Source organism: Micromonospora sp. NPDC023888 (genome assembly GCF_040639415.1).
Taxonomy (GTDB): Bacteria; Actinomycetota; Actinomycetes; order Mycobacteriales; family Micromonosporaceae; genus Micromonospora.
Genome location: NZ_JBEZZW010000025.1, coordinates 56,264 through 110,836, shown reverse-complemented (window position 1 = coordinate 110,836; position 54,573 = coordinate 56,264). Strand labels below are relative to the sequence as shown.

Below are 54,573 nucleotides of genomic sequence, written 5' to 3'. Positions count from 1 at the left end.
CGACGAACTCCCGCACCAGCGGCGAGGAGGTCGCCTACCTGCTGCGGGCGACCTACGCCACCGGCACGGTGGTGACCGTCGACGGCGGCATCCTGGTCGCCTGAGCCCTGGTCCTGTGCCAGGGTATGGCGGTGCATGACGTCGATATCCGCGCGGCCACCGCCACCGATCACCCGTTCCTGGTCGACATGCTGGTGGAGGCCGTGAACTGGCTGCCGGAGCGCAACTGGTCGCGCGAGCGGATCCTGGCCGACCCCGCGCTGGCGCACTATGTCACCGGGTGGATGCGGCCGGACGACATCGGGGTGGTCGCGGCAGAGCCGGCGGGTCGGCCGGTCGGCGCGGCCTGGTTGCGGCACCTGACCGCCGCCGACCCGGGTTACGGGTACGTCAGCGACGATGTGCCGGAGCTGACCATCGGCGTGGTGGAATCGTGGCGCGGCCGGGGTGTGGGCCGGATGCTGCTGCGCGCCGTCCTGGAGGCCGCGCGTGCACGCGGCATCCGTCGGGTGTCGCTCAGCGTGGAGCGGGCGAACGTCGCAGCGGGGTTCTACGCCACCGAAGGGTTCCGGACGGTCGAGTCGTTCGAGAACGCCGACACGATGGTCGCCGACATCCTGGCCTGACCGGCGCTGCGCTGGCCGTCAGGTGAGCTGTTCGGCCAGTCCGACGACGATGCCCTCCGGGCCACGGACGTAGCAGAGCCGGTAGACGTTCTGGTACTGCGCCAGCTCACCGACGAGTTCGGCCCCGTGCGTACGCAGGCGGGCGATGACGTCCTCGACGTCGTCGACGGCGAACATGATGCGACGAATGCCAAGCGTGTTCGTGGGCGCGTCCGTCGGCTCGACTCTGATCGCCGCCGGCGTGTGAAACTTCGCCAGCTCGACCTTGCCGTGGCCGTCCGGGGTCCGCAGCATCGCGACCTCCTGCCGAACGTCGTCGACGCCGATCACCCGTTCCACCCACCGCCCCTCGACCGGCCCCCGGCCCTCCAACTCCATGCCGAGCTCGACGAAGAACGCAATGACGGCGTCAAGATCCTCGACAACGATGAGGACGTTGTCCATCCGCTGGATCGCCATGCTGGGACTCCCTGGGTCTGGTGCGGTGTTGTTGCCGCATCCGCCCCTGGGACGGAGCCGCCCCGCCGTTCTCGACATCCGCATGCGACACCGGATCGCAGGGCATTCTGCCACGCACGCGCCATCCGGCATCCACCTGTCGTGCGGACCGCGCCGTTTATGCAAGGGTCTATCAGCGACAACGAAGCCCGGCACCATTTTAGGTGACCGGGCTCGTCGTGGTGGTGGATTACGCCGCCCGCCACCGCTTCCTGGAATCCGTCGCGGTGGTCGTGCACACCATCGGCTTACCGGTCTTCGTCACCCCACGCGCCCCCTGCTTGGAGCAGAACGACCCGGGATGCACTGTCGACACCGGCGGCGGTGCCGGTTTCGCGGTGGTCGGCTTCGGCTTCGGCGCTGCCGTTGTCGTCTTCGGTTTCGGCGCTGCGGTCGTCGACTTCGGCTTGCTGGTCGCCGCCGACTTCGGCTTCGGCTTGCTGGTCGTCGGCTTGGCGACCGGACGCGATGTCGGCGTACCAATGGTGCGCAGCGGACCGGGTGTCGGGCTCAGCGAAGGCGATGGGCTGGGGGACGCCTGTGCGTCCGGCGTGGGACTGGCGGTGACAGTCGCGTTGTCGACGATACGATCGCCGACGCTCGAAGCGGTCGCAGTAGCCACCGCGACGGGTTTCTTGTCACTGTCATTGTCGGTGAGCGCCCCAATGGTGCCGACGCCGCAGCACAACAAGACGGAAATGGCTGCCGCGATACCGACGGCACCAAGATTTCCGATCTTCTTCTTCCCAGGGTAGGTGGTCACCCCCCGGAGTCTGCGGGACGGGGTTGTGCGCAGACACCACTGATCGGGGCCAGTTGAACCCCAACGACACAAGAGGCGGGCTACCGCAGGATCATGGTCGTAGCCGATTGTCGACGTCCACCCGCTGGCCGTACCAGAAATTCCGGGAATCAGCAGGCCGTGTCCACCGAACTGGTCCAACGCAGTGGCCCACTCGCGGCGGGCCGCGATTCGCGGCGTCCTGTCCCGTCCCGGGTGGAACGGGTACGGGCGTGAGGACTCGTCGCTAGGTTTGGGTTGGATCCGACACTCCAGGAGGAGGACGCGATGCAGGCCATCCAGAAGGTCCGCCACCGGCAGGCCGACATCGACGGCCTTGAGGTGTTCTTCCGCGAGGCCGGGCAGGCCGGCCAGCCGACCGTACTGCTGCTGCACGGGTTCCCGAGTTCGTCGCACACCTTCCGGGAGGTCATGCCCACGCTTGCCGACGTCGCGCACGTGATCGCACCCGATCTCCCCGGCTTCGGCATGTCCTCGTCACCGACCATCGACGAATACGACTACACCTTCGAGAACCTCTCCCGCGCCATCGAGCACCTACTCGACCATCTCGGGGTCGAGCGCTTCTTCGTCTACCTGCACGACTTCGGCGCCCCCGTGGGCTACCACCTGGCCACCCGTGCCCCGGATCGGATTCGCGGCCTCATCGTCCAGAGCGGCAACGCGCACGAGGACGGCCTCGGCGCGCAGTGGGACGACGCCAAGGCGTACTGGGCCGACCCGACCGACCACCAGCGGGCCAAACTGCCCGACTGGTTGACCTTCGCCGGGACCCGTGACCAGTACCTCGCCGGGCTACCCGAGGGCGTGCGCATGCTGCAACCTCCCGAGTCGTGGCACCTCGACTGGGAGCGCATGCGGCGACCCGGCAACATCGAAGCCCAGTTCGCACTGTTCACCGACTACGCCAACCACGTCGCCCGCTTCGACGAGCTGGCCGACTACCACAGTGCCCACCAGCCGCCGGCGCTTGTGCTCTGGGGACGGCACGACCCGTTCTTCGACGTCGACGAGGTCCTCGCCTACCACCGCGCTCTCGATCGGATGGACGCGCATCTCTACGACGGCGGGCACTTCCTGTTGGAAACGCACGCGGCTGAATGCGCCGACCTCATGCGAACGTTCGTGCTCGACAACGCCTGACCTGCCGCACTACGCGGCGAGACCATCGACGCGTTCAACGAAGGCCATCCAGCGGGGTCGCCGTCTTCCATCGGAACTGGTGGTCGGGCTCGTCGCGGTGCTCCAGCACGCCAGCCTTCACCAACGCGTGCAGCATGTCGACGAGCGCCGCGCCGACCGGATTGTCCGACCAGAACACCCACTTGACCTGCATGAACGTGCGATCCGTGAACAGGCCCAGCGTCCTGCCCAACTCGTACTGGGCGCTGTCCACGTCCGTCCACTCAGCGAGAGCATGCGCCAAGCCCATGGCCGCAGATCCTGCCACGAGGACAGGACCAGCCCCGACAGCGCTACGGCGTCAAGCCACGGATATCGGCTGTGGCCGCGCCACCCGATACGGCAGGATCCTCGTCCGTGACACTCGTCCTGCCACCGCGACTGACCGCATCGGCTCAGCGGTTGCGCGACACCGCCCACCGACGAGGGCTGCCCACCGTGCAGCTTCCCACCTTCGAGGTGCCCGCCGGTGTGCAAGCCGACCACCTGCACGCCGGGCCGACCTTCGCCGACGCCGTCGCCCCCCTGTTCGGGATCGCCCCGCTGGAGGCCCCGCACAACTGGCTCGCTGGACTGCCCCGGGACTTCACACGCCGAGAGATCACAGCGGTCACGATCGGGGAAGCCTACGAACTCCGTCGACCCGCATTCGTCAAGTCACCAAACGACAAGTCCATCCGGGCCATGATCTATACGGACGGTTCCCGCCTGCCGGGCCCGGACGCTGTCGACCGGCAGACTCCCGTCCTCGTCAGCGACATCGTCGACTTTGCCACCGAGTACCGGCTGTACCTGCTCGACGGCGCGGTCCATACCGGCAGTCAGTACGCCGAGCAGGGGAGGCTGCGCCTCGGCCCGGCGACAGCCGACGCGCTCGCCTTCGGAACCGACCTGGTGGCCGGACTTGGTCACACGCTCCCCACCGCCATCGTGGTGGACGTGGGGATCATCGACGGCCGTTGGGCCGTGATCGAACCAAACGCGGCCTGGGCCAGCGGAGCCTACGAAGCCGACGGTGACCTGGTGCTCGACGTCGTCCTGCGCGCCGCCGGGCCCAGGGCGACAGTCAGTGACCATGATCGTCAGTTCATCCGGCTACCACAGCGCTCTCCGTAGACCGTTGCCTCATCGTCGAGGCATCGCCACCGCAGCCGGCACCGCCCTGATCACCACCGTCCGCGAGGTCGCCCGCCACCCCGATCGACCGAGCTGAATTCATCGATCGGGCCCACTTTGCCAGACGCTCGACCAACCCATACCCGGAACCCTCTCCAAGAGGGAGCCGGATCGTCCGGCCACCTCAGGCCATTGCGCCGACGGCGCGACACGCGCCGATCCAACAATGCGTAATTCGGCTGGCGCCGTTTCCTGCAAAGGATGACGTTGCACGCCGATCGAGGGCGTGCCGAGATCCTGTTGACTGGCAAGGGCAAGTCCGACGACATCCGGTGAGCGAACAAAGGACGATCTGCCGCCTCGTAAGGCGCAATGCCTATCGCGCTCCCTAATCCGGTGGCCATACTTTACGCGTCCAATCGCACGCCCTGGGTGACATACCCGGGCGTCTGCTGACAGGAGATGACGTGCTTAGACGCGCTTCCACGCTGGGGGTCGCCCTGCTGGCCTGTACCGCGTTCATCAGCGTGACCACCACGCCGGCGCAGGCGTGGGTCCCCGAGTGCCCCATCGATTCGGAGTGTGGCGGTGGCGGTGAAGGTGGTGGCGGCGGCGGCAGCACCCCACCCACCCCGACCTACAACCTGCAGGGCGTCATCCAACTGGAAGACACCGGCCACGAAGGAAGCTGGCCACTGCGTCAGGGCGGCGTAAAGGTCCGCGGATACTCCCGGCTCGCCACCTGGGGCAACGATCGGGTGGACGCCAACTACATCAACGTCCGGTGTTCCGCCACCGTGCTCAGCTACTCCACTCACGACTATGACTCCGAGAACAACGGCGCCCTCGTTGACGTGACCTTCTGGTCTCCGACCGTCCCGGTCACCGGCGTTCCCGTCCAGTCCCGCACGGTCACGATCAACTGCATCCACCACGCCGAGAAGAACGGCGTCAACTACGACACCACCAGCACCGCCCAATTCATCATCCCCGAGTGATTCCCGGCGCGGGGGCGGTCCAGACCGGACCGTCCCCGCCGCCTTCGGCATCTCTGCTACGGCCGATCTGCGCTCTCGATCGCTGAAGTCGTAGGCACGAGAGTCGCGAAGGCACGGCGCTCCGGTGCAGGTCAGGGCACCTGCGCCCGCTACTTGGCGTTGAAGTAGCTCGCCTCCGGGTGGTGGACCACGATGGCGTCGGTGGCCTGCTCCGGCATCAACTGGAACTCCTCCGACAACTCCACGCCGATCCGCTCCGACCCGAGCAGGTCCACGATCTTCGCCCGATCCTCCAGATCCGGGCAGGCCGGGTAGCCGAACGCGTACCGGCAGCCCCGGTAGTCGTTGCGCAGGATCCCCGCCAGGTCGGTCGGGTCGTCGTGGCCCAGGGGACGGCCGTCGGGCAGGGTCATCTCGGCCCGGATGCGGCGGTGCCAGTACTCGGCGAGCGCCTCGGTGAGCTGCACGGACAGCCCGTGCACCTCCAGGTAGTCGCGGTACTCGTTGCGGGCGAACAGTTTCGCCGCGTACTCGCTGACGGGTTGCCCGACGGTGACCAGTTGCAACGCGACCACGTCGAGCTGGTCGCCCTTGGGCTTGAAGAAGTCCGCAAGGCAGAGCCGCCGCTCCTGGCGCTGCCGGGGGAAGGAGAACCGGGCGCGCTCCGCGTGCCCGTTCTCGTCGAGCACCACCAGGTCATTGCCTTCGGAGTACGCGGGGAAGTAGCCGTACACCACGGCCGCCTCCAACACCTGGTCAGCGATCAGCCGGTCCAGCCAGTACCGCAGGCGCGGCCGACCCTCGGTCTCCACCAGCTCCTCGTAGGACGGACCGTTGCCGCCGCGGGCGCCGTTCAACCCCCACTGCCCACGGAACGTGGCCCGCTCGTCGAGCAACGCCGCGTACTCGGCCATCGGCACGCCCTTGACCACCCGCGTGCCGAAGAACGGCGGGGTGGGCACGGCCACGTCCGCGGCCACATTGGAGCGGATCGAGGAGTCGTGCAGCTCGGGCAGGGACTCGGTCACCATGGACCGCTGCCGTTCCCGGCGGGCCCGCCGCGCCGCCAGCGCCGCCTCCCGCTCCGGGTCGATCACCGGCGCGCCGCCACGCTTGGCGGTCATCACCTTGTCCATCAGGGACAGCCCCTCGAACGCGTCCCTCGCGTAGTGCACCTGCCCGGGGAACATCGACCGCAGGTCGTCCTCGACGTACGCGCGGGTCAGCGCCGCCCCGCCCAGCAGGACCGGCCAGCGTTCCGCGACCCCGCGCGTGGCCATCTCGGCCAGGTTTTCCTTCATGATGACGGTGCTCTTGACCAGCAGCCCGGACATGCCGATCGCGTCGGCGCGGTGCTGCTCGGCGGCGTCCAGGATGGCGCTGATCGGCTGCTTGATGCCGATGTTCACCACTTCGTAGCCGTTGTTGGACAGGATGATGTCGACCAGGTTCTTGCCGATGTCGTGCACGTCGCCGCGCACGGTGGCGAGCACGATGCGGCCCTTGCCGCCGTCCTCCGCGGTCTCCATGTGTGGCTCCAGGTAGGCCACCGCGGTCTTCATCACCTCGGCGGACTGGAGCACGAACGGCAACTGCATCTGGCCGGAGCCGAACAGCTCACCGACCACCTTCATGCCGTCCAGCAGGATGTCGTTGATGATCGACAGTGGGGACCGGCCGCCGGCCATCGCCTCGTCCAGGTCGGCCTCCAGGCCGTTGCGCTCACCGTCGATGATCCGCCGCTTGAGACGCTCGTCCAACGGCAACGCGGCCAACTCCTGTGCCCGGCTGGCCCGGGCACTTGTCACGTCGACGCCCTCGAACAGCTCCAGGAAGCGCTGCACCGGGTCGTACCCCTCGCGGCGCCGGTCGTAGACCAGGTCGAGCGCGACCTCGCGCTGCTCGTCGGGGATCTTCGACATCGGCAGGATCTTGCTGGCGTGCACGATCGCCGACGTCAGACCGGCCTGCACGCACTCGTGCAGGAACACCGAGTTGAGCACCTGCCGGGCCGCCGGGTTGAGCCCGAAGGAGATGTTCGAGATGCCCAGGGTGAAGTTGACGCCCGGGTAGCGGCGGGTGATCTCCCGGATCGCCTCGATCGTCTCCAGACCGTCGCGGCGGGTCTCCTCCTGACCGGTGGCGATCGGGAAGGTCAGCGCGTCGATCAGGATGTCGGAGCGGTCCAGGCCCCACCGACCGGTCAGGTCGTCGATCAACCGCGCCGCGACCCGGACCTTCCACTCCTGGGTACGGGCCTGCCCCTCCTCGTCGATGAGCAGCGCCACCACCGCCGCGCCGTGCTCGCGGACGATCGGCATCACCCGCGCGTACCGGGACTCGGGGCCGTCGCCGTCCTCGAAGTTCACCGAGTTGACCACGCACCGGCCGCCGAGCATCTCCAGCCCCGCCTCGACGACGGCCGGCTCGGTGGAGTCCAACATGATCGGCAGCGTCGACGCCGTGGCGAACCGGCCGGCCAGCTCGCGCATGTCCTGCGTGCCGTCCCGGCCGACGTAGTCCACACACAGGTCGAGCAGGTGCGAGCCGTCGCGGGCCTGACTGCGGGCGATCTCCACGCAGGCCCGCCAGTCGCCGGCGAGCATCGCCTCCCGAAACGCCTTCGAGCCGTTGGCGTTGGTCCGCTCCCCCACCATCAGCACCGACGCGTCCTGGGCGAACGGCACCGGGTGGTAGACCGAGGAGACGCCCGCCTCGTGCCGGGGCTCGCGGGCCGGGGCGGTGACGCCGTGCAGCCGCTCGGCCAGCACCCGGATGTGCTCCGGGGTGGTGCCGCAGCAGCCACCGACCAGCCCCACCCCGTACTCGGTGATGAACCGCTCCAGAGCCTCGGCCAGCTCCACGGGAGTCAGCGGAAAATACGCCCCGTCGGCGGTCAGCACCGGCAGACCGGCGTTCGGCATCACCGACAGTGGGATGCGGGAGTGCTGCGACAGGTAGCGCAGGTGCTCGCTCATCTCGGCCGGGCCGGTCGAGCAGTTGAGCCCGATCAGGTCGACCCCGAGCGGCTCGATCGCCGCCAGGGCCGCACCGATCTCGCTGCCGACCAGCATGGTGCCGGTGGTCTCCACGGCCACGTGACAGATGATCGGCACGGACTGGCCCAGCTCGGCCATCGCCCGCTTCGACCCGACCACCGCCGCCTTGACCTGGAGCAGGTCCTGGCAGGTCTCGATGATCAGCGCGTCCGCGCCACCGGCGATCAGACCGGCGGCGTTCTCCTGGTACGCGTCGCGAAGGGTCGCGTACGCGGCGTGGCCGAGGGTGGGAAGTTTGGTGCCCGGCCCGATCGAGCCGAGCACGAAGCGGGGCCGCTGCGGGGTGCTGGCCGCGTCGGCGGCCTCCCGGGCGATGCGCGCGCCCGCCTCGGACAGCTCCCGGATGCGCTGCGGGATGTCGTACTCGGCGAGGTTGGCGAGGTTGGCGCCGAAGGTGTTGGTCTCCACGCAGTCCGCGCCGGCGGCCAGGTAGGCGTCGTGCACCCCGCGCACCACGTCCGGTCGGGTGACGTTGAGGATCTCGTTGCATCCCTCGAGGCCGTCGAAGTCGTCGAGGGTGAGGTCGGCGGCCTGCAGCATCGTGCCCATCGCCCCGTCGGCGATGAGAATCCGGTCAGCCAGCGCATCCATCAACGAAGTCCGCACCCGTCCAGGTTAGTGCGGCAGCCGCCGCGCCCACCCACCCTCGGCAGCCGATCCCAAATTGTGTCAGCGGGATCACGCTGTCCGGTCCGTTCGGGTATGACCGGGCCTGGGAGCGGCCGACCGGCGCGGCCGACCGGCCGTACCTCCGCTCGGGACGTAGGCTGACGGACGTGAAGGACAACAGGGACGCCGCTGTGCCCCACGGTATGACGACCGGGCGCCATCCCGGCGCCGGCCGCGACGAGCAGGGTGAGGTGACGGCGTGACCGAGTTCGACGGACTGCCGGTGCTGCGGTCCCCGGTGGCGATCGCCGCGTTCGAGGGCTGGAATGACGCCGCCGACGCGTCCACCGCCGCCGTCGAGCACCTCGAGCAGGTGTGGAACGCCCGGCAGGTCGCCGAGTTGGATCCGGAGGACTTCTACGACTTCCAGGTCAGCCGGCCCACCATCACCATGGCCGACGGGGAGACCCGCCGGGTGGAGTGGCCGACGACCCGGTTCATGGTGGCCAGTCCGGAGGGCACCGAACGCGACGTGGTGCTGATCCGCGGCATCGAGCCGAGCATGCGCTGGCGGACGTTCTGCGAGCAGGTGCTGGAGATCTGCCACAGCCTCGAGGTGGAACGGGTGGTGCTGCTCGGCGCGTTGCTGGCCGATGTTCCGTACACTCGGCCGCTGCCGATCAGCGGCAGCGCCTCCGACGCGCAGGCCGCCGAGCGCTACCAGCTCACCCCCACCCGCTACGACGGGCCGACCGGGATCGTCGGCGTGCTGCACGACGCCTGCACCCGCGCCGACGTGGACGCCGTCTCGTTCTGGGTGCACGTGCCGCACTACGCCAACAACCCGCCCTGCCCCAAGGCCACCCTCGCCCTGCTGCACCGGGTGGAGGAGGTTGTCGACCTGCCGGTGCCGATGGCCGACCTGGCCGAGGAGTCCGCCGAGTGGGAGCAGCGGGTGCGGAGCGCCGCCGAGCAGGATGCCGAACTCGGCGAGTACGTCCGCGAGTTGGAGGAACGGGTCGGCGACGAGGGCATCACCCCGCTGACCGGTGACGAGATCGCTCAGGAGTTCGAGAAGTACCTGCGCCGTCGGGGCGGTTCGGCCGGCCCCACCGCCGGTTCCTGGTAACACCGCTCACCGCGGGCCTTCGGACCTTCGTGGTCCGGGGGCCCGTTTTCGCGTGTCCGGGGTGGCGCCAACACACCCGCTAAGGCATCCTAGGAACCTAGATGTGATCACGGAGGTGGGTGTGCAGATCAATCCCGGGGCCGCCGAGTTCCCGCACCGACAGATCGCCGCACAGCTCAAGGCCCAGGTCCGCCGCGGCGACTGGGGTCCTGGCGAGCGGCTGCCGTCCATCCCGGCCATCGCCGAGATGTTCGGCGTCGCCAAACAGACAGTGCAACGCGCCGTCGACCAGCTACGGGTCGAGGGCATCCTGATCACCAAACCCGGCTCCGGTACGTACGTCCGGGGCACCCGACGTCGACTCAACCGCCTCTCCCGAGGCCGGTACGGCGGCTTCCGCGGCTACCACACCGACCTGGCCGCCCGGTACCGTCAACAACTCGTCTCGGTCGGCCGCGCCCCCGCCCCCGCCGAGGTCGCCGACGCGTTCGGGGTGCCCGACGGCACCGACCTGCTCTGCCGCCGACACCTGGTCCGCACCGACGACTCCCCCGTCGAGGTGGGCGCCTCCTGGTTCCTGCCCACCGACACGGCGGGCACCTCGCTGGAGCGGGCCGAGGCGTTCGGCCGCCCCCTCTACCAGGAGGCCGAGGAGGTCACCGGACGGCGGTACGTCTCGGCCACCGACACGATCAGCGCCCGCCAGCCCAGCCGGGAGGAGGCCGAGACGCTCCAGATCCGGCCGGACACCCCGGTGCTGCACCTGCTGCACGTCGCGTACGACGCCCGCCGCAAGCCCATCGAGGTGGCTCAGGCCACCTGGCCCGGCCCGATGACCACCCTCACCGAGGAATACCGGATCCCCGCCCCCAACGCGGACCCGGAACCCGACCCCGGCCTGGTCCTGGGCTGACCCCGGCCCCTGTCCACCGCGTCGATCCCGGCCGTCGGCGTTCGCCACCGCCATCCGCGCGCCGCCACCCGTTGCATCTATACACTCAGTATCTATACTGGGGGTCTATCGATGGCCGGGCGGCTCGGTCCCGGCGTCGAGCGACCCCAGGAGGTAGATCGATGCCAACCGTGAAGCCTGTCGGTGCACGGGGATTGACGCGCCGTGGCCTTGTCGGAGCCGCGCTGGCGGTGGGGGTCGGCGTGCCGCTGGGCATCGCCGGCGGTGCGGGCCGCGCCGGGGCGGCCACTGCCGATCCGGGCCCGGTCCGGCTCACCCTGCCCCAGCCGACCGGGCCGTACCCCGTGGGCACGGTGTCGCTGCACCTGGTCGACCGTTCGCGGCCGGACCCGCTGGCCGGCCCGAGGCGGTACCGCGAGCTGATGGTCAGCGTCTGGTATCCCGCCCGGGACGTGCGGCAGCATCCGCTCGCCCCGTGGATGACCGCCGCGTCACTGCGCATGCTGCTGGACTCCGCCGGGTTCGACCCCGACGCCGCGCTGGCGCCACTGACGGCCGGGCACGAGGGCGCCCCGGTGCGGCATCCGGGCCGGCGGTTACCCGTGGTCCTCTACTCGCACGGCGCCGGCAGCCACCGTTCGGACACCACGATCGTGGTGCAGGAACTCGCCAGCCACGGGTACGTGGTCGTCACTGTGGACCACACCTACGACGGGTTCGGCGAGTTCCCCGACGGCCGGGTCACCGTCCGGGAGGAGGACTTCCACGCCACCCCGTGGAGCTACACCGAGGATGCCCGGTTCGTCCTCGACCAGATCGTCGAGATCGCCGCCGGGCGCAACCCCGACGTCGAGCACGCGCCGCTGCCGGCCGGGCTGGGCGCCGCCCTCGATCTGAGCCGGATCGGCATGTTCGGCTGGTCGAAGGGCGGTACCGCGACGGCCCTGACCATGGGCACCGACCGGCGGATCCGAGCCGGGTTGAGCCTGGACGGCCCGATGGTGTCGCAGCCGCTGCCCAGCGCCGACCTGTACCGGCCGTTCATGCTGATGACGGCGGAGTTCACCCAGACCGCGGAGCCCGCCGTCGCCGAGTTCTTCGCACACCTGCGCGGGTGGCGGCTCAACATCCAGGCCGCGGGGGCGGTCCACTCGTCGTACGGCGACAACCAGTGGCTCGTGCCGCAACTGGCACGGATCATCGGGATGAGCGACGAGGAACTCACCGGCTGGGTCGGCACTCTCGACCCCGCCCGCGCGGTCCGCATCGGGCAGGCGTACCCGCTGGCGTTCTTCGACAGGCACCTGCGCCACCGGGGCGGGCACCTGCTGAGCGGCCCGAGCCGGTCCTTCCCCGAGGTGACGTTCATCGGGTGACCCGTTTGATCGACTCGGCTCCCTGGAAATCGGTGCGTCGCACGCGTCGGGACACCGCGACTTCCAGGAAACCGAGTGGATCACCCCCCGGCAGCGGCGCACGCGGCACGGCGCGGGTGTCCGCCGCCGGGAGGGGTGGGCTAGAGGCGGATGCCCAGGAGGGCGTCCACCGTCTGGGCGAAGAGCGCCGGGGCGCCAGCGTCATCGGCAGCACCCGACAGTGCCGCCTCGGCCCAGCGGTCGGCTACCGCCAGGGCTCCCGGGGTGTCCAGGTCGTCGGCCAGGCGTTCGCGTACCCCGGCCAGCAGCTCGGCCCCGGACGGCCCGGCGGGCGCGGCGGCGGCCCGCCGCCAGCGGTCCAGGCGCTCCTGAGCGGCCGTGAGCAGCTCGTCGGTCCAGGTGCGGTCGCTGCGGTAGTGCCCGGAGATCAGCGCCAACCGGATCGCCATCGGGTCCACCTTGTCGGCGCGCAGCCGGGACACGAAGACCAGGTTGCCCCGGGACTTGGACATCTTCTCGCCGTCCAGGCCGATCATCCCGGCGTGCACGTAGTGCTCGGCGAACGGCGCCTGACCGGTGAGCCGCTCGGCGTGCGCGGCGGACGCCTCGTGGTGCGGGAACAGCAGGTCGTTGCCGCCGCCCTGCACGTCGATCCGGTCACCGAGCAGGTTCAGCGCGATGACGGCGCACTCGATGTGCCAACCCGGGCGGCCCGGGCCCAGCTCCCCGCCGGGCCAGGACGGCTCACCCTCGCGGGCCCCGCGCCACAGCAGCGGGTCCAGTGGGTCACGCTTGCCGGCGCGATCCGGGTCACCGCCGCGCTCCGGGAAGATCTCCAACATCTGCTCACGGGTCAGGTTGGACTCGTAGCCGAACCGGCCGGTGGCGGAGATGTCGAAGTAGACGTCGCCGGTGCCGTCGTCGAGCCGGTACGCGGCGCCGTCCTTGACCAGCACCTCGACCTTGTCGGCGATGTCCGGGATCGACTCCACAGCGCCCACGTAGTGCGCCGGCGGGATGATCCGCAGCGCCTCCATGTCCTCCCGGAACAGCGCCGTCTCGCGCATCGCCAGGACCACCCAGTCCTCACCGTCGCGGGCGGCCCGCTCCAGCAGCGGGTCGTCGATGTCGGTGACGTTCTGCACGTAGCGCACCGGACGGCCGGCGTCGCGCCACATCCGCTGCACCAGGTCGAACGTGATCATGGTGGCGGCGTGACCGAGGTGCGTGGCGTCGTACGGGGTGATGCCGCAGACGTACATGCTCCCCGCGTCCGCCGGCTCGCTCGGGTGGACACCCTGCCGCGCCGAGTCGTACAACGCCAGCGGCTCGCCCCTGCCCGGCAGCCGTGGCACCTCGTGTCCCGCCCAAGACTCCATGGGATCAGCCTAGCCAGACCGACGACGACGCCGGAGCGCCCCACGGGTGATCAAGATGACAGCGGGTCACATGGGCGGCCAGGGGATCGCCGGCCAGTCCTCCGGCGGCTGCGGGAAGCGGCAGGTCTCGCGCAACCGGTCGACCCGGGAGGCCACCTCGGTCACCTCGCCGATGGTGAGGTGGTCGGCCAACTCCGCGCCGAGCGCCCCGGCGAGCTGCCCGGCGAGCCCGTCGAGCATCTCCACGGCGTCCGTGGGCAACTGCTTGCCGGCCCAACCCCAGAGCACCGTACGCAGCTTGTCCTCCACGTGGAAGCTCACCCCGTGGTCCACGCCGTAGATCCGGTCGTCGGCGCCGACAAGCACGTGAGCGCCCTTACGGTCCGCGTTGTTGATCACCGCGTCGAGCACCGCGAGGCGGGCCAGCCTCGGGTCGTCGGCGTGGGCGAGGCCGTACGCGGTGCCGTCGTCATCGCGGGCCGCGGCGATCGGGAACCAGCGTGGCGGCAGCTCCCCGGCGGGCAGGAACCCGACGAGCGGGTCGGCGTCCTCCGGCTCGTCGATCCACAACTGGCAGGAGCCGGGGCCGAACGGGCCGTCGCGCAGCACGGTGGGCGGCACCAGGTCCCACCCCGTCGCCCGCGAGACCAGGTACGCCGAGACCTCCCGGCCGGCCAGGGTGCCGTCGGGGAAATCCCAGAGCGGACGCTCACCGCGGACCGGTTTGTAGACGCAGCGGGCGGTGACCCCGTCCAGGGTCAGGATGCCGCGCAACGTGGTGTTCGACGCGTCGACCAGCCGACCCTCCAGGTCGAGCGCGCCGTCACGCAGCAGCCGCAGCGCCGCGTCGCCGTCCTGGCGAGGCTGGAGGCCGGACGAGGTCACCGGTGATAACCGTTGTGCCGCGGGCAGAGGTGCCCGGCGGGGTCCAACGGTTGGCCGCAGAGCGGGCACGGAGGCCGGCCCGCGTTGACCACTCGCCGGGCCCGCTCGATGAACTGGCGGGTCGCCTGCGGGGTGAGCCGGACCCGGAGCCGGTCGAGGTCCTCGTCCGGCTCGTCGTCCTCGACGTCGTCGTCGTCGGGGTCCTCGTCGTCCTCGTCACCCAACTCGACCTCGGGCTCCACCTCGCCCGCGGCGATCGCCTCGATCACCACGGTCGCGGTGTCCACGTCGAAGGCCAGCCCGAGGGTCCCGACCCGGAACTCCTCGTCGACCGGAGTGTCGAGCGGCTCGTTGTCGCCGATCACCGGCGCCAGCTCGGGCAGGTCCACCCCGAAGCGACGCTGCGCCTCGGTGAGCAGCTCCTCCAGCTTCTCGGCGAGCAGGGACACCTGAACCTTCTCCAGCGCGACGCTGACCAGCCTGCCGCCGCCGCGGGCCTGCAGGAAGAACGCGCGCTCCCCCGGCGGCCCGACAGTCCCGGCGACGAACCGCTCCGGCGGTTCGAAGGCGTGCACCTGGTGGGTCATACCCACGACCCTATCCGGCCCGCCATGGCACCGCGCACCCCACCGACCCGAATCGCCGCAGCGACGGCGCGCCCGGCGTACGAGGGGCGATAACCGGGCGTGGCGGCCACTCCGGCGTGCGCTGACGCCCCGATCGGAGGCGGTGTCGTGACACGCCTCACCGCGACACACCCGCCCCGCCGCCGACCGCCGCGTCCGAGTCGGCCACGCGGTTCGCGCGCCGACGCCGCTTGGCCGGCGGCGGCACCAGCGCCGCCAGGTCGCCCCCTGTGTCGTTGAGTCGCACCAGAAACGGACGCAGCGGCGTGAACCGGATCGCCGTCACCGACGCCGGGTCGGCCACGATCCGCTGAAAGGCATCCAGGTGTACGCCGAGCGCGTCCGCCACGATGGCCTTGATCACGTCGCCGTGGCTGCACGCCAGCCAGACCGCCTCCGGCCCGTGTTCGGCGGTCACCCGGGCGTCCCAGGAGCGCACCGCCGCCACGGCACGCGCCGCCATCGCCGCCATCGCCTCCCCACCCGGGAAGACCGCCGCGCTGGGGTGCTGCTGGACGACCGGCCAGAGCGGCTCCTTGGCGAGCTTCTTCAGCGGCTGCCCCTCCCAACTGCCGTAGTCGCACTCGATCAGCCCGTCCTCGACCACCGGGGCGGCCTGCGGGAGCGCCAACTCCAGGGTCTGCCGGCACCGGATGAGCGGGCTGGTCACCACGGCGACCAGCGGCACCGCCCGCAGCCGCTCGCCGACCGCGGTGGCCTGGGCGCGTCCGGTGTCGTCCAACTCGACCGGTTGGCGGCCGGCGAGGCCGCCATCGGCGTTCGCCGTGGTCCGGCCGTGTCGCAGAAGCAGAAGGGTCGCCACGGGACCACCCTATGACCTGGGCCCCGCGCCGGGCCGGCGCGGGTTCCGGACCACGCTCGTAGATCTTGGACAGTTTCCGTCCTCCGGCGGGCCTCCGCGAACGAAACTGTCCAAGATCTCGTCACGGGGTGTCGGGTGGAGACCGCATGCGCGGCACGCCGGCCGGTCCGAGCACGACGACGGCCCCCGGCCACGCCCACGGCGGCGGGCCCGAACGCGACGGCGGCCCCCGGCCGCGCCTACTGGCGGGAGCCGGGGGCCGTCGACGGGGTCGGTCAGGTGGCGTCGATCGCGCCGGTCAGCAGCAACGCCAGGACCAGGGTGCCCAGCGCGACCCGGTACAGCACGAACACGTACAGGGTGTGGTGGGCGACGTAGCGCAGCAACCAGGCGATGGCCGCGTACCCGATGCCGAAGGCGATGAGGGTGGCCACGATCGTCTGGGCCACGCTCGGCACGGAGGTGCCCGGGGCGGACGGCTCGAAGACGTCCCCGAGGCTGAACACGCCGGACATCACCACCGCCGGGATGGCCAGCAGGAACGAGTACCGGGCCGCCGCCTCCCGGGTGAGGTTGAGCAGCAGGCCGGCGGTGAGCGTGCCGCCGGAGCGGGACACCCCGGGGACCAGCGCCATGGCCTGCGCGAAGCCCATGACGATGCCGTCCTTCATCCGGAAGTTCTCCAGGGTGCGGGTCTGCCGCCCCCAGTACTCCGCGAACGCCAGCACGAAGGCGAACACGATGAGCGTGGTCGCCACCACCCAGAGGTTGCGCCCGGCGGTCTTGATCTGGTCCTTGAACAGGAAACCGAACAGCCCGATCGGAATCGAGCCGACGATCACGTACCAGCCCATCCGGTAGTCCAGGCTCGACCGGACCGACGTGTCCCGGATCCCGACCAGCCAGGTACGAGTGATCCGCCAGATGTCCTTGGCGAAGTAGATCAGCACGGCCGCCTCGGTGCCGAGCTGGGTGACCGCGGTGAACGACGCGCCGGCGTCCCGGTCGAAGAAGATCGCCGAGGTGATCCGCAGATGCCCCGACGAGCTGACCGGAAGAAACTCGGTAAGCCCCTGGACGATGCCCAGGACGATGGCCTCAACCCAGGTCACTCGCCGACTCCCGAAAGCTCAAGTGCCTCGGCGACGGTGCGCAGGGTCTGCACACCGCTGTCCCGGTCGGCCACGAACAGACTCACCGACAGCGTGGTGACGCCGGCGGCGGCGTACTCCCGCATCCGCTCGGCGATGCGCTCCTTCGGGCCGAGCAGCGAGGTGCGGTCGATGAACTCCATGGGTACGGCGGCGGCGGCGTCGCGCTGCCGCTTGGCCAGGTACAGCTCCTGCACCTCGCGGGCGGCGTCACCGTAACCCATCCGGGTGGCGAGCTGGTTGTAGAAGTTCTGTTCCCGGCTGCCCATGCCGCCCACGTACAGCGCCGCGTACCAGCGGACCAGCTCGGCGCAGGAGGCCACGTCGTCGCCGATCACCACGGGTACCGAGGGCACCACGTCGAACCCGGCCAGCTCCTTGCCGACCTTGGCCCGTCCGGCCCGGACCGAGGCGAGCTGCTCCTCGGCGAACTCCGGGGCGTAGAACACGGCCAACCAGCCGTCGGCGATCTCGCCGGCCAGCTCCAGGTTCTTCGGGCCGACCGCGGCCAGATAGATCGGTATGTGCTCGCGTGGTGGGTGGAAGCCCAGTCGCAGAGCCTTGCCGGGGCCGTCCGGCAGCGGCAGCGTGTAGTGCTGCCCGTCGTACGCCACCTCCTTGCGGGAGATGGCCAACTTGACGATGTCGACGAACTCCCGGGTCCGGGCGAGTGGCTTGGCGAAGCGCACACCGTGCCAGCCCTCGGAGACCTGCGGACCGGAGACTCCCAGGCCGAGCCGGAACCGGCCGCCGGAGAGCGCGTCGATGGTCGCGGCGGTCATGGCGGTGGCTGCCGGCGTCCGGGCGGGGATCTGCATCACCGCCGCGCCGACGTCGATCCGTTCGGTCTGGCCCGCCATCCAGGCGAGCATGCTTGGCGAGTCGGAGCCGTAGGCCTCCGCCGCCCACACCACCGAGTAGCCCAGCCGGTCCGCCTCCTGGGCCAGGGCCAGGTGGTCGGCCGGTGTGCTCCATGCTGTCTGGTATCCGAGACTGAGCCCGAGTCGCACTGGTCCTCCCCCATCCGTGGCACAGCTCGCACCAGGTTACGCAATGCCGAAAACGGACTCGATCACCGGCTCGACACCTTCGCTCCCCCCTCCATCGGGGCAGCCCACGGCGGCGGAACCGGCAGAGATACGGGAGCGAGGATATCCGTGGCGGCAGGTTCGAAATAAGGTTCACCCATGCAACAGCGACCGCTCGGCCGAAGCGGGCTGGCGGTTTCCCGGCTCGCGCTCGGCACCATGACCTGGGGCCGGGACACCGACGCCGACGACGCGGCCGCCCAGCTCAAGAGTTACCTGGACGCGGGGGGCAACCTGATCGACACCGCCGACGTGTACGGCGACGGCGACGCCGAGTCGGTGATCGGCTCGTTGCTGGGCACCCTCGTGCCCCGCGACGAGCTGCTGATCGCCACGAAGGCGGGGTTGCGCCCGGGCAGTGGCCGACGCCGCGACGGCTCCCGGGGGCACCTGCTGCGCACGTTGGACGCGTCGCTGCGCCGGCTCGGCACCGACCACGTCGACCTGTTCCAGGTGCACGGGTACGACCCGGACACCCCACTGGAGGAGACCCTCGCGGCGTTGGACCACGCGGTGTCCAGCGGCAAGGTCCGCTACGTCGGGGTGTCGAACTTCTCCGGCTGGCAGACCGCACGGGCCGCCGCCTGGCAGACCGCCTGGCCGGGGCGGGCGCCGGTGGTCGCCAGCCAGGTGGAGTATTCGCTGCTGGAGCGGGGCGTGGAGCGGGAGGTACTGCCCGCCTGCGACGCGCTCGGCCTCGGCCTGCTGCCCTGGTCACCGCTGGGCCGCGGCGTGCTCACCGGCAAGTACCGGCACGGCCGTCCGGCGGACTCCCGAGCCGCGTCGCCGCACTTCGAGCGGTTCGTCTCGACCTACCTGGAACCGCGCTGTTCCAGCATCGTGGAGGCGGTGGCCACCGCGGCCGGCGGCCTGGGGGTGTCGCCCCTGGAGGTGGCGCTGGCCTGGATCCGCGACCGGCCGGGGGTGACCGCGCCGATCCTCGGCGCGCGGACGGTCGGGCAGTTGCTCGGCGCGCTCGCTGTGGAACGGATCACCCTGCCGGCGGAGATCACCACCGCGCTCGACGACGTCTCGGCCGTGCCGCTCGGCTACCCCGAACGCGACGGCTGACCGGCGCGCCGGGTCACGGCTGGTCGGCGCGCCGGCTCACGGCTGGTCGGCCCCGCGCGCCGGGTCACGGCTGAGGGCGCTGCCCGGGGAGGTCCTGGATGGCGCTCAGGAAGCGCGACTGGTCGTCGCGGAGCGCGGGCTGGGTGAGCCGGATCCACGAGCCGTCGTCGAACACGACTGTGGAGGTCAGCTGCACGAGCCCGGTCGCGCCGCGCTCCGAGTCGACCCGGGCCACCCGGGCACGCTCGACGCTCCACAGCACCCGCGGTTGCCGCCGGTCGGGCCGGTCGGCGTCCGGGCGCATGCCCATCCGCAGCAGGTGCAGGTGGGTGTCCGTCACCGCCAGGGGGGTGCCCGTGTAACGCTCCAGGAAGAGCAGCAGGCTGCCGGCCAGGGTGGCGAGGTCACCGCTGAAGACGTAGCGGCGACGGTAGGCGATCTCGGCGAGCTGATCGGCAAGCGGACGGTACTGACTGAGCCGGAACAGCGCCCGGAACGCCTCCTGCTCCTCGGTGAGCGGGATCGGCTCCCGCTGCGCCCGCTGCGACGGTGGGCCCGGCTCCGGTTCGGCCGCCTCCGGCAGGCCGGCGGCGAGGGCACCGGCCCGGCCGGGCAGCAGCAGCACGCCCGCGGCCAGCCGGACCGGCGTCAGCACCGCGTCCACCCAGACCACGGGGTTGACGATGTTGAGCAACCCGAACAGCACCTTCGGGTCGAGCGAGTCGGCCAACTCGTTGCCCATCACGTCGGCGAGCTGCCGGCCGGCCTTGTGGGTCTCCGGGGCACGGACCGGGCCGAGGCCCACGTAGCGCAGCTCCTGCCCGGGCAGCAGGGGCGCGACGAGGGCACGTTCGGGTTCGTCGCTGGTGCGGAACTCGTCGCGCAGCTCACGGGCCTTGTCCCGGGCGGCCCGCGCGCCGCCGAGCACCGCGTCGGTGAACCGACCCAACCGGCCCCGCTCCCCTGCCATCACGCGTCTCCTCCTACCGGCCCGCCGGCTGACCCGCCGGCGGTTGCCCGAAGACATTCTGGTCGATCCAGTCGGCCCCGCCCTGCACCGCCTGGTCGACCTGGTCGCCGATCTGCTCGCCGCCGGGCACGGAGAGGCCGGTGGTGAGGGCGACCGAACCCCAGGTGACGCCGTGGACGACCGAGTTCGGCACGTTCCACGGCAGGTGGGTCGCCCAGTCCCGGGCGATCACCCGGGCGCCGTCGGCGACGCCGTGCGCCCGCAGCGCGGCAGCCCGGTCCAGCGCGCCCATGTCGAACGGCGAACCGGACTTGCCCAGCTTGTAGGTGCCCTTCGCGGGGTCGAGGACCTTGTGGAACCACTTGTCGGCCTTGCCGGCGGCGTGCCGCTTGTCGGCGTACTTCTGGCCGGTGCGCAGTCCCTTCTGCAGGTCGACCAGCTTGTCGAGGTGGCTACGCAGCTTGCGCAGGTACAGCATGACCCGCTGCAGCAGACGGATGACCTTCTGCAGATGCGTGGCCAGCGGCCGGATGACCTTCAACATCCGGGTGGCGACGATCAGGCCCCGGGTCACGGCGACCCCCAGGCCCGCCGCCCACGACGCACCGGCCGTGAACGGGGCCATCAGCAACGCCGTCACAAGCGTCACCAGGAGGAAGTTGACGAACTCGACGCACATGTCGACGAGCACGTCGTGCACGATCTGCAGACCGTCGGCGACGCCACGCAGGTATTCGGCGGTCGCGGCGAACTGCCCGGCCACGTCGAGGAGTTGCTGCTCGACGTCGGCCAGCCGCCGCCCGTACGCCTCACCGGCGGGCGAACGCCACCCGGCCTGGGCGGACTCACGAACGCCCCGGTGCCCCTGCGCCAGGTCGCGCACCTGCGCGGCCAGCGCATCCCACTCGGCGGCCTTCGCGCGCAGGACCTCCGGCTCCCCGTCGACCAGGTCGACGAGTTGGATGAGCGGCCAGGCCAGGGTCCGGCAGACGCTGTCGACAGCGTCCTGCACGCCGGAGAGCGCGTTGTCGAGACCGTTCCACAGCTCGACGGCGCTGCCGGCCGGCCCGCTCATCCGGGCAGCCCCGACTGGATGGCCTTGAACCCGGCGTCGAGGTCCTGCTCGTTGCGCTCGTACGCCTCGACCGTGTCGGCAAGCGCGGTGGCGACCCGCCCGAACGCGGCACTCGCCGCGCCGAACAACTCCGTGCCACCGGTGACCTGCTCGGCGTACGTGGCGCGGAGCATGTCGCTGGCGAACGGCAGATGACCGAAGGCGCCCGACGGCACGTCGCCCGCCGAGGCGATCTGGCCCTCCAGCGCGGCGAGCGAGCTGTCGAGACGCCGGGCGGCTGTCTCCAGTCGACGGACCGCCTGCACGTCGACATCGATATCCGGCGGCATGCCGTTCCTCCCCCATGAGTCGAGCGCACCGACGATACGATTCCCCGGCCACCGGGCACCACCCCGTGGCACGGTCCATAGTGGAGGATTCACATGACTGACCCGACGTCCGCGTTCGACGCGCTCGCCGGGCGGATCGCCGACATCGAAGGCCGGTTCGCGGGCCTGGGCGACGACCTGGCCGAACTGTCCGGCACCGCGGCCGACGAGAGCGGGTTGGTCTCGGCGACCGTCGACGCCACCGGCGCGCTGACCGGCCTCACCGTCGCGCCCGCTGCCCTGCGCGTCGGCACCGAGCGGCTTGCGGAGTTGGTGCTCGACGCGTACCGCAAGGCCCGGACGGTCGCCACCGCGCACGTCGAGGAACATGCCGAGGGGTTGCAGGCCGCCATCGGCGCGGACCTCACCGACCTGTTCGGCAAGCCGGGCGACTTCTCCGCGCTGGGGCGTCTGGAGGAGACCGTCGCCCGGCTCGGGCGCCTCACCGACCGCCTGCCGCCGGCGTGACGCCGCCGACCTGGCCGCAGATCGCCGCGCGGCTGCGGGACACTGTCGCCCGCTGCGACCGCGACACCGACCTGGAGCTTTCCGCAGGTCCGCGCGGGATCCGGCTGTTGGTGCGCCGCGAGGTGGTGCGGGTGCTGTGCCCGGGCCACGACGAGGCACGCCTGGCCGCACTCGGCTGGCACCGCCCGGCCGGTGACGAGAGCTGGTGGTACGAGGCACCGCGCACCCCGCAGCAGGTGGAGCGCCTCAGCGCGTTCGTGGCCCGGACCGCCGCCGAGGTCCTGACCGACCGGCCCGGTGCGCTCTCCTGTCGGGTCGTACCACCGGCCGACCGACCCGCCCCGGCGACGCCACCGGTCATCCCACCCGTCCCGGCGGCGCCGCCGGTCATCCGGCCCACCCCGGCGACGCCACCGGTCATCCCACCCGTCCCGGCGACGCCGCCGGTCGAGCCGACTGCCCCGGCAACGCCGCCGGTCGAGCCGACCGTCACCCGGCCCGCACCCGCCGAGGCGGCGGGGGTGGGACGCCTCGCCGCCGCTGTCGAGCGACGGGACCTGCCCGGCTGTCTCGCGGCCCTGGCCGACGCCACCGTGTGCGTCCCGCTGGCCGGGGCGCCGGCGCCGGACGCCGCCTTCCCGTGGACGGTGGTCGGCGACGCGACAGGCGCGCCACTGCTGCCGGTCTTCACCTCCCCCGGCGCCCTCGCCGCGTTCGCCGGGGACGGCGTGCCGTTCGTCGCGCTGCCCTGCGCCGACCTGCTGGAGGACTGGCCGGACCCGTCGTGGGGGCTGGTGGTCGACCCGGGTGGGGCTCAGTCGTTCGCCCTGGCCGCGCCGGCGCTGGCGACCCTGCTCACGGCTGGCGCCCCCGCTGGCTGATGCCCTGCCGGGGGCCGTAGAGGGGTCAGGAGGGGTCGACCGGGAACGGCAGTCCCAAGATTTTTCGCACCGACAGGCGCACCGAGCGCCGACCCGTGAGACTCCCGGGTGCCGGCCGCACACCTCGCGACACCACCCGGGCGCGCACACCGAGGCAGGAACCGCCCACGGCAGCGGCGTCGGTCACCCCCGAGGGGGTGGCGAACACCCGCTGGGCTGGGCAGCATGGATGGCATGGACTACGAATACGCGCCACTGCGGCTGCCGCCGAACGTCGACCGGTTGACCGCGACGGCGCAGTTGGCGATCCAGGCGGAGTTCTCCGGATGGGAGTTGGCCCGGGTGCGGTTGTACCGGGACGGCACGCGGCAGGTGGTGCTCCGACGGCGGCGGGTCAACCAGCCGCAGCCGGGTCTGTCGTACTGACGGCCGTACGCCCGGGGCCCACGCGGGCCCCGGGCGTCCAACGGCGCTAGTGCTGGTGCCCGGCGTGGTCGTGGTCGTCGTCGAGCTCCAGGAACGGGTGCTCGTCGAGCCGACCGACCAGCCGGTCGTCGACCGCCGGCTGGAACGGGCCGACCGCGTCGTCGTCGTCGAACGACTCCAGGTCGACCGGAGTGCCCACCTCGCTGACCATCACCACCCCGTCGAGGGGCTCCAGCTCGGGGACGTCCAGCGCGCCGAGCGAACCGTCGCCGCTCTGCAGCAACTCCAGCACCGCCTCGCCGACGCCCTCCACCGGCGCCGGCTCGTCGTCCTCCGGGGTGCCCTCGCGGCGGGCCGCCTCGGCCACCCGCAGCAGCGCGGCGACGCTCGGCACCCGGTAGTCGCGACGCTGCCGCACCGAGATCACCCGTGGGTGCGGGTCGCTGGCCTCGGAGCCCTCGGGGCCACCGAAGCGCTCGTCGGCCTCGTCCGGGTCGATCGAGTCGACATCCCAGGGCGTCACCTCGCCGAAGGCGTCGAGCAACCGCTCGTCGTAGGCGAAGGAGGCGTTGTTCAACGCCACGTACGCCTGCCAGACGTCGTCGTCGTCGACGCGGCCCTGGGCGGCGCGTACGGCGGCCAGGTGGTGGCGGGCCGCTTCGATCACCCGCTCGAGAGCGGCGTCCAGCTCACCGTGCTGGTCGGTCATGTGGGGCAGTCCCTTCACGTTGGGGAGGTCGCGCGCCGAATGCAGCGCCGGGCGCGGCTAGCAGGTGCGGAGGAACCGGTCGAGAACCCGCACGCCGAACTGTAGTCCGTCGACCGGAACGCGCTCGTCGATGCCGTGGAACAGCGCCGAGAAGTTCAGGTCGGCGGGCAGCCGCAGCGGCGCGAAACCGAAGCAGCGGATGCCGAGCTGGGAGAACGCCTTGGCGTCGGTGCCGCCGGAGAGCATGTACGGAACCGGTCGCGCCCCCGGGTCCTCGGCACGCAGCGCCGCCGACATGGCCTCGACCAGGTCGCCGTCGAAGGTGGTCTCCAGTGCCGGTTGCCGCTGGATGTACTCGATCGCGATGTCCGGGCCGATCAGCTCACGCAACTGCCGCTCCAGCAGCTCGGACTGGCCGGGCAGGCTGCGGCAGTCGATGGTGGCGGTGGCCCGGCCGGGGATGACGTTGTCCTTGTAGCCGGCGTCGAGGCGGGTCGGGTTCGCGGTGTTGCGGATGGTCGCGCCGATGATGTTGGCGATCGGGCCGAGTTTGGCGATGGCCGTCTCCGGGTCCTCCGGGTCCAGCTCGACGCCGAGCAGGTCGGAGACCTCCTCCAGGAAGGCCCGCACGGTGTCGGTGACCACCACCGGGAAGCGGTGCCGGCCGATCCGGGCGACCGCCTCGGCGAGCGCGGTGACCGCGTTGTCGTCGTGCACCATCGAGCCGTGCCCGGGGCGCCCCTTGGCGTGCAGCCGCAGCCAGTCGATGCCCTTCTCGGCGGTCTCGATGAGGTAGAGCCGCTGGCTGTCGTTCACCGAGTAGGAGAAGCCGCCGACCTCACCGATCGCCTCGGTGCAGCCGTCGAAGAGGTCACTGTGGTTCTCCACCAGGAAACGGGCTCCGTAGTCGCTGCCCGCCTCCTCGTCGGCGGTGTACGCGAGCACGATGTCGCGCGGTGGCCGTACGCCGGTGCGCTGCCAGTGCCGCACCACGGCGAGCACCATCGCGTCGAAGTCCTTCATGTCGATCGCGCCCCGGCCCCAGAGGTAACCGTCGCGCAGCTCGCCGGAGAAGGGGTGCACCGACCACTCGTCGGCGTCGGCGGGCACCACGTCCAGGTGGCCGTGCACCAGCAGGGCGCCCCGGCTCGGGTCGGTGCCGGGGATGCGGGCCACCACGTTCGCCCGGCCCGGCGCGGCCTCGTGCAGGACGGACTCCACGCCCACCTCGGCGAGCTTCTCCGCCACGTACTCGGCGGCGCGGCGCTCGCCGACGCTGGTGTCGTTGTCCCCGGTGTTGGTGGTGTCGATGCGCAGCAGGTCGCGGCAGAGGTCCACGACCTCTGCGCTGGGGTCGGGTCGGGCGGAGGCCGCATCGCTCGTCATCGCCTCTTCATACCAGTCGGGGCTGGCCGGCCGGCCGGCGCACCGGTGCGGACGGGCCGGCGTACCGGTGGCCCGGGGCCGGCGCATCGACGGGCCCGGTTTCGCCGGGGCCGGGTTCGGGTACCGCCGCCCACGACCGCACATCCCTGCCGGAGCTTCCGCCCGCCAGTCGAGGAGGGCACCATGTCCGCCGTTCCCCTGCCGCCGCTGCCGCCCGCGCCCGCACCCGAGGAGGGCTACCGACCCGGTGGCCGCAACATCGCCGACGTCGTGGACCGGGAGCACCGTCAACTGTTGGCGCTGCTGGACCAGCTGACCGGCCCGGACGCCACGCCGCAGGAGGGGCTGCCGGTGCTCACCGCCGCGCTGTCGCGGCACCTGTCCGCCGAGGAGCAGTACCTGCTGCCGGCGGTACGCGCCGCGCTGCCGGCCGCCGCCGAGCGGGTGGACGCCGAGATCAACGCCGACGCCAGCCTGCTGAGCGCTCTGAAGGGGTTGACGGACGAGGCGTTGACCGAGGTCGCCGAGCGGGTTCGTCGGCACGTCGAGGGCGTGGGCGCGCTCGTCGCGGAGCTGCGCGCGGTCGCGACCGAGGAGGAGCTGATCCGGCTGGGCAACCGGCTGGAGATCGCCGAGGAGGCGGCGCCGACCCGGCCGCACCCGGGCACTCCGGCCACCCCTCCGTGGAACCGGATCGTCGAGCCGGCGGTCGGGGTGGTGGACAAGATGCTCGACGCGGTGACCCGCCGGCCGACGTACCTGGCGGACCTGCCGGAGTCGCCGCGGGATTGAGGGACGGCGACGATCCCAAGTGCATTCATTATCACCGATCCGCTCGGGCTATTCCGCCGACTGACGCGTAGTCCTACCGTCACGGTATGAACCTGGAGCTGCGTCACCTGCGGGTGGTCTGCGCGATCGCGGAGACGGGGAGCGTGACGAAGGCCGCGTCGGCGCTCGGCCTGGCCCAGCCGGCGCTGACCGCCCAGCTCCAGCGCATCGAGCGGACCCTGGGCGGCCCGCTGTTCGACAGGGACCGGCGCGGCGCCCGGCCCACCGCGCTCGGTGAGCTGGTGCTGGCTCGGGCCCGGGTGCTGCTGCCGGCGATGAAGGGGTTGCAGGACGAGGCGGCCCGGCTGGCCGGGGCCGGCGACGCGCCACCGTGCTACCGGTTCGGTGGGGTGAACAGCCCGATCCTGGGCCGGATGGTGCACCGCCTGGCGGCCGAGCAGCCGCCCGCCCAGATCACCACGTTCGCCTCCTGGTCGGTGGACGAGTTGGCGCAGTTGGTGGCGGGCGGCCGACTGGACTTCGCGCTCACCGGGGTGTGCGGCGACGCCAGCCCGTCGGCCGGGTTCGGGTTGAGCTGGCAGGAGGTGGCCATCGACCCGGTGCTGGTGCTGCTGCCGGAGACGCACCCCCTGGCGGCGCACGACGAGGTGCGCCTGGCGGACCTGCGCCACGAACAGTGGGTGGCGGCCCCGGGCGACGGCTGCTTCAGCGACTGCTTCGCCGCCGCCTGCGCCCGCGCCGGCTTCACCCCCCGCAAGGTGTACGAGACAGACATCCGCGGTTGCGTCGACCTGGTGGACGCCGGCGTAGCGGTGGCGCTGTGCCAGGCGACGTTCCGCCCGGTGGCCGGGTTGGTCACCCGCCGCCTCGCCGGCATACCGCTGCGTTGGCGGCTCCTGCTCGGCTGGCACCCGGACTCCCCCGCCGGCCGGGAGGCCGACCTGATGTTGGAGACGGCGAAGGCGGCGTACGTCGACTCGTTGGCCCCGCATCCGGAATACCTGTCCTGGTTGCTGAGCAATCCCGGGTTCGGTGTGCGGCAGCCAAGCGGGATCCGACCGGTCTGAGCGGGTATTCCGGGCCGGTGGCGGTGCGAACCGCCGTTGGCCGGGTAACTGGCGGACATGACCGACCTCTACCCGCCCGCCGACGACCGCGAACTGCTGCGCCAGGCGGCCGCCGCGCACACCGCCGCCACCCGCGAGGTGGAGGCGTTCCTGCGCCGCCTGCCCGCGGTGCCCGACCCGGCCGACATCACCGAGTACGCCAACCTGCTCACCCGGGAGGACCAGACCCGCGGCGAGCGCGACGCCGCCGCCGACGCGGCCGGGCTGACCATCGGCAGCCTGGAATCCGACAAGGGCCAGTAGCCGGGACGCCGAACGGTGCCGTCCCCGCCCGGGACGGCACCGTCGTGCGTCTGCTCAGCGTTCGACGAGCGGGTCGTGACCCAGGTCGAGCAGCGAGTGCCGCCAGGTGTCGTCGGCGTTGCCGCGCGACGGCTTGGCGTCCATCAGCTCACGGATCCGCTCGACCGCCTCCCGCATCACCTCGATGTCCTCCGGGGTGAGGTCGACCTTGCGCTTGTTCAGCACCTTGAGGATCTCCCGGCCCGGCTGGGGCAGGTCGAGGTTCGGGTTCGGGCTGAACGACTCCTCCCCGGAACCGCGGGTCAGCAACCACGTCCGTAGCTGTTCCGACGGGACGTTGACCTCGGCGTGGAAGTCCTCCCAGAGCACTTCCACCTCGGGGTCGAGCCGCGCTTCGCGTACCATCAGGTCTCCTCTCCGGGCGGTTTCCCGGACGTCTCCGGGTGGTCCTGGTCGGTCTTGGGATGCAGGCCCTCCGCGGGCACCCGCGTCCGGCGGGGGTTCGCGGTGGGCGGCGCCAGGATCGGGTCGGGGTGCTCGTCCTCGTCCCGGGATTTCGTGGGCTCGTGCGGGTCCTCGTGCTCGTCTCGTCGGGCCGGCCCGCTCATCGCGGGTGGGTGGTCGTTGCGGCGGTGTACCCCCGCTCGCCCGCGGTCACGTCGAAGGTGAGCGCCCCGTCACGAACGTCCACGGTGACCTTCTGCCCCGGCGAGATCGCCGACTCCAGCAGCATCCGGGACAGGTGGTTGTCCACCTCCCGTTGGATGACCCGGCGCAGCGGACGGGCGCCGAACTCCGGCTGGTAGCCGTGCTCGGCGAGCCAGTCGATGCCGGCGGTGGTGAACTCCACCTGGAGATCCTGGGCGTGCATGCGACGGCGGGTCTCCTCCAGCAGCAGCGCGGTGATGTCGCGCAACTGCTCGGCCTCCAGCCGGCGGAAAATGATGACCTCGTCGATGCGGTTGAGGAACTCCGGGCGGAAGTTCTCCTGCAGGCGGCGCATCAGCCGCTCGCGCAGTTCGTTGCTCTCCTGCTCGCTGCCCACGTCGCCGGTGCCGAAGCCGACCGAGCGCTGGGCGCCGGTGATCAGCTCCGAGCCGAGGTTGCTGGTCATGATCAGTACGGTGTTCTTGAAGTTCACAGTGCGACCCTGACTGTCGGTCAGCCGCCCGTCGTCGAGCACCTGGAGCAGGATGTTGAACACGTCCGGGTGGGCCTTCTCGATCTCGTCGAGCAGCACCACCGCGTACGGGCGGCGACGCACCGCCTCGGTGAGCTGGCCGGCCTCCTCGTAGCCGACGTATCCGGGTGGCGCGCCGACCAGCCTGCTGACCGTGTGCCGTTCCTGGAACTCGCTCATGTCCACCCGGACCATCCGGTCCGCCTCGCCGAACAGCGCCTCGGCCAGGGCGCGGGCCAGCTCGGTCTTGCCGACGCCGGTCGGGCCGAGGAACAGGAAGCTACCCATCGGCCGTTCCGGGTCGGCCAGCCCGGCCCGCGAGCGACGGACGGCCTCGGCGACGGCGGTGACCGCGTCGTCCTGACCGACCACCTTCTGGTGCAGGTGCCCCTCCAGGCGCAGCAGCCGGTCGCGTTCCTCCTCGGTGAGCTGGCTGACCGGGATGCCGGTGGCCCGGGAGACCACCTCGGCGATCTCCTGCGGGCCCACCTCGGGCACCTGTGCGGAGGACATCCCGTCGTCGCCGTTCGCCCGACGGATGTCCTCCTCCAGCTCGGAGATCCGGTCCCGCAGGGCGGACGCGCGCTCGTACTGCTCGTCGGTGACGGCCTGTTCCTTGTCCCGGCGTACCTCGTCGAGTTCCTGCTCCAGCTCCCGCACGTCGGAGGCGGGGGTACGGGTCCGCAGCCGCACCCGCGCGCCGGCCTGGTCGATCAGGTCGATGGCCTTGTCGGGCAGGAACCGGTCGGTGACGTACCGGTCGGACAGCTCGGCGGCGGCGACAAGCGCCTCGTCGGTGAAGCGCACCTGGTGGTGGGCCTCGTACCTGTCGCGCAGCCCGCGCAGGATCGCGATGGTGTCGTCGACGCTGGGCTCGGGCACCAGCACCGGCTGGAAGCGCCGGGCCAACGCGGCGTCCTTCTCGATGCTCTTGCGGTACTCGTCGAGCGTGGTCGCGCCGATCACCCGCAACTCGCCGCGGGCGAGGGCGGGCTTGAGCATGTTCGACGCGTCCATCCCGCCCTCGCTGCCGGCGCCGCCCGCCCCGACCAGCGTGTGGATCTCGTCCATGAAGATGATCAGCTCGTCCCGGTGCGCCCGGATCTCGTCGATCACCTTCTTCAGCCGTTCCTCGAAGTCGCCCCGGTACCGGGTGCCGGCGACCAGACCGGCCAGGTCGAGTTGGACGACCCGCTTGCCGAGCAGGGTCTGCGGCACGTCCCCGTCGCAGATGCGTTCGGCCAGCCCTTCGACGATGGCGGTCTTGCCGACACCGGCCTCGCCGATCAGCACCGGGTTGTTCTTGGTACGCCGGGACAGGATCTCCACGGCCTGCTCGATCTCGTCGGCCCGGCCGATCACCGGGTCGATCTGATCGTTGCGGGCCAGGTCGGTGAGGTCCTGCCCGTACTGGTCGAGGGTGGGCGTGCCGCGATCCGGCCTGGGCCCGGTCATCGGCCCGCGCTCGGCGTTGGCGGCCTGCAACGACTCGGGTTGGATCCGGCCGGCGGCCAGCATCCGCCCGGCCGGCGACTCCGGGTTGAGCGGCAGCGCCATCAGGATGTGCTCGGGGCCGATGTAGTTGGCGCCCATCGCCCGGGACAACTGGTGGGCGTCGAGCAGCGCCCGCTTGGCGGCTGGGGTCAACGACAGGTTGGGCGGCACCTCACCGCGCGGTGCGCCGTCGCCCTTGCCCCCGAGCGCGTTGAGCAGGGTGTCCGGGTCGGCGCCGGCCCGGCGTACCAGGTCACGGAGCGGTTCGCGTTGCAGCGCCGCCCAGAGCAGGTGGTCGGTGTCCAGGTCGCTGCTGTGGCGTTGCGCGGCCCGCCGGGCCGCGTCGGCCAACATCTCCCGGGCGTCCGCCGTCATCAGTCGGGTGATGTCGACCCGGTGCGGCGGTCGGCGTCCTCCCTCGCCCCGACCGAAGTACCTGGCCAGGAATTCGTCCCACGGGTCGGAGCCGGTCTCACCGGGTCCCATCATGTCTGTCCTCCGCAGTCGGGCGCGGCACGGTCGGCAGGGGCTACCCGGCGCGCGCCCCGACAAACGCCCGTGGGAGGCGGCGTACCGGCGTCCCGGGAGTGGCGTCGGTACGGGGCCGGCCGTTGGTGGCAGGCTGACCGGATGGATGAGACCCCGCTGCTGATCGTGGATGGCGCCAACGTGGTGGGCTCCCGCCCGAACGGGTGGTGGCGTGACCGCGCCGGGGCGGCGGCCCGACTGCGCGACTCTCTCGCCCCGGTGGCGACGATCGGGCTGCCGGCCCGACTGCCCGCCCCGGTGGAGGTGGTGCTGGTGGTCGAGGGGGCCGCGCGGGACGTGCCGGGGACCGACGGGGTCCGGGTGGTCTCGGCCCCCGGCTCGGGCGACGACAGCGTTGTCGACCTGGTCGCGGGCGCTCCGCAGCGGCGCCGGTTGGTGGTCACCGCGGACCGGGAGTTGCGCGAGCGGGTCACCGCCCTGGGCGCGGAGGTGTACGGGCCGCGCTGGCTCCGCGAGAGTTGAGAAGTTCTCGCACTGGGAGTCCCACAGAACGGACTCCCGGCACTTCCGGGGTCCTACCGGACAGGCGGGCAGGAACACCGACAGGGCGGATGTTCTTTCGCGGCGGCCGATAGGCTCTAATGGAGATCTCCCCGCCCCCAGGAGGTTCCGCCGTGGCGAGCGTCGCCGAGCTGAAGGCTGCCATCGATGTCGCCCTCCAACAGATCGGTGACGGGCAGACAGCCGTGCAGGCGGCCGGCGAGAAACTGGCCGAGGCGCAACAGACCCTGGCCGGCGCGCTGGAGGGCAGCGGGCACGAGACGGTGGAGGCGGCCCAGGCGTCGCTGACACAGGCCAGCCAGGAGCTGGAGGAGTGTCTCGCCGCGACACTTGTCGCGGTCGAGCAGGCGCAGCTCTACGTCGCGACCCTGTAGGCCGTCATGTCCATCATCGAGGACGTCGGTGGGCAGGTCCGCGCCGCCAGCGAGGAGTTCCCGCTGGCCCTGCTCGGGCAGGCGCTGGAGAAGTTCGGCCTGGCCGCGGAGCGACTGCGCTGGGTCCGCCAGGAGTCGGCAAACCCGATGGGCGTGCCCGAGTTGTCCGCCGCGACCGAGCACGCCGAGAGCGCCGGCTACGCGTTGCGGGTGGCACAGGAGCAGCTCTCGGCGTACCTGGCCGCGATCGGGCTGGGTGCGGACGGCGCTCCGGCGCCCCGCCCTGAGCAACGCGCTCCCCGCCACGACACGCCGCCCTCCGCCGGGCCCACCGCAGTCGCGCCGGAGCCGGCCGAGCAGGTGCGGATGAGCCGCTGGTGGTCGGTGCGGGTGGCCGAGCTGACCGGCGGGCGCGAGGGCACCGCCGACGAACCCGACGAGCGGGTGGACGACTCCCAGGAGTTGCTGCGCCGCGTCGTGGGCGGCGTCCGCGCCGGCGACCGGGACCGGCTCCGCACCGAGCTGCGCCGGGCCCCTGCCGACGTGGGGCTGGGCATGGCGGCCCTGGCGCCACCGCTGCTGCGCGAGCTGGCCGGTGAGCTGCTGGGGCACCCACCCCGCGCCGCCGACCTCGGTCGGTTGCGCGGGGAGCTGGACGGACGCGTCCGCGACCTGCTGCCCGGGCTGCCGCCGCCGGTGCTGGAGACGCTGCTGACCCGGGTCTGTCGGATGCCGCCGCCGCGCGCCTCCGGGGAGCCACCGCACGCCGCCGACTCCGCGGTGACCGCGGGTGTGGCGACCGGGCTGCTACTCGCCCGCCTCGGCCGGGACCTGCCCTCCGCAGAACGAGGCCGACAAGCGGACCCGGGCCAGCAGAGCGGCGCGGACCAGCGGACCCGCGCGGGCCAACCAGCCGACGCGGGTGGTGCGGTCCGGCGGCCGGCGGATGCGGGTCGACAGCGCTCCGGCGGCCTGCCGCCGCGCGCGGGCAGCCCGTGGCGGGACGCGCCGACTCGTCGGGGCTCCGATGGCTGACCGGCGTGGTCAGCTCGCCCGGCGGATCCGGGACACCCTGGCCGAGGCGTTGGGCGCCGCCCGTACCCGGCTGTCCGCCGCCCAGGCGGAGCTGACCGCCGGGCGGGAACGGCTGGCCCGGGTGCAGCGGGCGGCGGCCGTCGTACCGGAGCGGGTGGGCGCCCAGCGGGACCGCCGCATCGCCGAGATCGACGCCCGCTACTCCGCCCGGATCGCCGAGCTGGCCCGGCGCGCCGCCGAGGCCGCCCGGCAGGAGGCGCCCGGCTGCGCGGGGGCCGACTGGGCGGGGTGGACACCGACGCCGACCCGCCGGGCGGAGCCGCCCGGCGCGCTGCGGGTCGGCACGGTCCGCATCGACGGCGTCGACCCGGTGCCCGCGCTGGTGCCGCTGCTCGACGCCGGCCACGTCCACCTCTCCGGAGCCGACCGGGCCGGCTGCGACGCGGTGGTGTCCGCGTTGCTGCTGCGGGCCGCCGGCCGCGCCGACCCCGGGGCGGTACGGCTTGTCGGGTACGACCCGGAGCAGCTCGGTGGCGGCCTGGCCGGGTTCGCGCCGCTGGGCACGGCGGGGCTGCTGACCTTCGTCGGCCCCGGCGGGCTGGGCCCGCTGCTTGACGACCTGGTGGAGCAGATCCGCCGGATCAACGAGACGGTCCTCGCCGGGGAGTACGCCTCGCTGCGCGAACTGGCCGCGGCGACCGGCCGGCGACCCGAACCGTGGCGGGTGGCGGTGCTGCTCGGCGGCGACGAGCTCAACCGGCACGAGCGCGGCCAACTGGACCGGGTGGTCCGCGCCGGTGCCGCCTGCGGGGTGCACCTGGTGGTGCACGGTGTGCCGGTGCCGGAGGATCCGACGGTGACCCGGGTGGTGGCCGAGCCCTCCGGTGCGCGCATCGGCGGGTCGGCCGGGCTGCCGGTCCGGCTGGACCCGCCGCCACCGGCGACGCTTGTCACCGAGACCTGCCGGGAGATCGCCGTCCAGGTGAACGCGGGCCCGCCGCCGACGCCGTTCGCGGACCTGCTGCCCCCGCCCGAGCTGATGTGGCGGGAGGACTCCGCCGACGGGTTGACCGCGCCGATCGGTGAGGGGCCACAGGGTCGACCGGTACGGCTGACGCTTGGCGACTACCCGCCGCACGCGCTGATCGGCGGGCCGTCGGGCACCGGCAAGACCAACCTGATCTTCGCGTGGATCGGCGCCCTCGCCGCCCGCTACTCCCCCGCCGAGCTGGAGTTCTACCTGCTGGACTTCAAGGAGGGGGTGTCCTTCGCGCGGTTCGCGCAGGGCCGGCGTGACCCGAGCTGGTTGCCGCACATGCGCCTGGTCGGCATCAACGTCAACACCGACCGGGAGTTCGGGCTGGCCCTGCTGCGGTTCCTCGCCGAGGAGCTGCGCCGGCGGGCCGACGCGGCCAAGAAGCACGAGGTGACCAAGCTGGCCGAGCTGCGGGCGGTCGACCCGACCGGGCACTGGCCGCGGATCGTCGCGGTGGTCGACGAGTTCCAGATGCTGCTGGCCGGTCGGGACGTGGTCGCCCGGGAGGCGGCCGACCTGCTGGAGGACCTGGCCCGGCGCGGCCGGTCGCAGGGCATCCACCTGGTGCTCGCCTCGCAGGACGTGCGGGGCATCGAGGCGCTGTGGGGCCGCCCCGCGCTTGTCGCCCAGTTCACCCTGCGCATCGCGCTGCCCAAGGCGCTGCGGATCCTCGCCGAACGCAACGACGCGGCGCAGTCGCTGCCCCGCTGGCACGCGGTGGTCAACGCCGAGTCGGGCATGGTGGAGGGCAACGAGGTCGCCCGGATCCCGTCGGCAAGCGACTGGGAGACGTGGAGCGGGTTGCAGCACCGGCTGTGGCGGATGCGCCCGGCCGACGCGGCACCGGCCCGACTCTTCGACGGCGACGCGATCCCCCGGCTGGCGGACGCCCCGGACTTCCGGGCGCTCACCGCGCCGCCGGACGGGAGCGTGCCGCGCAGCCCGGTGGCGCTGCTCGGCGAGATCATCGACGTGCAGTCCCGCTCGGCGGCGCTGCGGCTGCCGCGCGCCCCCGGGCGCAACCTCGCGGTGCTGGGCACCCGGGTGGACGAGGCGTGCGCGGTGCTGGACGCGGCGGCCCGGTCACTGGCCCGCCAGCATCCGCCGGGCACCGCCCGGTTCTCCATCGCCTGCCTCGACGCGGACGCCGACCCGATGGCCCGCGCCCTCTACGAGGACCTGGCCGACGACGCCGCCTGGTACGACGAGGAGACCGTGGGCGAGCTGATGGCCGAGACGGCCGACGGGCTGACCGGGCCGGGCAGCCCGCACTACCTGCTGCTGTTCGCGGTCGACGCGGCGGCCGGCGCGCTGGCCGCCCGAGCGGGTCGACGCACCGGCCTGGAGCAGCTACGCCGGATCCTGCACGACGGGCCGGAACGACGGACGCACGTGCTGGCCTGGTGGCGGGGGGTGGCCCGGATGCGCGCCGACCTCGGTGGGCCGGCCGCCCGCACCGACCAGATCGGAGCCTGGGTGGCGCTTGACGCGCACGGCGGTGAGCTGGGCGCCTCGCTCTACCCGGGCACCGGCGGCCCGGACTGGTATCCGCGCCCCTGGCGGGGGCTCTTCTTCGACCGGGCGGTCCACCGCACCGGCCAGGTCATCATCCCGTATGGACCGTCGCGATGAACGAACCGGTGTCCAGTGAGACGTACGCGGCGCAGTTGCGGCGACTCGCCGAGTTGACCGCGCGGGTGGGTGAGCAGCGCGCCGAGGCGCACACCTGGTACGAGCGGCAGTGCGCGGCTGCCGAGCGGGCCGTCGCCGACGCCGCCGAGCAGGTCCAGCACGCCGAGGTGGAACTCGTCGAGGCGCGCGAGGAGCAGGAACGGGTCGACGCCGAGGTGGCGCACCTGTGGCAGCAGGTGCGTGCCCGCCTCGGTGCCCGTCGTCTCGGCGGCCCGCCCGCTCCGGCGAACCGCGGCGGGGCCACCGACGCGGTGTTGCTGCTCACCCGGGCCCGGGACCTGCTCGACCGGGCCGGGCAGCCGGGTGAGCTGCCGGGTTCGGTCAACCCCCTGCTGGCGCTCTGCGGGGTGGCCGGCGCGGTGCTCGCGTACGCGCTGGGAGCCGGGGCGCGGGCGTTGGGCGTCGGGTACGGCGGCGACCTGGCGGTCGGGATGCCGGTGCTGGCGCTTGTGGTGACCCTGCTCGGGCCGTTGGTCGGGCTGGCGCCGGCGCGGGTGCTGGCCGACCGGCGGCACGCGGTGCTCGGCCCCCGGCCGATCACCGTGGTCCTCGGGGCGGGCCTGCTGACCACCGCGCTGCTGCTGGGACTCGGCCGCTGACCGCTCGGGGCGTCCACAAAGGGTTGTCGAGAAGCCGACCGCCGGTGCGGCGAAGATCAGCGCGCGATCTTCGATACCGTACGTCAAATGGTCAGCTTCCTCCTCACTTACCGGGCCGCCGACGACAACACCGTCGCGCGCCTGCTCGATGACGCGCTGACCGCCCGATTCGGCAGCGGCAGCGTCGTTCGCGACGATCCCGGCGTGGGCCTCTCCGCCGCCGAGCGTCGGCGCCGCCTGTCAGACTCGGCGGCACTCATCGTCGTGATCGAACCTCGCTTGCCCGGTGAGTCGGCAGTCCTACCGGGCATCAGCCGCCGGACGATCGCAGCCGCTCTCACCCAGCAGGTCCCGGTCATTCCGGTGCTGGTGGACAACGCCGAACTGCAACGCGGGACGCGCCTGCCCGAGGCGCTCAGACCGCTTGTCCAGCAGCACTACCGGCGGGTCCACAGGACCAGCGCTCCGGCGGACATCGCCTACCTGGTCGACGACCTGGCGACGAGTTTCGCCCCGGAGACCGCACCGGCCGGGCCCGCGATCCCCCTGATCCTCAGCGTGGAGCCGGTGCGATGGTTCATGCCGCCCCCCAGCCACGGGCCAGCGGCGGCGATCGTCTACGCGACCCGTCAGGGTGATCTGGAGGTCGCCGACGGTGGCCGGCAGACGGCGTGGCGGCACCCGGGGTTCGTGGCCCGGTACGCGACACGCTACGAGGTGGACACCAGCGACCACTCGGTCGTCGTCGACCTCCGGCTGCCCACCTCGGGCGGCGCGTACCACTTCGAGGCGTCGATCGCCGTCGGCTTCCGGGTGACCGACCCGGCGCGGATCGTCCGACGCGCGATCACGGACGCCGCGGTCCTGGTCCGCGAGTTCCTGCTGGACACCTGCCGGCCGATCACGTCGCGGTACGCCATCGACGACGTGGTCCGAGCCGAGGCCGCCATCCGCCGACGGCTCGGTCCGGACACGTCTGCTCTCGACGGCATCACCCTCGACCTGAGAAGCGTGCGGCTGTCCCTCGACGAACGCGTCGGTCGCTATGTGCGGGAGCGCGAGGTGAAGCGAGTGCAGAACGACCTGCGCGAGCTACGGGAGTTGCGGCCGGAGCGAGCCCGGCAGGCCCACTTCCGTGAGGAGGCCGACACTGTTACGTCCGCCGAGCTGGAGTTCTACCGCGATGTGATCGCGAACGACAACCGCGTCCCCATGCTCATCGACGAGGCCTACGTCAGCACGGACCGGGCGATACCGACCTTCACCGGACCGACGACCTCGTCATTTCCGGACGTCACCCCGGCGCCGGAGCGGCTGTTGGTGGCGCGCGCGCCCACCCAGGTCCCGGCGGGGCAGGATCTGAGCGTCGAGGTTCGGCTGGTCTCGGAGGGACGATCGCTTCCTCCGGACGCCGTGACGGCACCGATGCGGCATTTCCTCGTCGCCGACGCCGGCACGCCGGTGACCGTGACCGTCCACGCGCCCGCCGGCCTGCACGCCGAGGGCCCGCTCCAACAGACCGTGCTGGTGCTGCCGGACGACGATCCGGATCCGATCCGGTTCGGTTTCGGGGCGCGTACCCCGGGTCTGCATCGCATCGACGTGACGGCCTGGGCCGGCGGCACGTTCCTCGGTGAGGTGTCGGTCGAGGTCTCCGTCGCCGACGGTGGGCCGTTCCGCGACGGCCAGCCGAAGACGGCGCCGATGGGTGCCCCGCGGGCACGGCCGGGCGAGGTGACCATGGAGGTCCGGTTCGACGGCAGCCGGTACACCTTCCAGTTGCGCTCCGACGCGGCGCTGTTCGCCCCGGTCGTCGAGTCGGTCACGAACACACCGAACGCGGCGGTGGAGAACGCCATCCGGGAGCTGCAGCAGTTGGCCGGCGGTGGTTCCCGCTACAGCGCGACGATGGCCCGCGAGGTCATCAGGTCGGCGGGGATCCAGCTGTGGTCGGAGCTGGTGCCGGCCGACGTGCGGGACCAGTTCTGGGAGGTCGGCGGCGACATGAGCGCCTTCACGATCGCCACCGACCACGACGTGGTCCCGTGGGAACTGCTCTATCCGCTCAGCGCCCAGCGCGATGCCGGTTTCCTCGTCGAGCAGGTCCCCGTGGTCCGCCGCACCTACGGTCAACGCCGGAACGCGACGGTCGGCCTGCGCAACCCGCGCTTCGTGGTGCCGACGAAGGCCCCCACCGGCGCGCACGAGGAGATCGCAACCATCCGCGCGATCCTCGGCGCGGCCGACAGCGAGCCCATCACCAGGGCCGACGAACTCCTTGCCCTGATCAATTCGGGGGCATTGGGGGCGACCCACTTCGCCTGCCACAACACCTTTTCGGCGGACGGCTCGTTCATCGACATGGACGGTGGCCGGTTCAAACCGATCCTGCTCGCCGAGGCCAGCATCAGGAAACTGCTCGCGGAGACCGGTCCTCTGGTGTTCATCAACGCGTGCCGGAGCGCGGGCGTGGCCCCGACGTACACCAGGATGCTCGGCTGGGCGCAGCAGTTCATGTCGTCCGGCGCGGGCGCTTTCGTCGGCACGCTCTGGGCGGTGCGCTCGGACAGCTCGGCGCGCTTCGCCACCGCGTTCTACCGCTCCCTCGCCGACGGCGCCACGCTCGGCGCGGCGGCCCTCGCCGCACGCATCGAGCAGCAGGACGACCCGCTCGACCCGACCTGGCTGGCCTACACGGTGTACGGCGACCCGTTCGCCACCGCCGCCGTCTGACCTGTCGACAACTCAACTCGTGCGAAAGGGTGGTGCGGCATGGAGGTGACCGACTACAGCGTGCCGGTCGAGGAACTGGTGTCGGCTGTGAAGTACGCGGTGGAGCAGGCCGGCATCTCCACGACCGACGAGGGCCGGGACCTGCGGGTCGCCTCCGTTCAGCTCATCCTGAGCGCGGTCGTCACCACGAAGGGCGGCGGTGGCGTGGACTTCCGGGTCCCGGTGATCGGCTGGAAGGTCAAGGTGGCCGGCAGCCGATCCCACCAGAAGACCCACACGATCGACATCACGCTCGTCGCCGAGGATCTCCAGGACCGGCACGAGCTGCGGCACAGCGCTGTCGCGGCGACCCTCGTGGACGCGATCACCACGATCCGCGCGGTGGTCGCCGCCGGCAGCGGCGGTGACGACCCGCTGGTGCTGAAGACCGGCACTGTGGAACTCGTCTTCGGCGTCACCGACCAGGGCACGATCTCGGTCGGCGCGGAGGGCGAGCTGACCGACGAGATCACGCACACGCTCCGGATCGAGCTGGTCGCGGCCACCGCCGGGTAGCTCAGACCGGGACCAGGACGGCCTCACGAAGCAGCCGGCGGGTCAGGGTGACCCGGTCGGCGTCGTCGGGCAACCCGGGCAGGTCACCAACCCGGGTGACCGCGCCGCTGAGCAGGACACGAGCCGCCGCCTCGCAGTCGACGGGCAGGGTGATGGTGCGGTCGAACAACCGCAACGCCACAGTGTCCGAGCCGTGCGGCACCAACTGCCAGCGCAGGCCCGGGCGCAGGGTGACCCGGGCGTCGGCGTCCAGCGCGGCCACCGCGTCGGCCTGGGCGAGCGGCCGGATGGGTGCCGGGCGGGCGGCCGGCCAGGCACGCTGGCGCAGTCGCGCGGCGACCGCGCCCGGGTCGGCGCGCAGCAGCCAGTCGCGCAGCGCCTCCACCGTCTCGGTCAGCTCCGGCTCGATGTCGTCCGGGTCGGCGACGTCGGTGCCGAAGGGAAGGCTCGCCCGCAGCCGCCGATCCTCGGCGGCCAGTGCGAGCAGCTCCTCGACCAGGGCGTACCGGGTGAGCGCGCGGATGCCCACGGTCAGGTGCAGCGAGCTGGCGTCCTGCGCCTGCGCGCTGTGCAGCCAACCCCGGGGCAGGTAGAGGGCGTCGCCGGGGGCGAGCACCACGTCCAGCGCGGCGGGGCCCTGCGCGGTCGCGCCGACCTCGTCGGCGCGGCCACCCCACGGCTGCTTCTCCAGCGGGTCGGGCAGCACCGGCGGGTGGATCCGCCAGTGTTTGCGGCCGTCGACCTGGAGGACGAACACGTCGTGCGTGTCGTAGTGGGTGGCGAATCCCTGGCTGCCGGCGGGGGTGAGGTAGGCGTTGACCTGTAGCGGCTGGTTGAGCGCGAGGCCCAGGTCGCGGGCGAAGTCGACAAGGGGCGGCCAGATCCGGTGCAGGCCCTGCAGCACCAGCGTGGCGCCGGCGGCGTACTGCTCCAGGACCCGCTCGTCGAGCACCTGGTCGCCGATCTCGGCGCCGGCGCCGCCGCCGCCGGTCCAGCGGGCCGCGGGCACCAACTGGCCGTCCCTGGCGACCCGCAGGAACGGGGTACGCAGACCGCGCCGGCTCAGCAGCTCGTCGGCGTCGGCGGGACTGAGCAGGTCGGTGAAGCCGGCCGGGTCGGGCAGCTCGGCGGCGCGGGACAGCAGCGGGGTGTGGCCCCAGTGTGCGGCGGCGAACTTGGCGGGTTCGACCGAGACGCAACGGGCCAGCGCCGCGGTGGCGGCGGACGAAACCGCCGGGCGGCCGTGGCCGCCCGGCGGGTCGAGGTGCGTCATGATGTGCCGCTACCGCGCGCTGCCGTCGGCGCCGCCGTCCTGCTGACCCGGCGTCGCGCCGCCGTCGGCGGGGCCTTCCGCGCCGCCGTCGGCGCCACCGTCGTGCTGACCGGGAGTCGCGCCACCGTCGGCCGGGCCCTCCGCGCCACCGTCCGCGCCACCGTCGCGCTGACCGGGAGTCGCGCCACCGTCGGCCGGGCCCTCCGCGCCACCGTCCGCGCCACCGTCCTGGTGCCCGGGAGTCGCGCCACCGTCGGCCGGGCCCTCCAGGCCGCCGCCGCCCGTGGTCTGCATGTCGTCGTCGTTGAGTGCCATCGGTACTCCCTCGGGTGTGCCGCCCCGCCGTACGCCGGGGTCCGTCGTGCTGCGGGTGGTACCCCACGCGCGATCTTCTCTAACCCTCACCGTAGACGTCGAAGCGGGGCGACACGGGCGGTTCGCGAGCGGCGGCGGAGAGTGTCACGATGGGACGGTGATCCTGGTGGGCACGTCCGGCTGGCAGTATCGGGACTGGCGGGGCCGCTTCTATCCGCGGCAGTTGCCGCAGCGGCTCTGGCTGGAGCACTTCGCCGACGGCTTCGCCACGGTGGAGGTCAACAACGCCTTCTACCGGCTGCCGGAGCGGGACACCTTCGCCGCCTGGCGGGCACGCACCCCTGCGGACTTCTGCGTGGCGGTGAAGATGAGCCGCTATCTCACCCACATCAAACGACTGCGTGATCCGGCCGAGCCGGTGGCCCGCTTCCTCGGTCGCGCCACCGCGCTCGGTGACCGGCTGGGCCCGGTGTTGCTGCAACTCCCACCGAACCTGCGGGTGGACGTGGCGGCGCTCGACGCCACCCTGCGGCTGTTTCCCGCAGACGTTCGGGTCGCGGTGGAGCCCCGGCACCCCTCCTGGTGGACCGACGCCACCCGGGCGGTGCTGGAACGGCGTCGGGCGGCACTGGTCTGGGCGGACCGGCTCGGACGACCGGTCGCCCCGCTCTGGCGGACCACCGACTTCGGCTACCTGCGGCTGCACGAGGGCCGGGCCCGACCCTGGCCCCGCTACGGTCGCGCGGCGCTGCGGTCCTGGGCGCACCGGCTCACCGACACGTTCGGCGCGGACGAGCCAGCGTACGTGTACTTCAACAACGACCCGGGCGGCGCCGCGATCGTGGACGCCGTCGCCTTCGCGGCGGTGGCCCGGCGGGCCGGGCACCCGGTGTCCCGGGTGCCGACCGCCGCCGAGGCGGACCCCTCCGGCGGCTGAGGGCCTGCGTCAGAGTCCTCGGTCGAGCCGAGGATTCTGACACAGGCCCGGAGCCCGCCCGACGGGTCGTCGGACGGGCTGCGGCGCGTCAGGTCGTCACGGCATCATCGTGGCCAGGTCGGCAGGCATGGTGTCCTTCACGTCCTGCCACTCGCCCTGGGTGACGTGTCGGCGCAAGGTGTCGAGCACCACCTGCGTCACCCGCTCCGGGCCGCCCTCCACGTCGTACGGGAAGCCCTGGCGGACCTCGTAGAGGAAGTCGTCCCGGTTGAGCTTGATCGGCACGTCCGACGGGACCCACCCGTCGAAGTAGATGCCCCGCACCAGCACCGGCAACTGCTGGGCGAACTCCACGCTCTCGTCCACCGGCAGCCGGTCGCGCAACAGGTGCAGCACCGTGCGCAGCGCCGCGTACGACTGGTTGCGCCGATCCTTCGGCCAGCCGTAGGCGTTCTCGATGTCCTTCAGAATCAGGTTCGTCTTGTCCAGCGAGGATTCGAACGCTGAGATCATCGCGTCAGCCATCGGTGGACCCCCGTTCCGTGTTGTCCCACCGACGGTCGTCGGCGCGTCGTGGCGGCCCCACCGGGCCGCGTCGGGCCCGCACCGGGCTGCCCTGCGGGGCGCGCCGGGCGTCGTCGGGCGTACCGACCACGTGCAGGACGGCTCCCCGCCGTCGATCCGTCACCACTCGAACCGTCATCCCCCGTCACCTCCGTGTCGTCTCCGGCGGCAGCCACCGTCCAGGTGGCCGCACCCACCGTGTCCACCCTGCCCGCGGCGCGGGTGACCCGGCCTCACCCCGATCGGGTGAGTTGTGGCGCGGAGCGACTGTCAGTCGGCGCCGAGCAGCCCGGCCAGGGTCGTCGCGTTGGTCTGCGCGAAGTCGCGGTAGCAATTATTGAAGAGCACGTGCGTCTGGCCGGCCTGGTCGGCCAGCTCGCGCAACTTCGGCGCCCAGTCGGCAAGCTCCCGCTTGGAGTAGTGGTAGCCGAACTTCTCGTGGATGTCCTTGCTCGTCCACTTGTCGCTGTGGCCGTGGAAGCGCACGACCGCGAGGTCCGCGGTGGCGGCCAGCACCGGGGGCAGCGACGATCGGTGGCCCTGCGGCATGTCCACGCAGACGTACGGCAGATCGTGCTCGCGCAGGAAGGCAAGGGTCTCGTCGGCGTTGTCGCCGTCGAGCCAGGAGGCGTGCCGGAACTCGTACACGGCGCGCAGTGGCGCGCAGCGCTTCGCCACCTCCAGCAGGTACTGCTTGTTGGCCCGCTTGATGGTGAACCAGGGCGGGAACTGGAACAGCAGCGCGCCGAGCTTGCCCGCCTCGACAAGCGGGTCGAGCGCGGACAGGAACCGCGTCCAGATCTCCTCATACGCCTGCGCGGGCAGGTCGTCCGGGTAGACGTTCTTCTTGTCGGTCTCCGGCCGCAGGTCCTTGTAGAGCGCGCTGACCCGGGTGGGATGCCCGGTCAGCAGGCTGAACGCCTTGATGTTGAAGGTGAAGCCGTCGGGGGTGCGCTCGGCCCACAGCTTCGCGGTCGCCTCGGCGGGCGGGGAGTAGTAGGTGGCGTCCACCTCGACAAGTGGAAACTTCCGGGCGTAGTAGGCCAGCCGCTTCTCCGGGGTGTCCGCGGTCTGCGGATACCAGCCCGAGTCCAGCAGGGTGCGGTCGGTCCAGGACGCGGTGCCCACCAGGATGTCACCCATGGGTGAAGTCCATCGCGTTGTGGACCGACCGGCAACCGCTGGCGTCGCTCAGGCCGCCCGCCGTTCACGGGTCTGCTTGCAGGACACGCAGGTGGTGGCGGCCGGGAAGATTTCCAGCCTTTCCACCGGGATCGCCGCCGAGCATCCCTCGCACCAGCCGTAGGTGCCCTCCTCGAGCCGGCCGAGGGCGTGCTCGTACTGGGCGCGGCGGTCGAGGATGGTGCGCAACAGCGACTGCGCGGTGTCCCGCTCGGCCGTCTTGGTGCCGCTGTCGGCCTGGTCGTCGCCGGCGGTGTCACCGACCTCCACCAGCCGCAGCACCTGGCTCTGGAGCACGGCCTGGTCGTACTCGGCGGTCAGCTCGTCGTAGCGCGCCTGCAAGGAGAGCCGGATCTGGTCGATCTCCGCCTGCGGGCGGGTCGTACCGACCGTGTCGTGGACGAGCATCGCTGCCTGCCTTTCCTGGGCCCTGTGGCTCACGGTGAACCGGGTGCCGGCGGCGTCGTGCCCCGGTCACGGTCGCATTCGGTACGCGGGCCATCACCCGCGCTCTGTGAGCCGGGCGAGTACCCGCCGGACCAGCCGAGCAAACCGACGATTTCCCGACGGTTTTCAGGCGTCGCCGTCGGGCTCCACGAGCGCCGGGTGGCGGGGGTCGTCGGCCCGTACCACCACGTCGGCGAAGCTCGCCGGGACGACCTCCTCGGCGTACCTGTCGAAGGCGGGCAGCGCCCACACCTGTGCCGCTTCGGTACGTCGGCGCAGCGCCGCCGAGGAGAGCTGAAGGTGGACGGTGACGTCGAAGGGCAGACCACCGCCGAGCAGCAGCGGGCCGCTGACCAGGACGACGCCCCCGGGCGGTAGGTGGACGTAACGGGCGCGGCTGGCCCGGTCGGCGTCGGCGTCCCAGAGCGACGGGAGCAGCCGTCCGGTGCCGCCCGGACCGGCCGGGTCGAGCACCTCACGACGGAGGCCGGCCTCGTCGACCCAGTTCTCGTAGAAGGAGTCCGGGTTGGTGCGGCCCAATTCGAAGCGCAGCGACGCGGGGCGGAGGAAGTCGGTGGCACGGACGTGCAGCACCGGACGACCCTGGGCGCGCAGCGGGTCGACGAGCGCGGCGGCCAGGTCGTCGACGCCCGCGGCGGGAGCGCCGTCCACGGCCACCCGCAGCCGCGCGGGCCCGGCGGCGTCGGTCGCGGCTCGTGTGGCGGCGTCGGTCAGCCGGCCGGTCAGCTCGTCGACGAGCAGGTCGGGCGAGATGGGGCGGATGCGCACCGGACCATCCTGCCCCGCGTCCGGTGGGCGGGTGACGCCGGTCAGCCGCTGCGGTCGATGGTGACCCGGGCGTCGTCGGCCAGCCGGTAGCCCACGCCGTAGACGGTGGTGACCAGGGGTACGTCCACACCGACCTTGCCGCGCAGGCGACGCACGTGCACGTCGACGGTGCGTACGCCGGCGTGCTCGTAACCCCAGACGGCGTTGAGCAGCTGCAGCCGGGTGAACACCCGGCGCGGGTGGGCGACCAGGTGCAGCAGCAGGTCGAACTCCAGCCGGGTCAGCGGCAGCGGCTCGTCGTCGCGCAGCACCGAGCGGGACGACGCGAGGATGTGCAGGGCCGGGATGGTCGGGCTGAGCGCTCGGGTCGGCGACCGGTTGGTGGAGGCCTGGTCGGGGCGGCGCTCGGCCGGGACGGCACCGATGATCACGCCTTCCCCCCGCTCCAGCATCTCGCGGGCGGCGTCGAGCAGCCGACGTGCCTCCGGGGTCAGCGACTCCTCACAGGCCAGCGGGATGGACAGCGTCACGGTGAGCATGGGCGCGGCGGTGTTCGCCGGGCGACGCTGGCCGCCGGGAGGTCGACCGGGCACCGGAGGTTGGGACGTATGCCATCCGGCGCGCGACGAGGCAGGGCTGACCGACATGGTCCTCCTTGGGCTGATCCGGGTATCTCCCCACGGCCCGGGACGCCGCTTCATCGATGGTTCCCGGCGCTTGGGCGAGGGTCAAGAGGCGGCCGCGTTGCATGACTGTGACAATTGACTTACACATCGGAGCCAGGTGCTCGCTCTGCGTGTGAAGTCAGATGATTACAGCAGAGCCCACGGGCTGCCCCGATACGGGGGTCCCCGTCCTGTTGACCGGGGCGTTCACCGGATCGCCGGAGCGGGCTCAGCGGCTGTGGTCCACGCTGATCCCCGCCTCGTCGGCCAACCGGTAACCGACCCCGTAGACGGTGGTGATCAGCTCCGCTCCGGGCAGCTTGGCGCGCAGCCGGCGGACGTGCACGTCCACGGTCCGGGCCACCGCGTGCTCGTAACCCCAGACGCTCGACAACAACTGCAGGCGGGTGAAGACCCGGCGTGGCCGCTCGGCCAGGAACAGCAGCAGCTCGTACTCGATGCGGGTCAGCGGGACGACCCGGCCGCCGCGGCGGACCAGCCGCGAGCCGGCCAGGATGTGGACGTGGTCCGCGGCGGCGGACGGCTCGGCAACGGCGGGGCTCGGGGCCGGTCGCGGCCCCGCCGCGACATTCTCGACGGTACGGAGTTGGCCCTCCCCCGACTCGGCAAGCTCACCGAGCAACTGCACCAGCCGGGCCAGCCGCGGGCTCAGCGGCCCGGGGACGAGGTCGAGGGTGATGGTCAGGGTCGGTGCGGTGCGCGGCCGCGTGGGGCGCAGCCCGGGGTGGCGGCGCGTGGGGATGGCGACGACGGACATGGTGCCTCCTGAGTGGCGGTACGCCCGCCACGCCGGGTACGGCGTGGCGGTCAGTGGCGCGCCCGCCCGGTGTTGACCGGGGGCGCGAGAGGGGTGGCGCGGTGCAAGGGGGTCGGGCCGAGGGCCGGCAGACCGGCGATTCGCCAGGCGGCGAACCCACCCGCCACGTCGGTGGCCCGGTGCAGGCCGATGTCCTGCAGGGCGGCGGCGGCCAGCGAGGAGGTGTAGCCCTCCTGACAGAGGATCACCACCGGCACGTCGTAGTCGACAGCCTGCGGCAGGCGGGCCGGACAGCGCGGGTCGAAGCGCCACTCCAGCACGTTGCGCTCGACCACGAGCGAGCCCGGCACCATGCCGTGCGCGGCCCGCTGTGCGGCCGGCCGGATGTCGACAAGCAGTGCTCCGGCCCGGTACGCCAGGTGCGCCCGCTCCGGGTCGAGCCGGTCGAGGCGGGCACGCGCGGCGCCCAGAATCTCGTCGATGCCCCGAGAGCCCGGCGGCGGCACGGGGGCCGGGCAGTGCTCGGCGGTTAGCTGCATTATGGGTTCCTTCCGGTGACAGGTATGGATGGTGGCTGGCCGCTCACCAGGACCGGCCGGCCTCGGCGACCTCGGCGACCCGCAGCCGTCCGTCAATGAGGTGATAGCGGGTCATCCGCAGCAGCGCCGGCCGGTAGACGTGCACGCTGACCGCCGGCACCGACCCCTGGTTGGTCACCTGGTGCACGTGCCGGGGGCCGAAGCGACGACCGGCGCCGGCGGGCAGCAGCCGCGGGCGCAGCCGACCGGCGCTTACCGTCTCCTCGGTGAGGGTGCCGTCGACGACCCGGAACGCTCCGGCGGAGCCGCCGTGGTCGTGCAGGTCGGTGCCCTGCCCGGGCAGCCAACTCAGGGCCCACACCTCGTGGTCGTCGCCGGCGTCGAGGCGCGCGTACCAGCGCTCGGCACTGTCGAAGCGCAGCGCGACCGGCCAGCCGGCCGGGTCGGCCCACCGGGCGGCGACGGTGCGCAGGTCGGGCTCCGGGCGGTGGTGCGTCATGGCGGTTCCTCGCGGGTCGTTCGGCGGGGTGCCCTCGTACTCTAGACGGCAAAGCCTATAGGTTTAGTAGGTAATACCGCCTGGTGGGACGCCGACTCCGCCCTCGACGATCAGCGCAGCACCGGCGGGTCCACCCGGTAGCCCGGCAGCGATGGCCAGCGCACGGTCAGCACCACCGACGCGCGCTCGGCGAACCAGGAGTGGTCCACCCCCCGGCCCCACACCACGTAGTCGCCCGGCACCGCCAGCCGTACCGTCCGGTCCGGCAACTCCACCCGGAAACACCCCTCGACGAGGACGAGCAGGGTGGTACGCCGCTCTCCGGTGGCCCACCGCGACCGGGCCTGCCCGGGCGGATGCACGCCCCACTTCACCTCGACCTCGGTGCTGTGCCGGATCTCCCCCGCCGGCACGAAGTGCCCCAGCAGCCAACCCGCGTCGGCGGCACCGTCGACACCCGCGTTGCCCACGTACACCGTCTCAGCCAACGGACCCTCCCCCAGCGCGCCGGCCGAGCAACCTATCAGGACCGCGGCGACTAGGGCATGTTTCATAAGAACTGGCCGGCCTGCGGCGGGCCCAGACGACGACCGGCGGCGTTGCGGTTTCGCCCGGATACAACACCGGTATCCGAACGAAACCGCGCCTTGCCGGATCGCCGCCCGGACTCCGCCTCGGCTCGACCGCCCTAATGAAACATGCCCTAACCTGGACCGGTGACCGACCACCTCGACGCCGAGACGCTGGCGTTCGCGCACCGGATGTTCGACCTGGCCCGGGCCGGCTCCACCGAGGAGCTGGCCGCGCAGCTCGACGCCGGCCTGCCCGTCAACCTCACCAACGACAAGGGCGACACGCTGCTGATCCTCGCCGCGTACCACGCCCACCCGGACACGGTGGCCGCCCTGCTCAGTCGCGGCGCCGACCACTTTCGGGCCAACGACCGCGGTCAGACCGCGCTGGCCGCCGCGGTCTTCCGCAGCAGCACCGAGGCGGTCCGCGCGCTCCTCGCCGCCGGCGCCGACCCGGCTCACGGTAACCCGTCGGCCCTGGACACCGCGGCGTTCTTCGACCTGCCGGAGATGACGAAACTGCTGCGCGCCGGCTGACACCGACGCCGGCAGGCCGGTATACAGGGTCGGTGGAAGATCCGCTGCCCGAGCAGATGCGCACCGCCAGCACCGCGCTGCTGGCCGCCCTCGACCCCGCCGCCCGCGACAGCGCCGTGCACCCCTTCGACGACGAGTCGTCCCGACGCTGGCTGGAGTACCGGCCCCGACCCCGACCCGGCGTCTGCCTCGCCGCGCTCGACGTCGCCGGCCGCAAGGCCGCGCACCGGCTCCTGGCGACCGCGCTCAGCCCCTCGGCGTACGCGCAGGCGATGGCGATCATCGCGCTGGAGGAGGTCCTCGACCGGGCCGAGGACTGGCAGCGTGGACGGCACAGCGGTGACTACTGGGTGGCCGTCTTCGGCGACCCGGCCCGCGACGACCGCTGGGCGTGGCGACTCGAAGGACACCACCTGTCGGTCAACATGACAGTGGTGGACGACCAGGTCTCCCCCGCACCGATCTTCTTCGGCGCCAACCCGGCCGCGGTCCGGTACGCCGGCCGCCCGGTCTCCCGCCCGCTGGGCGTCGAGGAGGACCTGGCCCGGGCACTGCTCGACGCCCTGGGGCCGGCCGAGCGAGGCGCCGCGATCATCGCCGACGAGGCACCGGCGGACATCATCAGCGCCACCCGTGGTCGGGTCGACGGACCATTGGAACCGCTCGGCGTGTCGGCGGATCGGCTGGGGCCGACCGGCCGGGCATTGCTCGACCAGGTCGTCGCCGCCTACCTGGACCGGCTGCCACCCGAACTGGCCATCCGCGAGGCGACCCGACTGGACGCCGGCCACCTGCACTTCGCCTGGGCCGGCCCCACCCAACCGGGGCGGCGGCACTACTACCGCGTACAGGGCGACGACCTGCTGATCGAGTACGACAACACCACGGCGGACGGCAACCACGCGCACACCGTGCTGCGTCGCCCCGCGAGCGACTTCGGCGCTGACATCCTGGCCACCCACCACCAGGCCCACCGACACTGACGCGGCCTTCTCCTCAACGAGGGCGGGTGGCCTCCACGAGGAAACGCTGGGCATGGGCCACGAACGGACCCTCGCCGACGATCCGGTGGTGCAGGGCGTGCAGTTGTTCGCGGTAGCGGTCGACGGTGAACCCGGGGACCGTCCAGATCACCTTGCGCAGAAACCAGACCACCGCCCCGATGTCGGCGAAGGTCGCCCGCAGGGTGGCCCGTCGCAGCTCGACCACCCGCAGGCCAGCGGCCTCGGCGGCGGCCACCGCGTGCTCGGGGTGCCGCTCGCCGGGCGGCGGCAGCGGACCGAGGATCGCCTCACTCAACTCGCGCATGGTGCCCGCCCCGATCTGCTGCGACAGGAACGTGCCACCCGGCCGCAGCACCCGCGCCGTCTCCGCCCAGTCGGTACGCACCGGGTGCCGACTGACGACCAGATCGAAGGAGGCGTCGCGGAACGGCAACGGCCCGTCCTGGGCGACCGCCACCACCGTCGCGCCCACCCGCCGCAGGGTCCGCCGGGCGACCTCGACGTTCGGCGGCCAGCCCTCGGTGGCCGCCAGCAACCGCGGTGGACGCGGCACCTCGGCGAGCACCTCCCCACCACCGGTGTCCACGTCCAGCGCCGCGTCGGCGCGCGCCATGCGGTCCGCGACCAGCCGCGCGTACCCCCAGGGTGGGCGCTCCTCGGTGGCCCGGCCGGCAAGCCAGCCGAACCCCCAACCGTCGACCGGCGCGGCAGCGGCCTGCGCGATCAACTCCTCGGCGTCATGCGTGGCGTTCACGGCGATCAGCCTCACCGGCCTGCCACCCGGCGGGCAACCCATTTGCCGTGGTTCCACGGGCCGCGCCGTCCGCCGCAGGAGCCGGCCCGCCCCGCAGGGGCGAGAGGTTGCCGCGTCGTTTTTGGCTCAACATTGCGCTGGCCAGGCCGCCGGTACCCCGCATGGCAGGATGAGGGGCATGGGTGAGGAACGCGCGGAGATACAGCGGCTTTACGAGGAGTTGCTGAGCGCCTGGAACGACCGCGACGCGCGCCGATACGCCGCCTTGTTCGCCGACGACGCCTCGCTCATCGGCTTTGACGGCAGCCAGGTCAGCGCGTCCGAGCTGGAGGGACACCTGGCGCCGATCTTCACGGACCACCCGACCGCCTCTTACGTGTGGAAAGTGCAGGAGGTCCGTCCACTCGGTCCGGCGGTTGCGCTACTGAGAGCGCGGGTCGGGATGGTCCCACCAGGCCAAACAGATGTGAACCCGGCGGTGAACGCAGTGCAGTCGCTGGTCGCTGTGCAGCATGACGGAACGTGGCGTGTCGCCCTGTTCCACAACACCCCGGCCCAATACCACGGCCGGTCGGACCTCGCCGACGAACACACAGCCGACATGCGTGACGCCATGGTCGACGCCAGCAGTCACCAGCCAACCGACAAGGCTGGCGGTACGGGTGTTGGCGAGTAGCGCCAGGTTTCAGGCGAGCCCCAGGTTGTGCTCTTCGAGGGCGGCCTGGAGGATGCCGAGCGCCTTGGGTCCCATGCCGTGCAGCTTGGCCAGCTCCGAGCGGGGGACGCCGGCGAGTTGGCGCAGGGTGGTGTAGCCGGCGCCGTGCAGGGCGCGTGTCGCAGGCGCACCGATCTTCGGAAGTGTGTCCAGAGGCGAGGTCATTCGCGGATGGTAAGGGCCGGCTCCGACACGGCCGGTGCCGTGCGCCAGATTTGTTCAGGGGCGCGGGCGGAGCATTTCCACGCTGGAGCCGGCGAGCGCCTCCAGGCCGCCGGCCTCGGCCCGGCCGGTGTCGAACTGGCGCATCAACCGGGCGCCCAGGTGCACCCCGACCCCACCGGCAGCCAGCGCGACCAGCTCGGTGACCAGGATCGCGGCGGACGCCCCACGCTGCGGGGAGTTCGACCGGACCAGGCAGGTGAGCAGGAACATGGCGGCCATCACGGTGTTCACCAGATTGAAGGCCACCGCCGTGCGGCGGGTGCGGTCCCCGGGCACGTCCCACAGGTCGACCATGCCGGCCACCGCGGTCAGCGCGGCGGCGACGAGAGCGGCGACGGCCGTCCAGTAGCCGACCTCACCCAGGAACGCTGGCCCGCCGACGACGTCGGTGAGGTCGAAGACGGCGGCGCTGACGAAGAGCCCGAGCGGGAACGTCACAAGCATCGGTTGGATGGGGTGGCCCTGCACCCGTAGTCGGCTCTGCATCGGTCCTCCCCCGGGTCGGCGCACCTCACCTGACCCAGAGTGCTACCCGAGCCCGGTAACCGCGAAACGATGCCGCCCGACTCGCCGCGGGCAGGGAGAACGGGCACCCACGGCCGCGCCCCGTCGACACCGGACGGGTGATCGACTCGGTTTCCGGGGAACCGGGTCAACCACGGGCCCCGGGCACCCCGACTTCAGGAAGCCCGAGTCGATCAACGGCGGCCAGCGGCCCGAGCGGCCGACGGTCAGGTGTCGCGCTGGCGGGAGACCGTCCGGACCAGTCGCTCGGCCACCTCGCGAAGCGGGATGTCCAACGACGACGCGGCGGTCCGCAGCACCTCGAGGGCCTCGACCGGCGGGCACCCGCGCTGGGTCATGATCACGCCGATGGCCTGGCCCACCACCCCGTCCTGCAGCAGCGAGGCGTCCCGTTCCCCGGCGAGAGCGGCCTGTCGGCCACGGTCGCGGACGGCGGCCAGCAGCAGGCCGGCGTGTTCGGCGAGCAGCATCGCGGTCAACTGGTGTGGTGGGGCCAGTACGTCAGGCGAAGCGGCGTAGAGGTTGATCGCCCCGATCACCTGGTCGTCGATGTCGACCGGGGCCGAGATCACCCCGTGGACTCCGAGGTCACGGGCGCGCGCCGTCCAGACCGGCCAGCGTGGCTCACCGGAAAGGTCGGCGGCGAGGATCATCTCGCGGCGGTGGATCGCGCTCATCGCCGGCGAGTCCGGCCCGTGCCGCAGGTCGTCCAGGCCGGCCAGCCGCTCGTCGGAGGCGGCCACGCCGGCCGGTTCGCCGGCGCGCAGGGCGGTGAACCCGCACCAGCGCACGCCGGCCACCGCGTCCCGGGTGACCCGGACCAGCGCCAGCAACGCCTCATCGAAATCGGTCAGCGTGAGCAGGCTGGCGGTCAGCTCCCGCAACAGTGCGGCGGTTTCCAGGACGCCGAGACTCTGCACCACCGGTTCCCGCGTGTCGAGGTTCACCGGTTCGCAGCCTCCGTGCACCCTCGCGCCTGCCCAGCGGGCACCGTCACCTGTGTCATTGTCTGCTCTCTCCTGACTCAACCGATCAGCCCTACTACCCGGCGAAACCAGGGTCGAAACGGCGCAAATCGGGGCCCCTACCACCCGGACGCGCGGTGACAGGGGCCCGACTGCGGACGTCAGCGCGAGGCGCCGCTGAGCCGTCGACCGATCGAGGCGATCAGCCGGTCGAGTTCCGAACCGAACGGGTTGTCGTGCACCAGGTACGTCCAGGTCGCGGTGGGCCGGACCAGGGTGCCGTCGTCGGGCTGCCAGTCCTCATCGAATTCGGTCTCGTTGAAGGTGGCGATGGTGCGGGCCTCGATCTCCGGGATGAGGTCGTTGAACGCCGGCACGGCAGCCCGGTGGAACTCGTCAAGCGGGTCGAGTCGGCCCAGCGCGCGCAGGTGCACGCCCTCACGGACCTCCGACAGCTCCGCCAGGTGCTCGGCCCAGAGCCGGTCCAGGTGGAAGAGCGCGATCGACCGGGCCACCCGGGCGAGCAGGTCCTCGTCCATCTCGCTGGCCTTCTCCGGTGCCTTCTCCAGCAGCATCACCGCGGCCACGTCGCTGGTCAGCAGCCGCTCCCGGCGCGCGGCGAGAGCAATGCGCTGCTGCTCGATCACCACGCTGTAGCGCCAGGTGTTGCGGTGGATCTCGTGGTTGACGCCCTCGGCGACCCGCTGGGCGTGCTCCACCGCGTAGTCCACCTGCTCGTCGGTGACCAGACCGTCGGCGTTCATCCGTGGCGACGGCGGCACCGAGTCGGCGGCGTGTCGGACGACCAGGTCGTCCTCCAGGCTGACGAGGAAGACCGAACCGCCCGGGTCGCCCTGCCGGCCCGCCCGACCACGCAACTGGTCGTCGACCCGGCGGCTGTCGTGCCGGCCGCTGCCGATCACGTAGAGCCCGCCCAGCTCGGCGACCCGCTCCTGGTCGCTCTGGTCACTGCCGCCGAGCCGGATGTCGACGCCCCGGCCGGCCATCTGGGTGGAGACCGTCACCGCCCCGTACGCGCCGGCCTCGGCGATGATCGCCGCTTCCTCGTCGTCGTTCTTGGCGTTCAGCACCACGCAGGGCACTCCGGCCGCGTTGAGCCCGGCGGCCAGCCCCTCGGACTCCTTGACGTCAAGCGTGCCGATCAGCATCGGCCGCCCCTTGGCGTGCCAGCGCTGGATCTCGTCGATCAGCGCCTCGTCCCGCTCCGCCCGGGTGGCGTAGATGCGGTCCGGCTCGTCCTCGCGGATGCACGGGGTGTTCGGTGGGATCACCGCGACCTCGAGGCCGAAGAACTCCCGCAACTGGTCGCCGACCAGCACCGCCGTCGCGGTCATCCCGCACACCTTCGGGTACAGCGCGATGTAGGCCTGCACGGCGATCGTGCCGAGCACCTCGCCCTCGGCGGTGGCGTCCAGGCCCTCCTTGGCCTCGACCGCCGCCTGGAGCCCGTCCGGCCAGCGGCGGCGCTGGGCCACCCGGCCGCGCATCTCGTCGACCAGCTCGACCGAACCGTCCCGGACGATGTAATCCACGTCACGGTTGAGCAGGGCGTGCGCGTGCAGCGCCACGTGCACCGCGGAGAGCTGGGTGACGTGCTCCTCGTCGTACAGGTCGATGCCGAGCTTGGCCTCGATGGCGGCCAGGCCGGCGGCGGTGAACGCCACGCTGCGCCCGTCCTCGGCGACGGTGTAGTGCTTGCCCTTGCGCAGCCCGCGGACCAGCGCGGCGGCGGCGTGCACCGGG

General features: G+C 72.2%; 60 protein-coding genes (1 of these 60 running past the window's edge). 26 read left to right on the top strand and 34 right to left on the bottom strand.

Annotated features, from left to right (window positions below):
• Positions 1-131: 131 nt before the first annotated feature.
• On the top strand, positions 132-626 hold the full coding sequence (locus tag AB0F61_RS22150; protein WP_357812545.1) for a GNAT family N-acetyltransferase: 495 nt from the start codon (positions 132-134) through the stop codon (positions 624-626).
• 18 nt (positions 627-644) lie between these two features.
• Here the strand turns inward: AB0F61_RS22150 and AB0F61_RS22145 are convergent, their stop codons facing one another.
• On the bottom strand, positions 645-1,085 hold the full coding sequence (locus AB0F61_RS22145; protein ID WP_357812543.1) for a VOC family protein: 441 nt from the start codon (positions 1,083-1,085) through the stop codon (positions 645-647).
• A gap of 203 nt (positions 1,086-1,288) precedes the next feature.
• Here AB0F61_RS22145 and AB0F61_RS22140 point away from each other — a divergent pair, with 203 nt between their 5' ends.
• Both AB0F61_RS22140 and AB0F61_RS22135 read left to right on the top strand, forming a co-directional pair.
• Positions 1,289-1,879 carry a hypothetical protein gene (locus AB0F61_RS22140; RefSeq protein ID WP_357812541.1) on the top strand — a complete coding sequence of 197 codons (591 nt, stop codon included), beginning with the start codon at positions 1,289-1,291 and terminating at the stop codon, positions 1,877-1,879.
• Positions 1,880-2,193: 314 nt separating this feature from the next.
• The gene (locus AB0F61_RS22135) at positions 2,194-3,069 is read left to right on the top strand and encodes an alpha/beta hydrolase (RefSeq protein ID WP_357812539.1); all 876 of its coding nucleotides are present in this window, start codon (positions 2,194-2,196) and stop codon (positions 3,067-3,069) included.
• A 34-nt stretch (positions 3,070-3,103) separates the two neighbouring features.
• Here the strand turns inward: AB0F61_RS22135 and AB0F61_RS22130 are convergent, their stop codons facing one another.
• On the bottom strand, positions 3,104-3,358 hold the full coding sequence (locus tag AB0F61_RS22130) for a hypothetical protein (protein ID WP_357812537.1): 255 nt from the start codon (positions 3,356-3,358) through the stop codon (positions 3,104-3,106).
• 107 nt (positions 3,359-3,465) lie between these two features.
• Here AB0F61_RS22130 and AB0F61_RS22125 point away from each other — a divergent pair, with 107 nt between their 5' ends.
• Both AB0F61_RS22125 and AB0F61_RS22120 read left to right on the top strand, forming a co-directional pair.
• The gene (locus AB0F61_RS22125) at positions 3,466-4,224 is read left to right on the top strand and encodes an ATP-grasp domain-containing protein (RefSeq protein WP_357812535.1); all 759 of its coding nucleotides are present in this window, start codon (positions 3,466-3,468) and stop codon (positions 4,222-4,224) included.
• Positions 4,225-4,691: 467 nt separating this feature from the next.
• Positions 4,692-5,222, top strand: coding sequence for a hypothetical protein (locus AB0F61_RS22120; protein ID WP_357812533.1), 531 nt, complete (start codon positions 4,692-4,694; stop codon positions 5,220-5,222).
• Positions 5,223-5,371: 149 nt separating this feature from the next.
• Here AB0F61_RS22120 and metH read toward each other — a convergent pair whose 3' ends face one another.
• Complete coding sequence (gene metH, locus AB0F61_RS22115) at positions 5,372-8,887, bottom strand: methionine synthase (protein ID WP_357812531.1); 3,516 nt, start codon at positions 8,885-8,887, stop codon at positions 5,372-5,374.
• Between the two features lie 262 nt (positions 8,888-9,149).
• Here metH and AB0F61_RS22110 point away from each other — a divergent pair, with 262 nt between their 5' ends.
• The 3 genes from AB0F61_RS22110 (at position 9,150) to AB0F61_RS22100 (ending at position 12,308) form a co-directional block, all read left to right on the top strand.
• Positions 9,150-10,019 carry a PAC2 family protein gene (locus AB0F61_RS22110; RefSeq protein ID WP_357812529.1) on the top strand — a complete coding sequence of 290 codons (870 nt, stop codon included), beginning with the start codon at positions 9,150-9,152 and terminating at the stop codon, positions 10,017-10,019.
• 121 nt (positions 10,020-10,140) lie between these two features.
• Positions 10,141-10,932: a GntR family transcriptional regulator gene (locus AB0F61_RS22105; RefSeq protein WP_357812559.1), complete on the top strand. Its 792-nt coding sequence runs from the start codon at positions 10,141-10,143 to the stop codon at positions 10,930-10,932.
• Positions 10,933-11,093: 161 nt separating this feature from the next.
• Positions 11,094-12,308: an acetylhydrolase gene (locus AB0F61_RS22100; protein WP_357812527.1), complete on the top strand. Its 1,215-nt coding sequence runs from the start codon at positions 11,094-11,096 to the stop codon at positions 12,306-12,308.
• A 140-nt stretch (positions 12,309-12,448) separates the two neighbouring features.
• On the opposite strand, the gene mshC is transcribed toward AB0F61_RS22100, so the two are convergent.
• The 6 genes from mshC to AB0F61_RS22070 form a co-directional block, all read right to left on the bottom strand.
• On the bottom strand, positions 12,449-13,687 hold the full coding sequence (gene mshC, locus AB0F61_RS22095) for a cysteine--1-D-myo-inosityl 2-amino-2-deoxy-alpha-D-glucopyranoside ligase (protein ID WP_357812525.1): 1,239 nt from the start codon (positions 13,685-13,687) through the stop codon (positions 12,449-12,451).
• A 66-nt stretch (positions 13,688-13,753) separates the two neighbouring features.
• Complete coding sequence (locus AB0F61_RS22090) at positions 13,754-14,572, bottom strand: SCO1664 family protein (RefSeq protein ID WP_357812523.1); 819 nt, start codon at positions 14,570-14,572, stop codon at positions 13,754-13,756.
• Complete coding sequence (locus AB0F61_RS22085) at positions 14,569-15,159, bottom strand: DUF3090 domain-containing protein (RefSeq protein ID WP_357254163.1); 591 nt, start codon at positions 15,157-15,159, stop codon at positions 14,569-14,571. The genes AB0F61_RS22090 and AB0F61_RS22085 overlap by 4 nt, the downstream gene beginning before the upstream one ends.
• Positions 15,160-15,316: 157 nt before the next feature.
• Positions 15,317-16,021 carry an MSMEG_4193 family putative phosphomutase gene (locus tag AB0F61_RS22080; RefSeq protein WP_357812520.1) on the bottom strand — a complete coding sequence of 235 codons (705 nt, stop codon included), beginning with the start codon at positions 16,019-16,021 and terminating at the stop codon, positions 15,317-15,319.
• A 275-nt stretch (positions 16,022-16,296) separates the two neighbouring features.
• Positions 16,297-17,133, bottom strand: coding sequence for an undecaprenyl-diphosphate phosphatase (locus AB0F61_RS22075; RefSeq protein WP_357812518.1), 837 nt, complete (start codon positions 17,131-17,133; stop codon positions 16,297-16,299).
• Positions 17,130-18,182 (bottom strand): LLM class F420-dependent oxidoreductase, encoded by a 1,053-nt coding sequence (locus AB0F61_RS22070; RefSeq protein WP_357812516.1) that lies wholly within the window; start codon positions 18,180-18,182, stop codon positions 17,130-17,132. Before AB0F61_RS22070 ends, AB0F61_RS22075 begins: the two co-directional genes overlap by 4 nt.
• 177 nt (positions 18,183-18,359) lie before the next feature.
• Here AB0F61_RS22070 and AB0F61_RS22065 point away from each other — a divergent pair, with 177 nt between their 5' ends.
• On the top strand, positions 18,360-19,331 hold the full coding sequence (locus AB0F61_RS22065; protein ID WP_357812514.1) for an aldo/keto reductase: 972 nt from the start codon (positions 18,360-18,362) through the stop codon (positions 19,329-19,331).
• Between the two features lie 64 nt (positions 19,332-19,395).
• Here the strand turns inward: AB0F61_RS22065 and AB0F61_RS22060 are convergent, their stop codons facing one another.
• The 3 genes from AB0F61_RS22060 to AB0F61_RS22050 are packed head-to-tail and all read right to left on the bottom strand — an operon-like array spanning position 19,396 to position 21,705.
• Positions 19,396-20,301: a hypothetical protein gene (locus tag AB0F61_RS22060; RefSeq protein ID WP_357812512.1), complete on the bottom strand. Its 906-nt coding sequence runs from the start codon at positions 20,299-20,301 to the stop codon at positions 19,396-19,398.
• 13 nt (positions 20,302-20,314) lie between these two features.
• A complete protein-coding gene (locus tag AB0F61_RS22055; protein WP_357812510.1) occupies positions 20,315-21,376 on the bottom strand; it encodes a hypothetical protein in 1,062 nt (353 codons plus the stop codon).
• Positions 21,373-21,705 carry a hypothetical protein gene (locus tag AB0F61_RS22050; protein ID WP_357812508.1) on the bottom strand — a complete coding sequence of 111 codons (333 nt, stop codon included), beginning with the start codon at positions 21,703-21,705 and terminating at the stop codon, positions 21,373-21,375. The genes AB0F61_RS22055 and AB0F61_RS22050 overlap by 4 nt, the downstream gene beginning before the upstream one ends.
• 93 nt (positions 21,706-21,798) lie before the next feature.
• Here AB0F61_RS22050 and AB0F61_RS22045 point away from each other — a divergent pair, with 93 nt between their 5' ends.
• The 3 genes from AB0F61_RS22045 (at position 21,799) to AB0F61_RS22035 (ending at position 23,519) form a co-directional block, all read left to right on the top strand.
• Complete coding sequence (locus AB0F61_RS22045; RefSeq protein WP_357812506.1) at positions 21,799-22,212, top strand: YbaB/EbfC family nucleoid-associated protein; 414 nt, start codon at positions 21,799-21,801, stop codon at positions 22,210-22,212.
• The gene (locus tag AB0F61_RS22040) at positions 22,209-23,093 is read left to right on the top strand and encodes an SseB family protein (protein ID WP_357812504.1); all 885 of its coding nucleotides are present in this window, start codon (positions 22,209-22,211) and stop codon (positions 23,091-23,093) included. Before AB0F61_RS22045 ends, AB0F61_RS22040 begins: the two co-directional genes overlap by 4 nt.
• Before the next feature lie 234 nt (positions 23,094-23,327).
• Positions 23,328-23,519, top strand: a complete 192-nt coding sequence (locus AB0F61_RS22035) for a DUF5703 family protein (RefSeq protein WP_238685861.1) — start codon at positions 23,328-23,330, stop codon at positions 23,517-23,519.
• A gap of 46 nt (positions 23,520-23,565) precedes the next feature.
• Here the strand turns inward: AB0F61_RS22035 and AB0F61_RS22030 are convergent, their stop codons facing one another.
• Together AB0F61_RS22030 and AB0F61_RS22025 are read right to left on the bottom strand one after the other, a co-directional pair.
• Positions 23,566-24,228, bottom strand: coding sequence for a hypothetical protein (locus AB0F61_RS22030; RefSeq protein WP_357374921.1), 663 nt, complete (start codon positions 24,226-24,228; stop codon positions 23,566-23,568).
• A 57-nt stretch (positions 24,229-24,285) separates the two neighbouring features.
• Positions 24,286-25,614 (bottom strand): M20/M25/M40 family metallo-hydrolase, encoded by a 1,329-nt coding sequence (locus tag AB0F61_RS22025; RefSeq protein WP_357812502.1) that lies wholly within the window; start codon positions 25,612-25,614, stop codon positions 24,286-24,288.
• Positions 25,615-25,797: 183 nt separating this feature from the next.
• Between AB0F61_RS22025 and AB0F61_RS22020 the strand changes: the two genes are divergently transcribed.
• The 3 genes from AB0F61_RS22020 (at position 25,798) to AB0F61_RS22010 (ending at position 27,776) form a co-directional block, all read left to right on the top strand.
• Positions 25,798-26,406, top strand: a complete 609-nt coding sequence (locus tag AB0F61_RS22020; protein ID WP_357812500.1) for a hemerythrin domain-containing protein — start codon at positions 25,798-25,800, stop codon at positions 26,404-26,406.
• 86 nt (positions 26,407-26,492) lie between these two features.
• The gene (locus tag AB0F61_RS22015) at positions 26,493-27,473 is read left to right on the top strand and encodes a LysR family transcriptional regulator (RefSeq protein WP_357812498.1); all 981 of its coding nucleotides are present in this window, start codon (positions 26,493-26,495) and stop codon (positions 27,471-27,473) included.
• Positions 27,474-27,530: 57 nt separating this feature from the next.
• Positions 27,531-27,776 (top strand): hypothetical protein, encoded by a 246-nt coding sequence (locus AB0F61_RS22010; RefSeq protein ID WP_357812496.1) that lies wholly within the window; start codon positions 27,531-27,533, stop codon positions 27,774-27,776.
• 54 nt (positions 27,777-27,830) lie between these two features.
• On the opposite strand, the gene AB0F61_RS22005 is transcribed toward AB0F61_RS22010, so the two are convergent.
• Genes AB0F61_RS22005 through AB0F61_RS21995 form a run of 3 tightly spaced genes read right to left on the bottom strand, consistent with a single transcriptional unit; the run spans position 27,831 to position 30,939 of the window.
• Positions 27,831-28,181, bottom strand: a complete 351-nt coding sequence (locus tag AB0F61_RS22005; RefSeq protein ID WP_357351511.1) for a DUF3140 domain-containing protein — start codon at positions 28,179-28,181, stop codon at positions 27,831-27,833.
• Positions 28,181-28,384, bottom strand: coding sequence for a hypothetical protein (locus AB0F61_RS22000; protein ID WP_357812494.1), 204 nt, complete (start codon positions 28,382-28,384; stop codon positions 28,181-28,183). The genes AB0F61_RS22005 and AB0F61_RS22000 overlap by 1 nt, the downstream gene beginning before the upstream one ends.
• Complete coding sequence (locus tag AB0F61_RS21995) at positions 28,381-30,939, bottom strand: ATP-dependent Clp protease ATP-binding subunit (protein WP_357812492.1); 2,559 nt, start codon at positions 30,937-30,939, stop codon at positions 28,381-28,383. The genes AB0F61_RS22000 and AB0F61_RS21995 overlap by 4 nt, the downstream gene beginning before the upstream one ends.
• Before the next feature lie 141 nt (positions 30,940-31,080).
• Here AB0F61_RS21995 and AB0F61_RS21990 point away from each other — a divergent pair, with 141 nt between their 5' ends.
• The 7 genes from AB0F61_RS21990 to AB0F61_RS21960 all read left to right on the top strand — a co-directional run bounded on the left by AB0F61_RS21990 (position 31,081) and on the right by AB0F61_RS21960 (position 39,524).
• Complete coding sequence (locus AB0F61_RS21990) at positions 31,081-31,461, top strand: hypothetical protein (RefSeq protein WP_355029119.1); 381 nt, start codon at positions 31,081-31,083, stop codon at positions 31,459-31,461.
• Between the two features lie 152 nt (positions 31,462-31,613).
• Positions 31,614-31,874, top strand: a complete 261-nt coding sequence (locus AB0F61_RS21985) for a hypothetical protein (protein ID WP_030504016.1) — start codon at positions 31,614-31,616, stop codon at positions 31,872-31,874.
• Between the two features lie 6 nt (positions 31,875-31,880).
• Positions 31,881-32,909 (top strand): hypothetical protein, encoded by a 1,029-nt coding sequence (locus AB0F61_RS21980; protein WP_357812489.1) that lies wholly within the window; start codon positions 31,881-31,883, stop codon positions 32,907-32,909.
• Positions 32,902-35,577, top strand: a complete 2,676-nt coding sequence (locus AB0F61_RS21975) for an FtsK/SpoIIIE domain-containing protein (protein WP_357812487.1) — start codon at positions 32,902-32,904, stop codon at positions 35,575-35,577. The genes AB0F61_RS21980 and AB0F61_RS21975 overlap by 8 nt, the downstream gene beginning before the upstream one ends.
• Positions 35,574-36,236, top strand: a complete 663-nt coding sequence (locus AB0F61_RS21970) for a hypothetical protein (RefSeq protein WP_357812485.1) — start codon at positions 35,574-35,576, stop codon at positions 36,234-36,236. The genes AB0F61_RS21975 and AB0F61_RS21970 overlap by 4 nt, the downstream gene beginning before the upstream one ends.
• A gap of 87 nt (positions 36,237-36,323) precedes the next feature.
• Entirely contained in the window at positions 36,324-38,969 is a 2,646-nt protein-coding gene (locus AB0F61_RS21965; RefSeq protein ID WP_357812483.1) for a CHAT domain-containing protein, read from the top strand.
• A 39-nt stretch (positions 38,970-39,008) separates the two neighbouring features.
• Complete coding sequence (locus tag AB0F61_RS21960) at positions 39,009-39,524, top strand: trypco2 family protein (protein ID WP_357812481.1); 516 nt, start codon at positions 39,009-39,011, stop codon at positions 39,522-39,524.
• 1 nt (position 39,525) lies between these two features.
• Here AB0F61_RS21960 and AB0F61_RS21955 read toward each other — a convergent pair whose 3' ends face one another.
• Together AB0F61_RS21955 and AB0F61_RS21950 are read right to left on the bottom strand one after the other, a co-directional pair.
• Entirely contained in the window at positions 39,526-40,797 is a 1,272-nt protein-coding gene (locus tag AB0F61_RS21955; RefSeq protein ID WP_357812478.1) for a cupin domain-containing protein, read from the bottom strand.
• A gap of 9 nt (positions 40,798-40,806) precedes the next feature.
• Positions 40,807-41,112 carry a hypothetical protein gene (locus AB0F61_RS21950; RefSeq protein ID WP_357812476.1) on the bottom strand — a complete coding sequence of 102 codons (306 nt, stop codon included), beginning with the start codon at positions 41,110-41,112 and terminating at the stop codon, positions 40,807-40,809.
• Between the two features lie 157 nt (positions 41,113-41,269).
• Between AB0F61_RS21950 and AB0F61_RS21945 the strand changes: the two genes are divergently transcribed.
• On the top strand, positions 41,270-42,049 hold the full coding sequence (locus AB0F61_RS21945) for a DUF72 domain-containing protein (RefSeq protein WP_357812474.1): 780 nt from the start codon (positions 41,270-41,272) through the stop codon (positions 42,047-42,049).
• Between the two features lie 96 nt (positions 42,050-42,145).
• Here the strand turns inward: AB0F61_RS21945 and AB0F61_RS21940 are convergent, their stop codons facing one another.
• The 10 genes from AB0F61_RS21940 to AB0F61_RS21895 all read right to left on the bottom strand — a co-directional run bounded on the left by AB0F61_RS21940 (position 42,146) and on the right by AB0F61_RS21895 (position 48,000).
• Positions 42,146-42,574: a DUF2267 domain-containing protein gene (locus AB0F61_RS21940; RefSeq protein WP_357812471.1), complete on the bottom strand. Its 429-nt coding sequence runs from the start codon at positions 42,572-42,574 to the stop codon at positions 42,146-42,148.
• Entirely contained in the window at positions 42,567-42,752 is a 186-nt protein-coding gene (locus AB0F61_RS21935) for a hypothetical protein (RefSeq protein ID WP_357812469.1), read from the bottom strand. The genes AB0F61_RS21940 and AB0F61_RS21935 overlap by 8 nt, the downstream gene beginning before the upstream one ends.
• A gap of 131 nt (positions 42,753-42,883) precedes the next feature.
• Positions 42,884-43,756 carry a DUF72 domain-containing protein gene (locus AB0F61_RS21930; protein WP_357812467.1) on the bottom strand — a complete coding sequence of 291 codons (873 nt, stop codon included), beginning with the start codon at positions 43,754-43,756 and terminating at the stop codon, positions 42,884-42,886.
• A gap of 48 nt (positions 43,757-43,804) precedes the next feature.
• Positions 43,805-44,203, bottom strand: a complete 399-nt coding sequence (locus AB0F61_RS21925) for a TraR/DksA C4-type zinc finger protein (RefSeq protein WP_357812465.1) — start codon at positions 44,201-44,203, stop codon at positions 43,805-43,807.
• A 165-nt stretch (positions 44,204-44,368) separates the two neighbouring features.
• Positions 44,369-45,031 carry a uridine kinase gene (locus AB0F61_RS21920; RefSeq protein ID WP_357812463.1) on the bottom strand — a complete coding sequence of 221 codons (663 nt, stop codon included), beginning with the start codon at positions 45,029-45,031 and terminating at the stop codon, positions 44,369-44,371.
• 41 nt (positions 45,032-45,072) lie between these two features.
• Entirely contained in the window at positions 45,073-45,678 is a 606-nt protein-coding gene (locus AB0F61_RS21915) for a winged helix-turn-helix domain-containing protein (protein WP_357812461.1), read from the bottom strand.
• Between the two features lie 247 nt (positions 45,679-45,925).
• The gene (locus tag AB0F61_RS21910; protein ID WP_357812459.1) at positions 45,926-46,474 is read right to left on the bottom strand and encodes a winged helix-turn-helix domain-containing protein; all 549 of its coding nucleotides are present in this window, start codon (positions 46,472-46,474) and stop codon (positions 45,926-45,928) included.
• Between the two features lie 50 nt (positions 46,475-46,524).
• Positions 46,525-47,013 carry a rhodanese-like domain-containing protein gene (locus tag AB0F61_RS21905; RefSeq protein WP_357812457.1) on the bottom strand — a complete coding sequence of 163 codons (489 nt, stop codon included), beginning with the start codon at positions 47,011-47,013 and terminating at the stop codon, positions 46,525-46,527.
• A gap of 43 nt (positions 47,014-47,056) precedes the next feature.
• Positions 47,057-47,512 (bottom strand): cysteine dioxygenase family protein, encoded by a 456-nt coding sequence (locus AB0F61_RS21900; protein ID WP_357812455.1) that lies wholly within the window; start codon positions 47,510-47,512, stop codon positions 47,057-47,059.
• A gap of 110 nt (positions 47,513-47,622) precedes the next feature.
• The gene (locus AB0F61_RS21895; protein ID WP_357812453.1) at positions 47,623-48,000 is read right to left on the bottom strand and encodes a signal peptidase I; all 378 of its coding nucleotides are present in this window, start codon (positions 47,998-48,000) and stop codon (positions 47,623-47,625) included.
• A gap of 228 nt (positions 48,001-48,228) precedes the next feature.
• Here AB0F61_RS21895 and AB0F61_RS21890 point away from each other — a divergent pair, with 228 nt between their 5' ends.
• A complete protein-coding gene (locus AB0F61_RS21890) occupies positions 48,229-48,621 on the top strand; it encodes an ankyrin repeat domain-containing protein (protein ID WP_357812451.1) in 393 nt (130 codons plus the stop codon).
• A 32-nt stretch (positions 48,622-48,653) separates the two neighbouring features.
• Positions 48,654-49,604, top strand: coding sequence for a DUF3500 domain-containing protein (locus tag AB0F61_RS21885; protein WP_357812449.1), 951 nt, complete (start codon positions 48,654-48,656; stop codon positions 49,602-49,604).
• A 13-nt stretch (positions 49,605-49,617) separates the two neighbouring features.
• Here AB0F61_RS21885 and AB0F61_RS21880 read toward each other — a convergent pair whose 3' ends face one another.
• Complete coding sequence (locus AB0F61_RS21880; protein ID WP_357812447.1) at positions 49,618-50,379, bottom strand: class I SAM-dependent methyltransferase; 762 nt, start codon at positions 50,377-50,379, stop codon at positions 49,618-49,620.
• Between the two features lie 178 nt (positions 50,380-50,557).
• On the opposite strand from AB0F61_RS21880, the gene AB0F61_RS21875 reads away from it, so the two are divergent.
• The gene (locus tag AB0F61_RS21875) at positions 50,558-51,055 is read left to right on the top strand and encodes an SgcJ/EcaC family oxidoreductase (protein WP_357812445.1); all 498 of its coding nucleotides are present in this window, start codon (positions 50,558-50,560) and stop codon (positions 51,053-51,055) included.
• Positions 51,056-51,064: 9 nt separating this feature from the next.
• Here AB0F61_RS21875 and AB0F61_RS21870 read toward each other — a convergent pair whose 3' ends face one another.
• From AB0F61_RS21870 to secA2, 4 genes are all read right to left on the bottom strand, one after another.
• Complete coding sequence (locus AB0F61_RS21870; protein WP_357812443.1) at positions 51,065-51,259, bottom strand: helix-hairpin-helix domain-containing protein; 195 nt, start codon at positions 51,257-51,259, stop codon at positions 51,065-51,067.
• Positions 51,260-51,313: 54 nt separating this feature from the next.
• Positions 51,314-51,805, bottom strand: coding sequence for a DUF2231 domain-containing protein (locus AB0F61_RS21865; RefSeq protein WP_357812440.1), 492 nt, complete (start codon positions 51,803-51,805; stop codon positions 51,314-51,316).
• Positions 51,806-52,050: 245 nt separating this feature from the next.
• Positions 52,051-52,791 carry a GAF and ANTAR domain-containing protein gene (locus tag AB0F61_RS21860; protein WP_357812438.1) on the bottom strand — a complete coding sequence of 247 codons (741 nt, stop codon included), beginning with the start codon at positions 52,789-52,791 and terminating at the stop codon, positions 52,051-52,053.
• A gap of 179 nt (positions 52,792-52,970) precedes the next feature.
• Positions 52,971-54,573: the 3' portion of an accessory Sec system translocase SecA2 gene (gene secA2, locus AB0F61_RS21855; RefSeq protein ID WP_357812436.1), read on the bottom strand. Its footprint extends 689 nt past the window's final position; the window shows 1,603 of its 2,292 coding nt (coding positions 690-2,292); its start codon lies off the right edge, out of view; its stop codon occupies positions 52,971-52,973.

Coding starts and splice junctions, on each gene's coding strand:
- AB0F61_RS22060 (WP_357812512.1), bottom strand. CDS start 20,301: ATGGCAGGGGAGCGGGGCCGGTTGGGTCGGTTCACCGACGCGGTGCTC.
- AB0F61_RS21975 (WP_357812487.1), top strand. CDS start 32,902: ATGGCTGACCGGCGTGGTCAGCTCGCCCGGCGGATCCGGGACACCCTG.
- AB0F61_RS21980 (WP_357812489.1), top strand. CDS start 31,881: ATGTCCATCATCGAGGACGTCGGTGGGCAGGTCCGCGCCGCCAGCGAG.
- AB0F61_RS21875 (WP_357812445.1), top strand. CDS start 50,558: ATGGGTGAGGAACGCGCGGAGATACAGCGGCTTTACGAGGAGTTGCTG.
- AB0F61_RS22055 (WP_357812510.1), bottom strand. CDS start 21,376: ATGAGCGGGCCGGCCGGCAGCGCCGTCGAGCTGTGGAACGGTCTCGAC.
- AB0F61_RS22135 (WP_357812539.1), top strand. CDS start 2,194: ATGCAGGCCATCCAGAAGGTCCGCCACCGGCAGGCCGACATCGACGGC.
- AB0F61_RS21925 (WP_357812465.1), bottom strand. CDS start 44,203: ATGCTCGTCCACGACACGGTCGGTACGACCCGCCCGCAGGCGGAGATC.
- AB0F61_RS21950 (WP_357812476.1), bottom strand. CDS start 41,112: ATGGCACTCAACGACGACGACATGCAGACCACGGGCGGCGGCGGCCTG.
- AB0F61_RS22005 (WP_357351511.1), bottom strand. CDS start 28,181: ATGGTACGCGAAGCGCGGCTCGACCCCGAGGTGGAAGTGCTCTGGGAG.
- mshC (WP_357812525.1), bottom strand. CDS start 13,687: ATGGAGTCTTGGGCGGGACACGAGGTGCCACGGCTGCCGGGCAGGGGC.
- AB0F61_RS22025 (WP_357812502.1), bottom strand. CDS start 25,614: ATGACGAGCGATGCGGCCTCCGCCCGACCCGACCCCAGCGCAGAGGTC.
- AB0F61_RS21910 (WP_357812459.1), bottom strand. CDS start 46,474: ATGTCCGTCGTCGCCATCCCCACGCGCCGCCACCCCGGGCTGCGCCCC.
- AB0F61_RS21930 (WP_357812467.1), bottom strand. CDS start 43,756: ATGGGTGACATCCTGGTGGGCACCGCGTCCTGGACCGACCGCACCCTG.
- AB0F61_RS22000 (WP_357812494.1), bottom strand. CDS start 28,384: ATGAGCGGGCCGGCCCGACGAGACGAGCACGAGGACCCGCACGAGCCC.
- AB0F61_RS22030 (WP_357374921.1), bottom strand. CDS start 24,228: ATGACCGACCAGCACGGTGAGCTGGACGCCGCTCTCGAGCGGGTGATC.
- AB0F61_RS21955 (WP_357812478.1), bottom strand. CDS start 40,797: ATGACGCACCTCGACCCGCCGGGCGGCCACGGCCGCCCGGCGGTTTCG.
- AB0F61_RS22130 (WP_357812537.1), bottom strand. CDS start 3,358: ATGGGCTTGGCGCATGCTCTCGCTGAGTGGACGGACGTGGACAGCGCC.
- AB0F61_RS22050 (WP_357812508.1), bottom strand. CDS start 21,705: ATGCCGCCGGATATCGATGTCGACGTGCAGGCGGTCCGTCGACTGGAG.
- AB0F61_RS21940 (WP_357812471.1), bottom strand. CDS start 42,574: ATGGCTGACGCGATGATCTCAGCGTTCGAATCCTCGCTGGACAAGACG.
- AB0F61_RS22145 (WP_357812543.1), bottom strand. CDS start 1,085: ATGGCGATCCAGCGGATGGACAACGTCCTCATCGTTGTCGAGGATCTT.
- AB0F61_RS22010 (WP_357812496.1), top strand. CDS start 27,531: ATGACCGACCTCTACCCGCCCGCCGACGACCGCGAACTGCTGCGCCAG.
- AB0F61_RS22045 (WP_357812506.1), top strand. CDS start 21,799: ATGACTGACCCGACGTCCGCGTTCGACGCGCTCGCCGGGCGGATCGCC.
- AB0F61_RS21900 (WP_357812455.1), bottom strand. CDS start 47,512: ATGACGCACCACCGCCCGGAGCCCGACCTGCGCACCGTCGCCGCCCGG.
- AB0F61_RS22020 (WP_357812500.1), top strand. CDS start 25,798: ATGTCCGCCGTTCCCCTGCCGCCGCTGCCGCCCGCGCCCGCACCCGAG.
- AB0F61_RS21915 (WP_357812461.1), bottom strand. CDS start 45,678: ATGTCGGTCAGCCCTGCCTCGTCGCGCGCCGGATGGCATACGTCCCAA.
- AB0F61_RS21870 (WP_357812443.1), bottom strand. CDS start 51,259: ATGACCTCGCCTCTGGACACACTTCCGAAGATCGGTGCGCCTGCGACA.
- AB0F61_RS22065 (WP_357812514.1), top strand. CDS start 18,360: ATGCAACAGCGACCGCTCGGCCGAAGCGGGCTGGCGGTTTCCCGGCTC.
- AB0F61_RS21965 (WP_357812483.1), top strand. CDS start 36,324: ATGGTCAGCTTCCTCCTCACTTACCGGGCCGCCGACGACAACACCGTC.
- AB0F61_RS21990 (WP_355029119.1), top strand. CDS start 31,081: ATGGATGAGACCCCGCTGCTGATCGTGGATGGCGCCAACGTGGTGGGC.
- AB0F61_RS21865 (WP_357812440.1), bottom strand. CDS start 51,805: ATGCAGAGCCGACTACGGGTGCAGGGCCACCCCATCCAACCGATGCTT.
- AB0F61_RS21905 (WP_357812457.1), bottom strand. CDS start 47,013: ATGCAGCTAACCGCCGAGCACTGCCCGGCCCCCGTGCCGCCGCCGGGC.
- AB0F61_RS21960 (WP_357812481.1), top strand. CDS start 39,009: ATGGAGGTGACCGACTACAGCGTGCCGGTCGAGGAACTGGTGTCGGCT.
- AB0F61_RS21935 (WP_357812469.1), bottom strand. CDS start 42,752: ATGACGGTTCGAGTGGTGACGGATCGACGGCGGGGAGCCGTCCTGCAC.
- AB0F61_RS22085 (WP_357254163.1), bottom strand. CDS start 15,159: ATGACCCACCAGGTGCACGCCTTCGAACCGCCGGAGCGGTTCGTCGCC.
- AB0F61_RS21970 (WP_357812485.1), top strand. CDS start 35,574: ATGAACGAACCGGTGTCCAGTGAGACGTACGCGGCGCAGTTGCGGCGA.
- AB0F61_RS22015 (WP_357812498.1), top strand. CDS start 26,493: ATGAACCTGGAGCTGCGTCACCTGCGGGTGGTCTGCGCGATCGCGGAG.
- AB0F61_RS22100 (WP_357812527.1), top strand. CDS start 11,094: ATGCCAACCGTGAAGCCTGTCGGTGCACGGGGATTGACGCGCCGTGGC.
- AB0F61_RS21995 (WP_357812492.1), bottom strand. CDS start 30,939: ATGATGGGACCCGGTGAGACCGGCTCCGACCCGTGGGACGAATTCCTG.
- AB0F61_RS22035 (WP_238685861.1), top strand. CDS start 23,328: ATGGACTACGAATACGCGCCACTGCGGCTGCCGCCGAACGTCGACCGG.